This is a genomic window from Nodularia harveyana UHCC-0300 (assembly GCF_034931085.1).
Classification (GTDB): domain Bacteria; phylum Cyanobacteriota; class Cyanobacteriia; order Cyanobacteriales; family Nostocaceae; genus Nodularia; species Nodularia harveyana.
This window is the reverse complement of record NZ_JAYGHG010000009.1, coordinates 1-57,671: the sequence shown is the minus strand read 5'-3', so window position 1 is coordinate 57,671 and position 57,671 is coordinate 1. Positions and strand designations below refer to the sequence as shown.

The following is a 57,671-nucleotide window of genomic DNA, read 5'->3' as shown; positions in this document are numbered from 1 at the left end:
CAAACCTTTTTGCAAAATATCTTGGTAAATTACAGATTCTTGCATAATTTCCTCTCTAAATAGCTGTTGAATTAAACCTTTATCGAATCGCAAACCAGCTAAAACCTGAACACAAGCTGAAATATTCTGTCGCTCGTCTGTTACCTCAATCATATCGAGACTAGCTGCGACTTGCGCTAATAACTCTTCGGGTGAATTGCTTCTAGCCAATGTCGCCAATGGTAAAAGTGCAGGATTAGCGAGTAGGGGTGTAGGATCTTCTTCCCACAAACGAATCACGCGATACTCATGTCTAGTTTTCTTGTCTACATACTGTGTATTAAAGACAATTTCTGAGGACGTTGGTTGCAAGAAAATCAACACCTGTTCAATATCACACCAATATTGGCGTTTTAATCTGGTGTAATAATCCAGCATCCGAAAATCGAGGGGATATGTGGATTTTGGTGTAGTTTGAAACTCTAAATGTAAAATTTGGTTGGCGATTTGCAGAAATGTCACCGAATCAGCGCGAATGGGTTCTAGGTTCAATTCTGTTTTGAGGACTTGGATATCTGGGGTTTCAGATGCAAGTAACCATTGAGCAAATTCAGTAGGGTAGTTTTCGGCAAGATATTTGCAGGTATTATCGTAACTCAAGATTGCTGACTACGTGACTATATGTATTGTGTATTTTACTCTGTCATAATAAAAAAAGTGTTACATAATACCTGCATCTGCTAATGGATGAACAGCGCCTCCAGGCATATCAACAGCTAATTCAACAACTCCTAAGTTGTGCGAATGGTGAAGAACCGGCGATATTGCAAGCTAATACCGAATTATTAGATGCTGGCTTTTTACAGGTGGTGGTAGGGGTAGCAGGGATGTTTACCCAAGAAGGAGAGGAAAATACTGCTAACTGGTTGATAGCTTTAGCTTCTCAACTGAGTGCAGCCTTAGATATACCCCTAGATGCAAATACCTCAGAAGCAGAAACGCCGATTAATGAAGCAGATATTGATACCTATTTACAATTTTTATTAGAAGTATTACAAGCAACCAAAGAAAGTGGGGGTAATCCCCAGGTAGTTTACCCCTTACTGACAGCAAATATAGATAAACTGAATCTGAATTTTGCTCAATTATTACAGGCTTGGGCAACAAAAATACTAGCAGAAGCAGAAGCAGAAGCAGAACTAGAAAAAGCACAATGCTTCGCTGTTTTGATAGGTGAATTTAGTAATCTGATTAACGAATTTCCTTTAGGTAACAAAGCCGATAACATCGAAATTGCTATTACTGGTAATGAAATAGCTCTAATGTTTTTTACCCGTAACATTTCCCCAAAAATTTGGGCATCTGTGCAAAATCATCTAGGTACTGCCTACTGTGACAGGATTAGAGGGGATAAAGCTGAGAATTTAGAAAAGGCGATCACTGCTTTTTCGGCGGCTTTAGAAGTAAGAAACCACACGGATTTTCCTGTAGATTGGGCAATGACGCAAAATAATCTAGGTACTGCCTACTGTGACAGAATTAGAGGGGATAAAGCTGAGAATTTGGAACAGGCGATCGCTGCTTATGGAGAGGCTTTAGAAGTAAGAAACCAAACAGATTTTCCTGTAGATTGGGCAATGACGCAAAATAATCTAGGTACTGCCTACTCTGACAGAATTAGAGAGGATAAAGCTGAGAATTTGGAAAAGGCGATAACTGCTTTTTCGGCGGCTTTAGAAGTTTATACACCCACTAATTTTCCTGTTACTTGGGCATCTGTGCAAAATAATCTAGGTGCTGCCTACTCTAACAGAATCAGAGGAGATCAATCCGATAATCTAGAATATGCCATCGCTGCTTATACTGCTGTTTTAGAAGTCATAAATCGCAACGATTTTCCCGTAGATTGGGCAGCCACGCAAAATAATCTAGGGAATGCCTACTCGAAAAAAATCAGGGGAGATAAAGCCGATAATCTGGAACAGGCGATCGCTGCTTATACTGCTGCTTTAAAAGTCAGAACTCGCACCGATTTTCCTGTAGATTGGGCAGCCACGCAAAATAATCTGGCAACTGCCTACTCTAACAGAATCAGAGGAGATCAAGCCGATAATCTAGAATATGCCATCGCTGCTTATACTGCTGCTTTAGAAGTCAGAAATCGTACCAATTTCCCTCAAAAAAACGCTGAAACTTTATTAAATCTAGGTATTGTTTATCAAGAATCACAACAGTTTGATTTAGCTTACTCTACCTTTACTGATGCTATTATCACAGTTGAAGATTTACGGGGTGAAATTATTTCTGGGGAGGAAAGTAAACGCAAACAAGCAGAGGAATGGAATAAACTTTTTAGACGAATGGTAGAAGTTTGTTTAGCATTAGGTAGAGAAACGGAAGCTATCACCTATATTGAACGCAGTAAAACCCGCAATTTAGTAGAACAAATTCTCAGTCGTGACTTAAAAACCATCTTCCCTGGTGAGGTTGTTACTCAATTAGAAAAACTTAGAGATGAAATAGCTAGTGGACAGAATTTACTGCAAACTGGTAAAGCTGAAAATGCTAACTTGTTAAGGGAAAATCTACAAAATTTACGACAAGAAAGCCAAAAATTACAAGATCAATATTTACCTATTGGTGCTAGTTTTGAGTTTACATCATTGCAAAATATTCTTGATAACAAAACAGCAATTATTGAATGGTATATTACATCTGATAAAATTATCGCTGTTGTGATTCAACCAGGAGGTCAAGAAGTCAAAATTTGGCAATCCCAATCAAAAGATAGAAAAGCTTTAATTGATTGGGTTGTTGAATATTTGAGCGACTACTACGAACAAAAAGAGCAATGGCAAAATCAATTAGAACAACGTCTACAAAATTTACCAAAAATCCTGCACATTGAAGAAATATTAGAAAAAATACCACCACAATGTCAGAAATTAATTTTGATTCCCCATCAATTCTTACACCTGTTACCTCTCCATGCTTTACCTGTTAGAGATTCCTATTTAATGGATTTATTTACTGAAGGTGTGAGTTATGCACCAAGTTGTCAATTATTACAACAAGCGCAACTCCGTCAACTTGATAATTTTCAATCTTTATTTGCAATTCAAACACCCACAGAGGATTTATATGAAAGAGATTTAGGTGCAGTTGCTGCGATTAAAAAGCAGTTTAATGAAAGTAATATTTTGAAAAAAGATAAAGCTAAGAAATCTGCAATTACTTCCAATAATGAAAAACTGCTTATAGCTAATAATCTCTTTTTTTTCTGTCACGGTTATTTCAACCCTGATTCTCCATTAGATTCGGGTTTACAATTAGCTGATGAAATTCTCTCTTTAGCAGACATTATCACTAATCTTAAATTAAATAACTGTCGTTTAGTCACCCTTGCTGCTTGTGAAACCGGAATGATAGATCCGAAAAATACAAGTGATGAATATATTGGTTTACCTAATGGTTTTCTTTTGGCTGGTAGCACCAATGTAGTTAGTAGTCTTTGGACTGTCAGTGCTACAGCTACGGCTTTATTAATGGTAAAATTTTACGAGGAATTACAACATCAAAATAATATTGTTTTAGCTTTGCAAACTGCCCAAGTATGGTTACGAGATACAACAATAAAAGAATTTAGAAAATGGCTACGAGAATCAAATCTTGATGAAGATTGGCAAGATGAATTAGATGATTATTTTTCAAGAGAGGAACGAAATCAAGGTGGTAACGTCAAAATATTTGTATCACCTTTTTATTGGTCAGCTTTTTGTGCAATTGGTAAAGGAGTTTAAAGAATGTCTGCTTATCAAAGAACAATCCAAGCTTTTGTTAAAGTCATCGAATCTGAATCTAGTTTATTTTCTCAAGAAGACTGGTTAAGTCTCACTAAATTAATGGATAATTTACCAGATGATTCAGAAAAAATAGCTAATGGAATTAGAGATTGGTTAAAATCAAGAACTCAACTCAATGAGGTATTTAAAAATAAAAGACAAGAAATTCCTTCTTCTTTAAATGGTGATAATCAAACTTTAGGTCCAGGTGGTACTAAATCTCAAACACCAGCCAATCAAATGAGTGAATCCTCTAAAGAACAGATTCAAAATGCTATCAAAGAAAATTCACCTTTATCCGATGATAAAAAATCCCAACCAAAACCGTGAAGAATTTTACTATTACTCTCTACGCTTTCCATTTGCGACATACTCTTGCACACACACCTAATCAAGTTGTCGCCAATGCTAGTCTTTTATGGGAAAATTTAGCTAATATTGGTGTATCTTCCTTTCCTGCTACCAGTTTAAAAGATTTAAAATCTCAATTAATTGTTTATAACAATGGTAAATATGAACCTCAACAAGAACTAGGAAGAAAAACCGAATGGTTAACTAATTCTAGAGATTTAGATTTAGGAAGTTTCTCAACGACAGACGGATTTAAAATTAATGTCAATTTACAACCGTTTTTACTTAATGATACCTACGCAGTTGATTTAACACTGCTTCCAGAATCAGCAAATATTGATATTAATGTACCGCAAATCCAACATTTTCAACCTAGTTGTTTTTTACCTTCCCAAATTCAAGCTTCTCTAGGACAAACTTTATGGATTTATGGAGAAGTTGACGCAAATGAAGACTGTAATTTATTAGCTGAACAAATCGCTAATGCTTTAGTTGCTGGTACAAACTTAAATTCTGCTTTTACTGTCTCAGGAGAATTATTTGCTAGTCAGTTATTTATCTACCAAGTAAATGATCCAAATGAACCGAATAATCCTGTTAAACAATGTCAGATTTTAATACTTTTAAATAATCACCAAGCTAATACTCTCCCACTTATTGAAAATACTTACGACCAGTTACGAGATTTATTATGCTGTTATCATAAAATTCTATATCTTAATTACCAAGCAAGCCAAAGTTACAGCAACGCAAGAACTATTTACAGTTATTTAGAGGATAAAATTAAAGAATTTCAAACTTTGATATCTAACTCCAAAACACAGATATCTAGTTTAAAGCAACTCTTATCAGAAATTCCGCGAAAAAGCTTTGACTATACCCGATGTTTACAAGATTTACAAATTCATAACACATCAATTCAAACAAATATTATAAATTATGAAACTTGCTTAAATAAAATTACAGCCATAAATAATCAAACCAGTCCCCAATTTTGGCAAGACTTCCTCGATAAAGAATGTCAAAAATGGCAAAAACAGATCCAAACAGATATTAACTATCTGACACCAGGACAAGAATTATTTGGGCAATTAGTTGATACTATTCGCGGTATAGTGGAGATAAAACAAGCTGAACGCGATCGCTCTTTAGAAAACACCATTCAAATATTAGGTATTGGCTTGGGTGGTGGTGCGATAGTTTCCGGTGTCATAGTTCAACATATAGATAAAATCAATCAACCCATACCAATTATTTCTCCTCAAACTCCCCTTAATCCCTTTATAGCATCTTTAATTTTAAGTATCATTGCTAGCATTGGATGGACTTTTATAGCTATATTAGGTATATGGATTACTAAACGGAAATAGTGCTTAAATATACGCTTATAATTCACCAATATAAGTAGAATAAGTGTACGATAAAAATCTATGGAAAAACTAACTACCCTTCCCCCAGATATTAATACTCACTGGAATGCTATTTTTCCTTTACTGACAATTCGTAATGAAGAAGAATATGAACAAGCAATTATAAGATTAAACGATTTACTTGATGAAATCGGTACTAATGAACAACATCCTCTTTATCATTTATTAGATACGTTGGGAACGATAATTGAGGCTTATGAAACAGAACATTACCCTCTCCCTAATTGTCATGGAAATGATGTGTTAGCTTATTTAATGGCGGAACACAAACTGACTTTATCAGATTTACCTGAAATTGGTTCATCGGAAACGATAAAATCTATCTTAAACAAAGAAAAAGCATTAACTTTCACTCAAATCCAACAATTAGCAGAACGTTTTAATGTAAACATTAACGTATTTATGAATTAGTATTCAAATTATTATGGCAAAAACTATCACAATTACCGATGATCTGGTTCCCAATCCTGCACCGAAATCGGCAATTATTCGCCTAGAGAATATCTTTAAAATCTATGGGAGTGGAGAAACCGAAGTCAAAGCCCTCAATGATGTGAATTTGACCATCAATGAAGGTGAATATTGTTCAATTATGGGGCCTTCTGGTTCCGGTAAATCCACAGCCATGAATATTATCGGCTGTTTAGATCGCCCTAGCACCGGACATTATTATTTAGATAATCTCGATGTCGCCCAAATGAACGATGCAGATTTAGCTAAAATCCGCAATAAAAAACTGGGGTTTGTCTTCCAACAATTTCACTTATTACCCCAACTCACAGCCTTAGAAAATGTCATGTTACCAATGGTTTATGCTAGTGTAAATCCTAGCGAAAGACGCGATCGCGCCGCCGAAGCTTTGACAAAAGTTGGTCTAGAACAACGCCTCAATAACAAACCCACGCAATTATCTGGGGGACAGCAACAACGGGTGGCGATCGCTCGTGCTATAGTTAATCGTCCCGTTGTCCTCCTCGCCGATGAACCCACAGGCGCACTAGATTCCCATACAACCCAGGAAGTCTTAGACATTTTCACCGAATTAAATACCAGTGGAATCACCGTTGTCATGGTAACTCATGAATCGGAAGTGGCGCGTCAAACGAAACGCATCGTTTGGTTCCGTGATGGCGAAGTTATACACAGCGACTTAACACCACAGGATTTAACTCAAGTCATATCCTAAAACTTCAAAACCTGCGGGAGTGGTTCCATGATTTCTATTCCCCCAACTCAACTAATTACTTTCATAACTTCCATTAGTTCACTGGGTTGGTGAATCAAAAAATCTGGATTCTGTTTAGCTAAAGCTTCTGGGGAATTGAAGCCCCAAGTAACAGCAATCACTTTGATATTAGCTTTTTGCGATGCTTCTATATCCCTGATTTCATCCCCGACATAAACCACCGCTTGAGTATTGAGTTTTTTTTGCTTTAATACATTATTAATGATGGTTGTTTTCCCAAAAATTGTCACTCCTGAATAAATAAAGTCAAAGAATTGTTCTAATTCGTTATTTTTTAGGAAAGCTGTGACGTTTTCTTGAGAATTAGACGTAATTATTCCCAGTCTATAACCTTGATTATGCAGTTCTATTAAAGCTGCGTCAATTCCTGCTATGGGTTTCAACTCTTGAATTTTTTCTTTGAGTTCTCCTTTAACTTTTTTCAGTAAAAAGGGTATCTTAAATAAAGAGATACCTGAGTATTTAATAATTTCCCTAGGGGTAAAATTCTTGAGTAGATCAAGTTCCTCTGGGGTAATTTGTATATAACCAAACTCTACAGCTAAACGATTGGCAATAGTGACTAGAGCATCTACTGTATCCGCAATCGTGCCATCAAAATCAAAAATAATTACTTTCGGGGTCATTCTTTAATTGGGATGCGTCAAGATTAGCACGGGCATTTCGTCTAAACATTTCTGGCTTAATCCGCCGCAAAGCTGAGGCGGGAAATCTTTGATCCCACTCCTCTTTTGAGATGTTGGATAATTCTATCAGATGAGGCGCAATATTGGCAGGATACGGTTTAAAATCTGGCACATCCGTTGGTTGGGCAAAACGTTGATTCCAAGGACAGACATCCTGACAAATATCACAACCAGCAACCCATCCTTGTAAATTGGATGAGATTGTCTCTGGTAATGTTTCGGCGCGATTTTCAATGGTATGATAGGCAATACACCGATTTGCATCCACTACATAAGGCTCAGTAATTGCACCTGTGGGACACGCTTCTAGACAACGAGTGCAGCTACCACAATGTTCTGTGTGTGGGCGATCGCTTTCTAATTCCAGATTTGTGAATACCTCTCCCAAAAACACCCAAGAGCCATATTCTCTAGTAATCACATTACCATTTTTAGCAATCCAACCGATACCAGCCCGTTGCGCCCAGACTTTATCCTGTACAGGGCCTGTGTCTGCATAATATCTAGCTTTAATACCTGCATTCAGAGATTCCAGCCAAGTATTCAAAGCCTTGAGTTTTTTGTGCATCACCTTATGATAGTCTCTACCCCAACCATAGCGGGAGATTTTCCCGTATTCCTCCCCTTCCGGACGTTGATCTGGTGTGTAGTAATTGAGGGCGACACTAATCAGCGATCGCACTTCCGGCATAACTAAGCTAACATCTTGACGCTTGGGGTGATTCATCCACTCCATATCGGCGTGATAACCCAGCGCTATCCATGCTTGTAACCTCTGCGCCTCTGTATCATCTACCCCCTCCACCGCAGTAATCCCCACCTTATGGAATCCTAACTCCCTGGCTTTTTCCTTAACTACACTGCTGTTAGTTGCAGAATCCTGATCCATTTTTTTGATCTAAATTGACTGGTACAACCTATGTTAAATATTTATTAACACACCTATATGTAATAGTTATTTGATTTTTGTTAAGCAATAATACAGAATACGAATAAAAAGGTAAACCAAATGTCCTATAAATTACCTGCGTACTCGAATTAATCAACTGTAGTGAAATCATGACATTCACTTCTGATTCAGCTTACAACCACTTATCAAACGATGCCAATTACGGCACTAAACCTGGTGATGTTGTGAACTATACCATGTCTTTATTCCAAAGTCTAAGCACGGATGACCAGCTAGCAGTGCTATGGTATGCGTACACAGAAATGGGACGTTCTATTACACCAGCAGCCACAGGTTTAGCGCGTTTACAAATAGCAGCAGGACTACTGAATCAAATTAAGCAGATGTCTCACGCAGAGCAATTAAATGTTATGCGTGACCTAGCTACTCGAAAAAATACGCCAATTTCCCGTTCTTACGGTATCCTCAATGATAATACAAAGCTGGCTTTCTGGTATGAATTATCAGAATTGATGGTAAAATACTTAATTGTACCCATGCCCGTGGGCTATCAATTATCTCGTGATGGTATTCAAGTACTTGAAGCCCTGAAAGCACTGAATTTTAGTCAGCAAATTTCGATTCTGCGTAAGGTAGTAGCTGATATGGGCGTTGACCCCTTCACTGAATAACTTCACCTCTATCTCTTCAGTGCTGCCCTATTTGCCGATAATGGCGTAATGTATCCACCCTTTGAAACGAGAATTATGGGGCGAGAGGCGATCGCGCTATACTTCCAACAAGAAGCCGAAAATGTTCAAATTATTACTGCTAAAATTAAGCTGTCAGCTTCTCCTCAAGAGTTACTGTATTTACGTTGGTAAATTCACTGATTTTTTAGATGCACTAGTCTGCTGCAAAGAACGCATTAGCAATCTTCGACCTAAATCAATATCTGATGGCGCACATTGCCATTCTGGGTGTGCTGTCATTAATAAACTGTCTAAAGTCTCTTGATCAAACAGATGCCAAACTAGAGCATCATCAATTCGCCCTTCCACAGCATAACAATTAATAGTAACACAGTAGATAGTGCAAGAAGTAGCAATTCTATTCACAGTCATCTGTTCCCCAGGCTGTAAAGATCGAAATTGGCTGATAGTTGCCTTCAAGTCACTGATTGAGTAAACTACTAACCCAGGTATAGCTATTGTTGCATTCCTATCTCCATTGACTGCAATCCAGTAATGACGACTGGGGTCGATACCCTGTAGCCAAGGTGATTCATCATCAAGGCGATAGCGTGGCGACAAACAAAAGAAAGCTTCCATAGATTTCGTCATATACTTTGGTTTACTCAGGTTGATTGTTTACCCAATTGACAATCCTGGGGTTTGTAGGGCTATGCCAAAGCTTCTTCTATTTAGTTAAAGTTGGCAATTGAGGCTCGCTACTACATTAAGTATTTAATTATTACTAGTAATAAATCAAATAAAATTAGCAAAAATTATTAACTAGATAAACATTTATTAATATTAATGAATATACCTATACTAGTTAGCCTATATGGGTTTTCATGTTGTATGTAGCTGTAGCCTTGGGTATCTTACCCAATCAGCCAGGAACATATCAAGTTTTCCACCTTGAGATCAACCGTTCTGATTGCCGAAAGTAAATATCCCCATTGCGCTAAGAGGATGTTTGAAAAGTCGGGGATGAACAGACTTGTTTGTAAGTTAGCGTATAGAATACTTATAGAGTCTGGCAATCGGCAATCTAGAAATTAAAAATCATCAAAATTTTTAACTAATAAGTTCTGGTAGAGTGGCTTCTAACTTCAGACAATTTCCACCATCAACTTGTAACTGATATTCCACATTATCCATCAGACGATTCATAATCAGCCATCCATAACCGCCTTCTTGTTTATCTGTGGGGTTGGGCGGAAAGTAAGTAGACATATCAAAGCCTTCGCCATAATCCCAAATTTCTATAGCAATATCTCGATTTTTCAATTCCAAACGTAATAGAATCGGTAAGCTAGGCTGTTCTTTATGGGCATGACGAACTACATTAGAATATGCTTCTACCAAAGCTAGGCGCAAACGACTTGATTGCCTTGACCAATCAACCGATTCTTTGAGATGGATTTTTAAGCATCCTAGTAACCAGCTTTCAACGATATTTAAATAATTTAGATCACTTGGTACATGAAGCTCACTTTTCATCATCTACAAAACCTCCAGTGAGAGTATAGTTTGATCATCTTCTTGAATGTAGTTATCTGCCTGAATGCGGGCTAGTAAATTCTCTAGAGAGAGTGGTTGGGGTTCTGTTTTTAAAAGTTGCCACAGTCCTTCTTGATTGAGCATAGAACGGCTAATTAGCTGTCCGCCATCCTCAGTTTTTTGATCATGTAAGAGTTGATGGGATACCATTGATTCTGTAATGCCATCACTAGCTAGGAGAAAGGTATCACCTGAAGCTAGAACTAAGTTACCTGAATTTGCTTGCCATAGAGGTAATATACCCACAGGAATCCCCCGTACTGTCAGATAATTAGGGTTAACATCTACAGTGCTTTGATGCGGCCAAAGCATAGGATAGATGTGACCAGCATTAGCATAAACTAGCTCTTTAGTTGTGGGAGTATAACGAGCCAAGACGAGAGTAATGAAGCAATTGTTGCTCATCAAGTCATCATAAAGAGCATTATTGAGATGATGTACTACTACATTTGGTTCGGCTGGGGTTTCTTGAGCTAATTCTCGCCGTAATACCGAAATGGCACTAGCCATGAATAAAGCAGCTGGAACACCCTTACCGGAAACGTCACCTACGGCTAACCATAAATCGCCCTTGGGATGGACAAACACCTCAAAAAAATCTCCTCCCACTTCACGGGCTGGGTAACAACAGGCTTGCACCCTTCCACCAGTGATCTCAGGTAGAGTTTGGCGCAGCAAATTGTGTTGAATTTGGCGAGCTACTTCCAGTTCAGTCTTGAGTTGTGCTTGCTTTTCTTGGAGGCGTTGGTAGAGTTTCGCTTGGGAAAGAGCTAACGCTGCTTGTTCAGCGACACCTGCGATTAGTTGAATTTCTTCCTCTTGCCAAGGTTGTTTGTTTCCCCACTGATAAATAGCCAGGACTGCGAGTAAATGCTGCTGGTATGCCAGTGGTACAACCATCTGCTGACAGTTCTTACCGTCATGTATCTCTTGAGTAAGTTGATACTGGTGGGTTTGCAGAACTTTTTCAATTAATAGACTGGGATCGTAGGCAGAATCAGATAAATTAGATTGAGAATCTTGATAACAAAATTCTACTTCTGTTAGGCGATCGCTCTCTACTGGTCTGAGTAAGCAACAAGTAGTGGCAAATTTTTCACCAATAGTTGTCACAATTTTTTGCAGCATACTGTCATAATCCAGGGATTCCCGAATTGCCGTTGTCACTGCATTAAATAAAGATTCTCGGCGCAAAGAGCGACTTAATTCACGGGTACGCTTCTTGACTAGGCGATATGTATCTGTAGCTTGCTCAACTAATATTTTGAGTTGTTCAGGACTCCAGGGTTTAGTGATATACTTGAAAACTTGACCGGAATTAATTGCCGCCACCAAATCTTCAACATCAGTAAAACCAGTCAATAAAATCCGAATTGTGTCTGGAAAGCGCTCCACTGTGAGACTAAGAAACTCAGTCCCGTTCATTTCCGGCATTCTTTGATCCGAAATAATGACAGCCATTTCGCCTTCTCTGTCCAGAATTTCTAGCGCACTTAAGGCATGGTTAGCTTTATATACTGTAAACTCTCTCCTAAAAGTACGATAGAGTAAATCTAAGTTATCCTGCTCATCGTCTACTACCATGAGCTTCAATTTTTCGGTGGCTATTTCAGTCATATTTGACTTTAAATTTAGGGATACTAAAATGGCAAGATTGGGCAATTTTTATCCCATTGATTACCTCAAAGATCAAAAATTAGTCTCTCAAGAGAATTTACCCACTGGGAACTGATCAAGCACTCCTTGTTTTCCACGGCGGTGGATTTGGCTTCATGGTTTTTCGGCTCAAACTGAACTTTATCCCACTAATCCAGAACGTAAGGCGCGCACGGCGGCCTGGGTGCGGTCATCTGCGCATAACTTATTCAAAATATTTCTGACGTGTGTTTTCACCGTCCCAACTGTAATATAAAGTCGTTCGGCAATGATTGCATTACTACAACCTTCAACGATTAACTGTAGCACTTCTAACTCCCTTTCTGTAAGGGTATAAGCCTTAATATTTTCCTCTTCCTGTTCAGATTCGGAGTTTGGTAAAATATTTTGCTGAATTATGGGCTGATTTTCCCCGAATGGGGGAGTTTTTTGGGCTTGTTGTAAGACAATGCGGGCGATCACCGGATCAATCCAAGCATTACCATCGTAAGTTACGCGCACTGCTTCCCATAAATTCTCAAACTTGATATCCTTCATACAATAGGAGTCAGCCCCAGCTGCAAAAGCAGCCAGCACTGCGTCTTTATTGTCTTGGAGAGTTAAAATCAGTACCTTTGTTGCTGAATCGTCTCCGGGAAAGAGCGCTTTTAATTCCCTTGTCAACTCAATACCATCTTTATCTGGTAAACCAATATCCACAATTGCAATATCTGGTTGTAGTTTTTTTAACATCTTTAGACCGTCTGCCGCATTAGCCGCTTCTCCTACAACTTCAACTTCTGGCTTTTGTTCTAAAGCTGTCCGAATCCCTACACGGGTGAGGTCATGATCTTCAATCAGAGCAATCCGAATTTTACTCATATTCACATTTTGTAGGTTACATTACTTTAACTTCAGTCTAAGAATTTTAGCGAAAAAACCAGATCCTTAAAAAGAAGCTTAACCGCAGCAACCTAGAATCAGGACATTTCTCAGCCAGGATTAAATGCAATTGAACCCAATCATCAGTTTGAGCCAGAATTATTTGCAACTATCAAAATCAAAAAAACAACCGTTTAACGAAATTAAGATCCCGAAAGACGGAAAAAAAAGGAAAGAAAATTGCGCGACCTAATTAGAAACGCGAAAAACGCCCCGTCACGACCTACACAACAGTAAGTTCGTAGGACTTAAAAACTCTTAATTCTAATACACTATTTTAAGTTTGCCACGCCACTACTACTTTTCATTGGGAAACCTGGGGGGTAAAAATTAAATAAGTCCCTCCCAAACCTTCGACAATTGTGCGTGTATTCGCCATCATCAATTTTTGATAGGTATCGGCTTCGCTTCCTGGTTCACCCAGTCCATAGGTATATAATTGCCTTTTGGAAAGTCTGACATTGGCTTTTGTCGCCACAGGTGCAATTAATTGAGGGTTAATTGTCGTCTCTAAAAAAATTGTTGGTATTTGCGCTTGTTGAATAGTTCTCGCCCAACTATTTACTTGTGTAGCTGTAGGATTTACTTGATTATTTATCCCGTTTAACCCTAGTACCAAAGGAATTTTGTAGGCTGTGGTGTAATAATTGAGAATATTAGTAGTTGTAACTAATTTACGTTTATTATCGGGAATAGTATCTATTCTGGATTTTATCCAACTATTGAGTTGAGTTAGTTCATTTTTAATTCTTGTGGCATTACCACTATATAATGTGGCGTTTTCTGGTTCTAATTTCTGTAAATTGTTACTAATTACTTCTACCATTTTGATAGTATTATTTACATCATGCCAAATATGAGGATTAGTTAAATTTTGACCAGATGCTTGAAATTGCTGTGGTTGAGTAACTACAAGTTGACTAACAGCTACTTTGGGAGCAGGATTTTGACTTTCTGTCAATATTTTGGTTAATTGTGGTTTGAAATTATAGCCACTGTGGAAAATGAGATTAGCTTGGGCGATCGCTTCACTGTCTCCAGGTCTGAGTTGATAAAAGTACGAATCGTTACCAGGGGAAGCCAAACAAATCAGGTTAATTGTATTTTCAGCTACCTGTCTAGTTAAATCACAAAGTACGCTGGTAGTTGCGACAACACGGGGAAGATTCTCGTCTATCCTAGTGCTTGTCTGAGTGAATGAAGTGCTTGCAGCTTGATTTTCACAGCCAAAAAATGTAATTGTAAAGACGACTAAGGTAGCTCTTAAGGAATTATTTGATAGTATTTTTTTTAGCATCATTAACTCATCAGTGATATATGAAAATTCTGAACATTTTAAAATAGTAGATGCACTGATTATGGAGATTATTATAGAAATGAATCTAAAGTAATTGTAGCCTTAACTTGAAAAAGTTTGGATACAGTATGAACAAAAATATCCCCAACTTTTTGAAAAAATCGGGGAAATGATTCTATTGATATTAGTTGAACAGTTTATGTCTCTTAACTGCTAACTGATAACTGATAACTGTTAACTGTTAACTGGTAATTGGCCTTGCAGGATTTCAAATTTTGACTGTAAACAAGTAGCGCAATTGCAACCAAGTTGATCCATAATTGGGTTAGATGTTTTTGTGGTATGAAGAGTTGGTAATTCAGTAATTGCTTGGTGAGATGCCACTGAAATCATGCTAGTAGCAGATGCAGATTGAAGACTAGATGCTTGCGCCGGATTTGCGAGTAGTAGTATAGAGGTAAGAAAAACAGGACAGGCAAGCAAAATCATTTTGGCTATGTTCATAATTCATACACAAATACTATTTCTGATACAGCATAGCCAATAAGTTGACTACCTTCAACCTGCATGATTTTGTATTATTAACCACGCCCGAATCCTTGACCTCGTGATGCTTTTGACCAAACCAGTAATTCACCTTTGTCTCCACCGGCGGCGAGGAATTTACCTTGAGGATGCCAAGCGAGGCTGGAAAAGCCTCCAGAAACGCCTGTGAGGACTTGGGTAACTTGTTTGGCTTTTTTCCACAAACACAGCCAACCATCACTAGCGGCGGAAGCCAGAAGGAAGCTATTAGGCGCAAAGGCGATCGCAGTGATAATATCGACGTGATTAGTTAAAATTCTTGACTCCCATCCCAAATCTTCATCCTCTAGTTTTTCCCAAACCACAATACCTTCAACGCTGGAGGATGCTAAAATCGGCGCACCCAGTTGAGTAGTGGCTTCTGACCATGCTAATTGACGGATTTTACCAGGGAAACCACGCATCACCCAAGGGTCGGGATTGTTCCATTCTAAAACACCGATACTACGATCCATGTTTCCAGAAGCCAGGAATTTGCCATCAGGCGACCAAACCATAGTTAGGCTGACAGTAGCCATATCTAAAAGATACGGTTCTTGGTCCCAGTTTTGGCTATCCCAAATTTTGACTCCCTTATAGCCACCAATGGCTAGGTACTGTCCATCTCTGCGCCAATCAATCCCCAATACTGAGGAGTTATCGAAATTGAGGGTAATCACAACTTCCTTGGTGTCAGCATCCCAGATTTGGACGTAACGCCCTAAACTAAAGGCTAGTTGATTACTGGTAGGACTCCACGCTAGTTTATCTACCCATGCTGGGGCGTTTTCTAATGTGGTAATTAATTTAGTATCCTGCCAAATTTTTACCTGTCCATCCTGTCCACCAACGGCGATAAATTTGCCATCTGGGGAAAAAGCTACACAGTCTACTGATGTACCGTTACCTGTTTGTAAGGTTGTGAGGTTGCCATCATTCCACAGTACAACTTCACCAGCTGCGGAGGAGGCTACTAAAATTTTACCATGAGGAGACCAGGCGATCGCAGTCACATAGTCTGACAGCATCCCTGAATAATATGCTTCAAATTCCTGAGTTTTACTAGCTGTGGGATTCATAAATTAAAGGGAGTAGGGAGTAGGGAGTAGGGAAATCTACCTTGTACAGAGGTAGTTAATCCCCTCTCTAAATTACTTCACACAAAACAAGCGAGAAAATCTTGCTTTAATTGGGCTTCATTCAGATTACGACCAATGAAAACTAATTGATTTTTGCGAATTTCATTTTCTTTCCACGGGCGGTCAGCTCTACCATCTAAAATCATGTGTACACCTTGGAACACATAGCGATTATCTTCACCAGTAATATTTAAAATTCCTTTCATCCGGAATATATCTGGCCCTTGGGTCTGCAATAACTCCGAAAGCCAAGCGTTGAGTTTTTTCCCATCTAATTCCCCGGATTCCACCAGAGCTATAGAATAAACCTGTTCATCATGTTGGTGAGCATCTTCACCCAAGAAATCCGGGTCAATTTCCAAAGCACGCGCTAAGTCAAAAGCTTTGACACCCAATAAAGCATCCATTTCTAGTTGCGAGTTTTGGGTACGGTAGATTTTAGCCATTGCATTCATTGACCGGATACGCTGTTCTAATTCATCCAACTGTTCTGGACTTACTAAATCAGTTTTATTTAAAAGAATCACATCAGCAAAAGCAATTTGTTCTTGGGCTTCGTCAGCATCCCAATGTTGCCAAATATGTTTCGCATCCACAACAGTTACTACTGCATCTAAAGACAGTAGATTTTGCATATCTTCATCAACAAAAAATGTTTGAATTACAGGTGCTGGGTCAGCTAAACCAGTAGTTTCAATTACTAAATGGTCGAACTTATCCCGCCGCCGCATTAAATTACCAATAATCCGAATTAAGTCACCACGCACTGTACAGCAAATACAGCCATTATTCATTTCAAAAATTTCTTCATCTGCATCAATAATCAGTTGATTATCAATACCAACTTCCCCAAATTCATTGACAATTACGGCTACTTTCTTGCCATGTTCGTAGGTGAGGATATGGTTAAGCAGAGTAGTTTTACCAGAACCCAGGTAGCCGGTGAGGACAGTTACAGGTATTGTATTCGTGATTTCTTCGGTTAACATTGTCTAAATACCTTTTTTCTCAGCTTAGATAATCATTACCACCCATAATAATTCTTTTTATATTTTTGTGGTGGATTTACTGTAATTAGATGAGAGGAAGTGATTCCACTGCTACTGCAAAAGTGGCTTTTGTCCTGACGTATCTGCAATCAGTTGTAAATATTAAAGATTTTGATGTATGCGTAGCAATTTTTCACCATTATTGAGCGATGATTTTACGCAGATAAGAGAAAATCTTGAGCTGCTGTGAATACCAGTTCTGGATATTCTTCATGGAGTCCCAGGGAACCGGGAACTATGGCGCTTCTCACTCCTGGTAATGCGGCTAAAGCGTTCATTTCCTCTCGTGACTTGGGCGGACTCGACTCGCCAATTACTACCATGAGAGGTACAGACAAAGATTCCCCAAGTGTGAGAAAATCTGTTTGCTGACTGATAGCGTCAAGATTACCGGTGACAAAGGCCGCAGAAGCAAATCTAGCTCCTGGTTTTTGTGTCGTTTGGTATTTTTTCTCAATAAAACTGGGTGTGAGTTTAGCCTCATCCGTAAATACGTGTCGGCGGTACATCCAGGTTAAAAAGGATGGTGTGGTGTTGAGTTTATATAGTGCTTGACCTAGTATAGGCGATCGCACTAAACCCTTAACAATTTCTCTTATCTGTAGATTAGCACCCATAGTTGGTAAAGGACCCCGCCAAGTAGGAGCTAGGAGTAAAATTCGTGTGAATATATCAGAATGTTTAACAGCTAGTTGCAATACATAACCAGAAGCATGACCAGCCGCAACTACAGTAATAGGAGTCTTAAATACAGTGAGAATAAAATCTGCGAGAAATTGCTGATATATTTCTGGGCGGTAATTTAAACCCGGACGAGAAGAAGCCCCAAACCCTGGCCAGTCTAAAACTGTAACTTGAAAATGAGGAGCTAGTAAACCAGCCAATTCACCCATTTCCCCCCGCGTAGAAACACTACTAAAAGCAGGTAATAGCAACAAAGGTGAACCAGTACCAATAGTTTCATAAATCACCCTTAATGGTTGGTTTTCCCAACTCCAAGTATATTCTTCAACAGTTCCACCAAATCCGTCAGGCGCAGAGGTTGATACTAAATTAGTTGACATCGAATTAAATATTAGTTGTTATACTCTCATTTCTCTGTGTACTCTGCGCCTCTGTGGTTAGTTTTTCCCTCCCCACAGGCGAGAAGAGAGGAGAGAATATGGATTTTTTGCACGCAGAGGCGCAGAGACGCAAAGGTAAGAGGAAAAAAATGTATTTCCGGCTTTTCATACTCTGATTCAGCAACACCCTAATTTCAAAACCTGATTAAGGATATGCTATTGACCTAGCTAGGTAAATCTAACTTACATTCTAGTGCTTTTTTCTGCATGGTTTTAAAAATGTTGTAAAAGCCATTAGCACGGGAAGGTGTCAGACTGACATTTAAACCTGTTTCTTGAATAAAGTCTGGGGTGAGTTCCACAATTTCCGTAGGAGTTAGTCCATTTAAGCCTTCAACCAACAGCGCTAATAATCCTTTTGTCAACTGGGAATCAGATTCACCTTGGTAGACAACTTTACCATCATCCAAGGCGGCGGTGATATAAACCTGAGATACACAACCAGGAACCTTATTTTCCGGTAGTTTACTGGTTTCAGGAAAATCCTTCATCTTCTGAGCATACCAGATGAGTTGTTCATAGCGCCGCTTCGGGTCACTCGCACGCTGAAAGCGCTGGACAATTTTCGCAAGAGCAGGTGGCAAAGAATCTATAATTGAGGACATAACAGAAGCTGCAAATAATCAGTCTTACTTTGAGTGTAGATGATTTTGCCAGGGATGGATATCTTACCACTGCTGTTTGATGGACATTAGTTGAACCCATAAGCCTGACCCATTCATGCTGGTTACTATTCCTATACAATCATCAAAAATGCTCAAGATGATCATATATGAACAACTTTTAGATTAAGAATTGAGAATAACTGTAAAATATTGCTGCAAAATCTCCCTTTTGATTGAAATTACTAGAGAAATATTCAGATGATACTGTTAACCAATTAAAAAATTCCAGGAGCTAAACAGGTGTTACCTTCAACCTTACTCGCTGCTGTCACCACACCCCTATCATGGAGTCCCAGTGTCGGGATTATTATGATTCTTGCCAACATCATCGCCATTACTGTGGGCAAATTTACCATGGAGTACCCCTACGCTGAACCCGCCTTACCTTCAGCCAGATTTTTTGGTGGTTTTGGTTTACCTGCGGTACTCGCAACCACAGCTTTTGGGCATATTTTAGGCGCAGGTATTATTTTAGGACTGCATAACATCGGCAGAATCTAGAATAAATTGAGTTTTTATCGGCTAGAGAATCACCCCCTCTAGCTTTCTCAATTTATCCAAATAACTTAGCGTACCTTGGCGTTAAAAATTTTATAATGCTGTTATTGATTAGACAGCAGACCATGGTTCAGCAGCCCCATCTTGAACAAGCGCTAAAATACCACTTTGGTTACGATAACTTTCGCCTGGGACAAAAGCAAATTATTGAAGATGCGCTGCAAAACCGAGATTTAATGGTAATTATGCCCACAGGTGGGGGTAAATCTCTTTGCTTTCAGTTACCAGCATTGATGAAAAAAGGGTTAACGGTAGTAGTTTCACCGTTGATTGCTTTAATGCAAGACCAAGTGGAAGCTCTACGCAATAATAATATTTCGGCGACATTTCTCAATAGTAGTCTGAATTCCTACACAGTGCGATCGCGCGAAGAAGCCATCCGCAATGGTAAAATAAAATTACTCTACGTCGCCCCAGAAAGACTTTTAAGCCCCAAATTTCTGCCATTTTTAGACTTAGTACATCATCAAATTGGGATTTCTACCTTCGCCATTGACGAAGCCCATTGTGTTTCGGAATGGGGACATGATTTCCGCCCAGAATATCGCCAATTAAAATCTCTACGTCAGCGTTACCCAGATGTTCCCACTATAGCCCTCACCGCCACAGCTACAAATCGCGTCCGTGGTGATATTATTCAACAATTAGGGTTAAAGCAACCTAGCATTCACCTCGCCAGCTTTAATCGCCAAAATCTTTACTATGAAGTCCGGGAAAAATCTAAATCTGCTTATGCGGAAATTTTAGAATTAATTCGGGAAACTGACGGTTCAGTAATTATCTATTGTTTGACTCGGAAAAAAGTTGATGAACTGACATTTAAACTGCAAAAAGATAAAGTTGCAGCTTTGTCTTATCATGCGGGTTTAAGTGATGGCGAACGTTCTAAAAATCAAACTCGCTTTATTCGTGATGATGTGCGGGTAATGGTGGCTACAATTGCCTTTGGGATGGGAATTAATAAACCAGATGTGCGGTTAGTTGTTCACTTTGATTTACCCCGGAATTTAGAAAGTTATTATCAAGAATCTGGGCGGGCTGGTAGAGATAGTGAACCTTCTCGCTGTACAATGTTTTTTAGTTTTAGTGATATTAAAACTATTGAATGGAGTATTAACCAAAAAACTGATCCTCAAGAACAATTAATAGCCAAACAACAGTTACGTCAGGTAATTGACTATGCTGAAGGTACAGACTGTCGGCGGACAATTCAACTGGGTTATTTTGGGGAACGTTTTCCGGGAAATTGTGGTAACTGTGATAATTGTCGTTATCCCAAACCTATTGAAGATTGGACAATTGAAGCCATGAAGTTTTTATCTTGTGTGGCGCGTTGTAAAGAAAGATTTGGAATGCTACATATTATTGAGGTGTTGCGGGGGTCTAAAAGTCAAAGAATTACTCAAAATCAACACGATAAACTTTCTACCTATGGTATTGGTAAAGATAGAACTTTAGATGAATGGCGAATGTTGGGGCGTTCTTTGTTACATCAAGGGTTATTAGAACAAACTAATGATGGTTATTCGGTGTTAAAGTTGAATGCTTTGAGTTGGGAAGTGATGAAGCGACAGCGCACTGTTTCTCTTGCGGTTCCGGTGGCGCAAAAATTAAGTTTGGTAGCGGAAAGTAACAAGGCTGTGGAGGCAGAATTATTATTACAGAGGTTGCGATCGCTCCGCAAGAAACTAGCTGATGAACAGTCTGTAGCGCCCTACGTTGTCTTTCAAGATTCTACCCTGAAGTTAATGGCACAACAACAGCCCCAATCTTTAGAACAATTCGCCCAACTTTCTGGGGTAGGTAGTCATAAACTCGCCCAATATGGTAAGACATTTCTGGCAGAAATCACAGCTTATTGTCAACAGCAAGGCATAACAGCGCCAAAAACTTATTCTTCACCTACTTTAGCTGAGAACAATTACCCCAAGGATAGCGAATTAGTCACATTAAGATTGCATCAAGAAGGTTTGAGTATTGCCGAAATTGCCCACAAACGTAATCTTAGCCCCTCGACAATTCTCACTCACCTTTCTCAATTAATGGCGAAAAATCAGCCTGTAGATTTAAATCAATTAGTACCCTTGGAACATCAACAAAAAATCTGGCAAGTGTTAGAAATTCTCGGTGATATTCCTCTGACTCCAGTTAAAGAACAATTGGGAGAGAACTATACTTTTGATGAAATTCGTTTAGTCAGGGAAAAATGGCGACGGGAAAATCGTCAGTAAAGTTTTACTAAAAATAAGTTATTTTTGAGATATTTATGCTCATTTTCAACCCCAGCCATCACCCTGACTCCAGTGATTTAATTGGGAATTGCTAGGCTGCATCCATAGTAGGCGAAATTTCGCTCTCTCGTACTTCTATGGTTGGGAACGCTGGTTTCTGAGTCTTGGTTTTAGTAGTGATTACAGACAGGACTGCTGGTAGGGTGATACAGACAACTGTATTAACCAGTGTCAGCAATAGACAATCCATGAAACTCATATATTATCCTCTGGTGCAAAGTTGTTTATATTTATTAGTTTGACGCATAATTGGCGGTTTTTTGATATATATAATTTTGTTTATTTTCTAGACTCTATAAGTTAGATAAATAGATTTATTAATATATGTATGAAACAGTCATAGACGATTATAACATTTTACTTATACATTGAATATCTAACCATAGGAATAAAACTAAATAAGTCAGGACTTACGCAAAATGATGAAAAAACCATAAAGGACATTAAGAACACTAAGTTAAGAGGGTTTGAGTGGTCACTGGTTATGCAGAGATTAGTACCTTGATACACCATCTTAGTTCGGGGAACACCTGGAACAGAATTGTGGTCTGAATCTACAGAACTGGTTACCTGTCACTACATAAGTTGTACAGTATGGGAAACTGGTAGTTTCAATTCTGGCTTTTAGTGATTTTGAATCTTTGACTAAAGGTTGAGGACGTTGGGATTTACTAGCCAGAATCTTGGAGAGTAATTTGGGCAATACTACGCAGACAGCAGCATTGATTAAAGTTAGCAGTGAAGCTTCTAGGAAGTTGATAGGTAGTCACCCCCGTGGCTAAATAGGTGGTCTCTGTTTTTTGTATCCAGCACAAGTTGAGCAACTGATTTTTTTACTAATCGATTGCTTTTAGTCTATATAAGTCTAATTTAACATAAATTTTTATCAATACAACCGTTGAAGTCGTGGAATACTTTACACAGTAGGCTCTGTAGTTATTGATGAGAAATAATATAACCTAATACCAGTTTACTATATTGAGGAAATGTATTATGACCAACATCCAAGCTGCCCCTAGTTATTTATCTAAGGTCACCAAGCGAGAAAGCCAAGAATTACAACGTTTAGTGGATTACACTGATGTGGTTGCACTACCAGAAATTTGGCCATTGGCGGGAAAACGATTTGGTGATATCGTTGCTTTACATAATCCCAACAGTCAACCAGAAGTAGTAATTACTTATAGCCAGCTAGCAGAGGAAATTAAATACTTTGCGGCGGGATTGCAAGGGTCAGGAGTTAAAGCGGGCGATCGCATTTCTTTAATCGCTGATAATAGTCCCAGGTGGTTTATTGCCGATCAAGGTACGATGACAGCTGGTGCAATTAACGCTGTGCGGAGTTCCCAAGCCGAACGGGAAGAACTATTATTTATTATCGCCAATAGTGAAAGCACAGTTTTAGTAGTCCAAGATGTAAAAACACTCAACAAACTGAGTGCTGGACTCAATGATTTGCCCATTCAACTAATTATCTTACTTTCAGACGAAACACCACCAGAAACACCAGTCCAAATTCTCAACTTTTCCCAATTACGGGAAATTGGCACTAAGCAGACCTTAACGCGGGTTCAGCCAACAGGGGATACTTTAGCGACTCTGATTTATACTTCCGGCACTACAGGCAAACCCAAAGGTGTGATGTTGTCTCATAACAATTTATTACATCAAGTCAAAACATTGGGTACTGTAGTGCAACCACAGCCAGGAAATACTATTCTCAGTATTCTACCTTCTTGGCACAGTTACGAGCGCAGTGGGGAGTATTTCTTACTGTCTCAAGGTTGTACACAAGTTTATACTAACTTGCGTTCTGTTAAGCAAGATTTAAAGAAATTTAAACCTCATTACATGATTGCTGTCCCCCGGTTGTGGGAATCAATTTATGAAGGGGTGCAAAAGCAATTCCGGGAACAACCAGCCAAAAAGCAACAGCTGATTAACTTTTTACTCGCAGCCAGTGAAACCCATATCCAAAAACAACGGATTGCTCAAGGAATGAGTTTAACTCATATCCACGCTTCCAGCTTAGAAAAAATAATATCTGGGATAGTAGCATCAGCCTTGTTACCCCTGCATATCCTGGGAGAACGCCTAGTTTATGCCAAAGTCCGGGAAGCTATAGGGGGACGCATGAAGCACGTAATTACTGGCGGTGGGGCGCTACCAAAGCACATAGATAACTTTTTTGAAATTATCAGTGTGGAGATTTTACAAGGTTACGGGTTAACAGAAACCTCTCCGGTGACTAACGCCCGCCGTCCTTGGCATAATGTCCGGGGTTCATCTGGACAGCCCATTGCTGGTACGGAAGTTAAAATTGTCCATCCGGAGACGAAAACTCCTTTACCTCTGGGTGAACGAGGTTTAGTGCTATTGAAAGGGCCGCAAATTATGCAAGGCTATTACCAGAACCCAGAAGCCACAGCTAAAGTCATTGATGCCGACGGCTGGTTTAATAGCGGTGATTTGGGTTGGGTGACACCAGACAATGATTTAGTATTAACAGGCAGAGCCAAAGATACAATTGTGTTGACCAATGGGGAAAATATCGAACCGCAACCCATTGAAGATGCTTGTTTGCGATCGCCCTACGTGGATCAAATTATGCTAGTAGGACAAGATCAGCGCAGCATCGGGGCTTTAATTGTTCCCAACACCGAAGCCCTAGAAAAATGGGCAGAAAGTCAAAATCAGCAACTGCGGCTACCACAAGAAAAATCTCCCGAAATCAGCACATCTATCGATCTGGAGAGTAAAATGATCCAGGACTTGTTTCGGCAAGAATTGAATCGGGAAGTGCAGAATCGTCCAGGCTATCGTCCCGATGACCGCATTGCCTCCTTCAGGTTGATTCTCGAACCCTTTTCCCAAGAAAATGGCTTGATGACCCAAACCCTGAAAATCCGCCGCCATGTAGTCGCGGAACGCTATCGCCAGATGATTGACGGAATGTATACCCGATAGTCATTCCAATTGTTAACTATAGAGTGAACGTGAAATTTTTATGGATGTCTCCAACCCTAACTTGCTACTGAAGCGTGTTGTTAATGTCAAAGTGATTGTAACTCCCCTGTGGAAAGAGGAAATACAGCAACAACTGCAAGCGCAAATCAATCAAAGTGATCAGCAACTGCAACAGATAGATGTAGAAGGACAAAGAGCGATCGCCGCTATTCAAAAGCAAGGTTTACAACCACCAGGACCCCAAACCCTGCAACAAATTGACAGTATCCAAGGTCAAGTTAATCAAAAGAAAACTGAACTGCTAGAGCAAAAAAATCAACTCCTGCAAAACCTCCAGCAAGTACAAATTCTGGAGTTAGATCAAGAAGTTAATCAATTTCAAATGGAAGGCTTTTTCCGTGCGGAAAAGGGCGATAACTTAATTAGAAAAATGCAGGTAGAAATCCTGTTGCGTGATGGTGTTGTAGAAGACATTCGTGGCGACATTTAAGTTATTCACAACTTTCGGCTAACTTTTGTTCTCGGCTACTCCCAGCGCTACATTGTATCTGGGAGCCAGCCCACACTATTTGCCACATTGGGGGAGAACTAACTAAGAGCGATCGCCCAAAAGTAGTCATCTCCAACCGATAATTAATCATCTCCACCCCATCATCAGATGGCAATTGCGTAATTTTTACTAAGGCTTGATTTGGTTCGGGATAAACTACTTCTATCTCTCGCTTACCCTCAGCCGAAAATTTATCAGCTAAAGCATTCAAGGCCAAAGTCTCAGGGTTACTACCTTGCAGGGCTGAGGTAATATTCTCTAATACTATAGTTTGATATTGCTCACGCTCTGGGTATGCCGACATATCTTGAGTATGTTGGATATTTGCTACTTCCCCCGGTTGACCAAAGCTATTTTCTGACATGATCTTCCATGACTGCTCCTGAGATATATAAACCCCAGCACCAGTTGTCACCAAAATACTTAGTAACAAAATCAAAACAAAATTCCACTTGTTTAAGAACATAAAACTCAACAAGAAATGTAAATGGGTTAATGATGAATGGGGAATTTCACATTCAACTCAGTTAGTAAATGGAATAATTAAAAACTTGTGTTAACAATAAAACATAGACAACAAAATCCGCTTGTCATGTATGATCAGACTTTTATCTGATTTAGAGGTTCCTGGGTTCCTTGATCAATTATCAGTCAACAGGAATCCGGCATCTCTCCTGAATTAAAGGAGAAAATTTCCCGGTGAAAACTCCTCAGCCAAGATACAATTTAAACTGGCAAAAGCTGTTAAAGTCCATAAACCATTGATTCTGATACCACCCTATGAGCATTCACGAAGTATTTATGCCGGCGCTGAGTTCCACCATGACAGAAGGCAAAATTGTTTCCTGGGTGAAATCGCCAGGGGACAAAGTGGAAAAAGGTGAAACCGTGGTGGTGGTGGAGTCAGATAAGGCAGATATGGATGTGGAAACCTTCTATGAAGGATATTTAGCCCACATCATAGTCCCAGCTGGTGACAGCGCCCCAGTCGGTTCGGCGATCGCCTACATAGCCGAAACAGAAGCCGAAATTGCCACCGCCCAGACCTCAGCCAACTCCAGTACAGCTGCTGCAAAACCTACCTCCACCCCCGAACCAGTTGCAGTGGCCGCCATAGTGGAAACACCTACCTTAGCTACTCAAAACGGGTCTAACCACCGTGAAGGCAGACTTATAGTTTCACCCCGCGCCCGCAAACTAGCCAAAGAACTCAAAGTTGATTTAACCAGCCTCCAAGGTAGTGGCCCCTACGGTCGCATCGTCGCCGAAGATGTGGAATCAGCCCTGAATAAAGGTCAAAAACCCGCCCCAGTTGCACCCACAGTTACCCCAGTTGCAGCCCCAGCACCAGCAGCCCCAGTTGCAGTAATTCCCGGTCAAACAGTACCTCTAACTACCTTCCAAACTGCCGTAGTTCGGAACATGGTAGCCACCCTAGCAGTACCAGTTTTCCGTGTCAGCTATACAATTAGCACAGATGGTTTAGATAAACTTTACAAACAAATTAAATCCAAAGGCGTAACCATGACAGCGCTATTGGCTAAAGCCGTAGCGGTGACATTACAAAAACATCCATTATTAAATGCCAGCTATTCAGATCAGGGAATTGTTTATCATTCGGGTATTAACGTTGCAGTAGCCGTAGCAATGGATGATGGCGGATTAATCACACCAGTATTGCAGAATGCAGACATAGTAGATATTTATTCCCTCTCTCGCAGTTGGAAATCCTTAGTAGAACGTGCGAGAGCCAAACAACTGCAACCAGAAGAATACAACAGTGGCACATTTACCCTCTCTAACTTAGGGATGTTTGGCGTAGACACCTTTGATGCCATATTACCACCAGGACAAGGCTCAATCTTAGCCATTGGTGCATCACGTCCCCAAGTAGTAGCCACAGGAGACGGCTTATTTGGTGTTCGTCAACAAATGCAAGTAAACATCACCTGTGACCATCGTATTATCTACGGCGCTCATGCAGCAGCATTCTTGAAAGATTTGGCTAATTTGATTGAAACCAATCCTCAATCTTTGACACTTTAAAATAAAGCGTTAGAAAACTAAAAATTGTTTAATTTCAGACTTGGAATTTCAAAATCCAAGTCTTTTTTTGGGAGTATTTTGCCAAAAAGCAACTGTTAAGAGCGAATCCTATTTTAAAGTATCCCGTGCGGCAGCACTAACAATTCTATTGGGGTCTTGCGTTAGTTGTTGGCGAATATCAGGGTCAGTATTAGGGTTTTGAGCGATCGCATATCTTTCTGGCCAAAACCAAGATTTATAGTATCTTGCCAAAAATGAACTAGGTATCCGAGGATTCATCAGCACCAAAAACCGAGAAAATGATGGGCGATCGGGAAATTTGAGACATCGCTCTAAAAAAGGAATCGCCGCTTCTGGTTCTTGAGTCAGTAAATTTTTAACAGCAGCTAAATTGAGTGGATTAAAGTGAAATCCCCCACGTCCTCCGGGTTCAGTGGCTAATTGAATTAGTAAGTCTTTTGGCGTACCAGGGTTTTGTGCAACTGCTAGAGGTAATCTTCGATCTGGATGCTGAGTAAATCTAGTTAGAATCTCCTCTGGAGTTTTCGGATGTTTAGCTACAGCTAATTTGACAATTAATTTATCGTCAGCTAATCTTGCCAGAATTGAACCATCAACATTGGAATGTCGAGTAACTTTAGTTTTGACAGCAGTATACTCACTATTTGCTAGTTCTAGTAAATCTAATGAAGATAAATTTGGATTTTCCAAGGTTGCTAATTGTTCTCTAAGCATCGAATCGAGTTTAGGATTTGCTAAAGCAGCTGCTCTAACTTCTGGATGGCGATCGTCAATTAACTTATCTAAAGAGTTTTGAGTAATATTGTAATTACTAGATACCAAAACTCTTACACCCTGGATTGGATGCTCCACTAATTTTGATAGAATTTCCGGTGAAGTGCTAGGATTGCTTGCTAGAATTACGCCATAGTATTCTAAATTAGAAAATCTCATCAATATTAAATTATTGTCTTTATATCTACCTTGTTCAAAATCCCTAAGCATATTATTTAGATAGTATCTTCTGCTTCTTGACTTGCTTTTCTGTATCACGTCGAGTAAACATAGATTAATTGTTGGGTTATTTATGAAGATACATCTTGTGTCAATCCACCAATTCCTATCTTCTAAATTTGTAAATAGAGTATTTAAATCGAAAACGATAGGTTGAATTTGATTGACGGCAAAATTATCAGATAATTTCGTACTATTTATGGGCAGCGTTCCCGAAAGCAAATAAAAAACTATTGCTTCTCTCTGTTTTAAATAAGTAACACATTCAGCTATCAATGGAGAAACTCTGGGATGGTTTTCAAGATTATCTAAAATCTGTCGAGGTGTGTCAGCAGAAGAAACAATCTTTAATAAAGTGCTTGTATATTCGTGTACTGAATTTTGATTTAAATAAGGTAGCGTGCTTTCATCAATTGCTCCTGCATACCACAATCGTAGTTCAATTCTTTCTGCATTAATAATTAAACTAGGCAGTTGGTTTCTATCAATTTTTTCTTCAGCTAGATCGCGCCATCCAGTTTCCAATTCTCCAGCATAATTAATATGTAGTTTTGCGGCTTCAGCAATAAAATGAATGCTATTTTTCGCCAGTTTATCGAGTACCTCTTTAGGTGTTTTCGGATGATTTGCAATAATATTGAGGATACCTGGAAATGTCTCAAGCTGGGATGCTGCTTTTAAAAAGTTTGTGGATATATCTGGCAATTGAACCAATTTAAATATCAGCCTAATGGGAATAAAAAGAATAAGATTTGGTTTCTTATTTAAAGCCACCTGATCCCAGAAATTCATGCCATTATTAGGACAATCAAGACGTAACTGAGCAAGTTCGGCAACAATATCCTCCCCAGATGTTGATAACTCCAATAGTTTTTTTCTAGAAGTATTCTGATGACTAGCTATAATAATTAAAAGTTCTCTCCATTTCCAAAAATCTTTAAAACTGAATGTACTTGTCTTTTTCAGAATATACTTAATATTAATCTCATATTGCTGCTCTAGAAAGAAGTATTGAAAATCATCTCTATTCCGAATACGCTTAATATTCGTCTCACAAATACCAGCAGCAAATTCTAGAAAAGAGGTTGGTGCATTAGATGAACAAACCAGATTCAGTAATTTCAGCCCAAAACGGTGATTTTCCAGAATTGATAAATCATAAGCTGGATTGCTAAAGAACTCTTCAGGAAACATATATGCTAGTCCAATTAACCATTGTCTTGGTGTATTGGGATTACTTGCAAGCGATCTTTGCATTTCTACATCTTTGTTGATTTTGGCTTTTAGGAAAAGTTCTCCTAATAAACTACTATCAGCCACAGAGTTAGCAGCAACTAATCTCGCTAGATCATCATTAATTGCAGCTAGTTCTCGTAATCTTTGTGGTGAAGTCTGAAGATTACTTGCTTCTAACTTAAGTGCATCAGGTAAAATCAACTTAAAAACCTTATTTTATTATTTCAATAACATCATTTTAAATTAGAAAAATAAATTTTAGTTCCTCTGCATTTAAAAATAAAAAAGGTGGGCATTACCCACCCTAAAAATTTAACCCTTCACACAAACAACTTGCTTGAGTGTAGCCACAACTTCCACTAAATCTGCTTGATTTGCCATCACCTGATCAATGGATTTATAAGCACCAGGAATTTCATCTAAAACCCCAGTATCCTTACGACACTCTACACCCTGTGTTTGCTCAATCAAATCATCAAGCGTATAGGCTTTTTTTGCCTTAGCTCTCGACATTAAGCGCCCCGCACCGTGGGAGCAGTTATGTACTAGTAACGGGGTATAGTATTCTGTAAATACAACATAATTGTTGTTATCTTCAACTGTAAAGTTGTACACTGGCATTTCTAAGTTAGATTCAACCTTAAATACCCTATTCATTGCCAAATTGAGGTCAATAGATTGTCCTTGAAACTTAGAAATATCTACCATCTTTCCCCACTTTGCCATAGTAGTGAGGTTATCACACTTGAGTGTTCCTCCTGCTACAGAATTAGCTAATAGTAGTTTATCTGAATAGAGACGAGATGGTGGTTCATCAATCACAAGTCTCTTACAAATAGAAGACAATTTGCTCAATAAAACATTGTCACGAAATTCCACTGCGTAGTTAGTTCGATTTCGGTAAACTTTATAGGCAACACCTAGAGATAAAAGACTACAAACTAAAGTTGAAAACATCTCTTTTTTGCCGAGACTGATAGATATAGTGCCTTTGTTAAAAGTGCCATCTCCATCTAAATAGCCAGCTAAAAAATAGAGAGCTAAAAATGGATTCCCCAGGATAATATTAGGTAAATTTGGTAAAAGCTGTTGAACTTTCTCGACCAAAGACAGTTCACTTACTGTTAACTCAACCAATCCTAAACCTGTAATTGAGCGTCCTTGTAGATGAGAAGTTCTTGGTGCTTGTAGTCGGGAAGAAACTTTTGCAGTATAGAAATTAAATAGTTCCTGCAAATGTTGGATAAAAGGTTGCTTAGAAGGGTCTTGTGATTGATAAATACGAATATGGGAATTTAAGTATTTACCATTCCGAGGTCTATCATTTATCTCTGGTGCATTTTTCCGTTCTTTGAGATGTATCGTACCGTCTGACAAGATCACACCAAGTAAGTAGTAAAAATTGATGTCTTGTTCTTCTGCTGTCAAACTAGAGCGAATGTTGATATTTGTAGGTAAGATGACTCCTCCAGAAGCTAGAGCGATATCTTCAACGGGAAGATAGGACAATATACCTTGCTGGTAAGTAGCAAAAGGATGATTGGGAGTACAGGTAATTGTGTTTTCTAATCTGCGTCTAGTTTGAGATACAGAATACTTGTTGGCTACAGCTACCCGTCCACTTTTATCCAAAATATTCTGAGGTTCAAACTTCTGAAGTTTCTCGTTGTAGGAGATTAACTTGATAGGCTGAGATGAATTAAAGATATCTTCTATATTCATCAAACCAAACTCAGTTAATACTTTAGTCCCAGCCGCAAAGCAAGAACAAAAACTGTGAGCATTACCTTTACCCTTAACAATGAAAGATTTTGCTCCCATTGAACCAGGAATAATCCCATAGTCTTCAGTTTGGGCGCGGACTGCACCTTTACGAGTCACATAAACATCCTCATCAAAATGCACTTCTTTTTCAGCGTAATTGTGATGACAATTTACCTGTAATAAAGGCTTAGTCAACTTTCCCCCCGCCAAATGCTTCTCGATGATGTGCTTAAAACGTGCCATCATCACATCCCGGTTGAAACGTGCGTAGTCTTGCGCCCACTGCAAATCATGCCAGTATGCTTGAAATTCTGGCGTACCAGCGATGAAATAGGATAAATCAGGATCAGGTAATTTATTCCCCGCCATTTTCGCTAGTTCTTTGGCTGTACTAATATGGCACTGTGCGAGCTGATTACCGATGTTACGAGAACCGGAATGCAGCATTAACCAAACTTGGTTTTCTGTATCGAGGCATACTTCAATAAAATGATTACCTCCCCCCAGAGAACCCATTTGTTTCATCGCTTTGCTTTCCAGGTCTTGAACACCTGGATGTAAGTCGGAAAAGTCCCGCCACCGTTGCCAATTAGTAGCAGATTTTTCCACTTCTTTGTTAGCATTAAATCCCGTAGGAATTGCTGCTTCAATATCTAAGCGAATTTTCTTCAGTTTGCCTTCGAGTTTTTCACCAGTAAATGGCATTTTGATGGCGCTCATCCCGCAGTTATGAACAAATACACCAGCTTTTAAAGCAAAGTTTTGGTACTCAGGAACTGTAAGACAGTAAACATTTTCCGTGTAATTTAAGGGAACTACAGCGACAACTTTGTGATTACATTGATGTTCTTTTCGCCGATGGTTATGTAGTCCAATGGGAGTTTTGACTTCTGCACCACAAATATCACAACTATAGTATCTGTTAGCAATCTCCTGAGATTTTGCTCTTCCTTTTTCACTTTGGTTATATTCAACTAAATATTGCTTACCTCGAAGACCATTACCTGCAACTGCATTTCTAAAATGTTCTGGTTGCTGCTGCATATACCGAAGAATATTCTTAGTTCCTCGCTCTGCATAATATTTATGTCCTTCTGGAGTTTGTGCTTTTTGAACCAAAGCAGCAATTCTTTTTTCTTCAAATGCGGAAGATTGCCAGTGTTGATTAGATTCTACTAAAGAGCGATGATAAGCAGAATGATCGCAATTGCCCATGAATTCAAGATTATCTGGTCGATTATCAGATTCATTGAAGTTGCGATGGTGAATGACAGTTCTTTGCCCTTCAAATTTAGGAATCTCTCCGAGTAAACCAGACCTAGCAAGAATCCAATGTGCTTTTTGCCATCTGCTAGAGTATGGTTGAGAAATTAAGGTATAGCCATCTTTACCAGTCCTAGAATAGAAGGGCATTAAAGAAGTACCGGTTGAAAGCAACTGAGCTTCTTGATAAGAGCCATCCCGAAGCATAAATTGGTGGTCGGGGGTACAAATAATTTCTTCGCCATTATCCAAAACTACTTTCACGAGAGAAGCATTTCGTCTCGTCAGTTTAGCAGTTGCTGAAGCTACAACAATTTTGCCTGTTGGCGTACAAGCATAAACAAGAAAGGCTTTTTCCCAATTTGTTAGCTCTTTGAGGCTATAGGAATGACCATCGACTAGAGGAATTAGAGTATCTCCCACAAAGCAACCAATATCCACACCCACAGCCGCCGGAATTATTGCTTCTTTGGTGGCGATGACAGAACCAACTAAAGCACCTTTACCTAAGTGAACATCTGGCATTAAAGCTATATGCTTAAACACAAATGGTAATGATGCCACATTCTTGGCCATGTTGATTTCCTGTGGACCCAAAGGGTGATTTGCCCAGGATAAAACAGGGGATGGTGTCGTAATTTCTAACTTTTCGTAGGGCATAATTATTATTTAGTTTTCTAGGTTCTAGTTGATTGATAATTTCAGGGAAAATTTCGCGTTTCTGCACTAGCTAAGTAGAAACAACTAATCAAATAAAATTTCCCATTCAGGAAAAACAGCAACTTTCACAGGTTACTAGAACAGGATTTATTAGTGATGATAAACAAAATTTTATCTGATATTTAATTATGTCTATCTACTTAGTAGCGGCAAGTTTATGGGGATATGACATTTTATTTGCTCAGAAAGAACTCAGATACTACTAATGTAATATATGAAAATTCGGATGTCAATGCGATCGCCCGTGGTATTACTAAATATTCTGTGGTGCAACAAAGCAGTTAGTCACAATAATTAGTTAAAATTTGTCAAGCATTCAGCTAACTCATTAAATCTGGTTAAATCCTATGGCTACTCGTCAAGATACAATTTGGGAAAAATTTCTCTCCCCTGTGGTGACGCAGTTCATTGATAAAGAGGCTTTGCGGCGCTACTCTGATAGTATCAACTGGGAGCAAGAATGCGATCGCTTGCGCCAATCTGATGTGATCATACCTGCATACTACAGTAGTCAAAACTTTCACGGCATTGAAGGCGGTTATCTCAACTCCAGCGCCGCAGTCAGCTATGATCCTATTACTCAATACGTTGTCCCACCGAATGAGACTTTAGTTCGTCAAGCTTTAATTGATGCCATCCAAGTGCAACCACGGCGGATACTAGATTTAGGTTGCGGTACTGGTTCCACAACTTTAATGTTAAAACAGGCATTTCCCCAAGCCCAAGTCATCGGCTTAGACTTATCCCCTTATATGTTAGTCAGGGCAGAAGATAAGGCTAAAACTGCCGGATTAAAGATACACTGGCAACATGGGAATGCGGAAACTACCAATTTCCCGGACGGTGATTTTGATTTAGTTACAGCTTCTTTGTTATTTCACGAAACACCCAGTGCAGTTTGTCAAGCCGTTCTACAGGAAAGCTTCCGGTTATTGGTGACTGGTGGACAGGTCTTAATTTTGGATGGTAATCAGAATACTCTGCGTCAGTTGCATTGGTTGAGTGATGTGTTTGAAGAACCGTATATTCGTGAGTATGCGGCTGATAATTTAGATGCACGTATGGGCGCTGCTGGGTTTGAAGCGGTGCGAACTCAGGGGGTTTGGTGGATAAATCAGGTAACAAGCGGAATTAAACCGATTCCCGTAGCAGATGCAAATATGCGAAATTATGCCCAGCAGGATGTACTAATCTCCAGAGATAATGATGATGTGCAGGATTTTGGATCTCCAGTTTTTGGCTAAATAACATGAGTTTAAAGGCAGTTTTATTTGATTTTAATGGTGTAATCATTAACGATGAGCGTATCCACCTACAATTGATAGATGAGATTCTGATTGCGGAAAATCTGCAACCCCAAAAGGCTAGTGAGCGCCAAGCTGGTTTAGGGCAGAGCGATCGCGCGTATTTTCAAGATTTGTTCCATCACCGTGGTAGACTAGTTACTCAGGAATATCTGACTAAACTGCTGCACCGCAAAGCTGAAGCCTATGTTGAGGAAATGGCTAAAATCGCAAAGCTGCCATTGTATCCCGGTGTTGAAGACTTAATCTATCAGTTGCGATCGCTCAAAATTACCCCAGATAGTCCCGAAACTGTGAAACTCGCCTTAGTCAGTGGCGCAATTCGCCCAGAAATCGAACTCATATTAGAACGAGCCAAACTCACCCCATATTTTCCCGTGATTGTCGCCGGCGATGACATTACCACCAGCAAACCCCAGCCAGATGGTTATTTGCTAGCTGTAGACCGTCTCAACCAAGCATATCCTGATTTGGATTTAAAACCCCAAGAATGTCTAGCCATTGAAGATACTCCCGTAGGTATAGAAGCCGCCAGACAAGCCCAAATGCAGGTAGTTGGTGTCGCCAATACCTACCCCTTCCATATGCTTCAGCGTTGCTGTAACTGGACTGTGGACTACTTGATTGAGTTGGAACTAGAACGAGTGCAGGAAATTTATTCCCAAAAAGAGATGAAACTTGCAGTCCCAGAGTGTTAATATACGATATGTGTGTCAGAGTTACTAACTCTGCATTTACTAGGGGAATTAGCTCAGTTGGTAGAGTGCTGCGATCGCACCGCAGAGGTCAGGGGTTCGAGTCTCCTATTCTCCATTTATTTTCACATCAGGGCTTTGCTGATGCCATGAGACTAACTGAAAGGGTTAAAAAGTGGGATACCACAACTATCAAAATCACGAATATTGCGCGTCACTAAAGTTAATTGGTGTATCTGGGCTGTAGCCGCAATCATCATATCTGCTTGGGTGACTGTTTTACCACTTAACCTTTGTTGACCTCGTAGTTGACCACAAAGTTTGGCAATTTCAGCAGTTATCGGCAACATTTGGCAGTGATTTTGCATAAAATTTTCCCACCAACTTTGAATTTTTATGTTGGGTTTTGATGTTAAACCATAAAATATTTCTTCAACAGTAATTACACTAATATTTATATCAGATAAATTTTTCACCCAGATTAAAACTCCAGGATTAGGCTGAGGACGCACTAATTCACTAATGATATTAGTATCACATAAAAAACTCATAGCTAAAATTAAAAAAATAAATTAGGACGATCATAACGAGAGGGAATTTCTAAAGAATAATTTTCTGCAACACAAATATCTTGCAAATCATCAACAGCAGCAGATAAAGTTTTTATTGGTTCTTCTTCCCCTCCAACTCTTTGAACCTCATTGAAAGCAAGCTGAGATTGTCTTAAAAATGTTTCAGTTTCCCCCAGCGAGGACATTTTTAATAACTGTTGAATTTGTCCAGCATTCATTATTCCATTTCTATAAGCTTCTATTGCTAAAGCTTCTAAAATTTTTTGCGGTAAGTCTTGCCAGTTTTTTTGGAGTTGATTACCAATATCTTCGGGAATTTCGATAGTAATTTCCATATTTTTATCCTTTTTTTACCAGAAAAATTGACAATCTTGAGAAATAGACATAATTTATCTATTTAACCATTTTATGATAATAATTTGAGTTATTAGATATAGCAATAGGTAAAAATTAGATCATTAAACAGGTTCTCCATCTTCACAGGTATAAATATCTAGTTAGTTCATTTGCCAAAAAATCAAAACAGACTCCAGTTTCAGCTAATTTAATTAATTCTTGATTTGAGGGTTCAGAACCTTCAAAAAATAGTTCTCGTACTAAAATTTGGCGTTCCTCTGGAAAAAGAGCGCGAATAACTTGGATAAGAGTATTTATCAATTTGATATTCACAGTTTGGGTTGCAAGTGTTTCCCTTTCATTCATCCTCATAGCTCCTGAGTTTGACAAATAGCTGATTTACTCATATATTTTAACTAAAATTAATCAGCCATTGGTAGAGTGCTGCGATCGCACCGCAAAGGTCAGGGGTTCGAGTCTCCTATTCTCCATTTTTATTGCTAGATACCCTGAAACTTGTCCTAGAATGTCCCAATCTTCCTAAGATTAGAACATTTACCAACTATGTACTGGGATTCTCTAATGAATCTTTTAGTTTTCTCTTATTTACCTAGAGAGTCATTAGGCATGAATATTTATCGTTAGGATGAGGCAGAAAGGAGGAGGGTTTGAGTGTCAAGTTATGTTTAATTGCTACTCGCACGCCTTAATGCAAAGTTTCTAGGAATAAAGAATTATGCTTGCTTCTAAATTATCTTTTTCCAAGACCAGACTTAATCTCATCAAGTTTATTCAATTTTTCACTACCTTTTGAGGAGTTATGCTTGCTGCAATGCCACGTTTTTATCGTTTTTTTTGCACTGCTAACTATAGCGACCTGTAATTAATTATTAATTGACTGAAAACTTTATAAAACATGAAAATTCAAGAACCGAATCCTAATTCCTCCTCCAATCCCCTGGTCCAATATCTTTGGACGTTACCCGCCAGAATTGTCATTGCCTGTTTTTTACTAATGCTGTCTTCCATTATTGTGTTAAATCTGAATTTTAACTACCGGAAAGCTAAAGTAGTCAAGGCACATGGAGAAGAGATAACAGTCTTTGTCCAGCAAAAAGTTTTACCTAGTAGCGGTAGAGATCGGAAATCACGACAATATTACATTTTAAAATCACGCAATCGTGGTGCTTTCCGACATTACACTAAGGAGAAATATCCAGTTGGAGAATCTATAAGTATGCTGTACCTAAGCAGTTCAAACCCACACTCGTCTTTCGCTGCCCACGAATCTGATATTCTGATTCGCGGTAAAAAAAGTGATTCCCTCATAGCACTCTATTTTTCCAGCATCAGAAAGAACAAAGATGACTATGGCTTTACTCATACTCTCTGCTCTTTTATCTTTGCAATACTGGCGATAAAGGTAGTTTTGCCCCCTTCAAATAAAAATAAATAGTTGGGGTGAAGTTGGCGATATTGATGACACATCCTAGAATATGAAAGATTAGAATTACTAATTTTTTGATTACTAATGAAATTTATAAACTGGGCTACTAGAATATTAATAATTTCCCTGATATTAACCACAGTCATGATAGTGTTATCCCTGGGAAGAATACAAAGTAATCAAATCACCTCTAATCCTGAAATTCCTGACCCCAGCATAGATTGGAGTCAATACCCAGAAGCTGAATTACAATCAGCAACAGAACCAGAGGAAGAAGCACCAGCAGATTTACCCCCTCCTTCAGTTTCCAGTAATCAAAGTTCTGGGAGATATAGAACCACAGCAGCTTTTAATCAATATATACCTGACTATGACATTATTGCAGTCCACCCCAGCAACTATGGTGAGAGGTATTCTCAGGATGTCAATGGTTTACCTCTGAACAATCAAGCCATTATTGTCCTACATGAAACCGGTGATTCTGCTGCGAGTGCGGTGAATTTTTTCAAAACACTCAATCAAGATGATAATGTGCAAGCCAGTTATCATGCTTTAATTCAGCTAGATGGCAAGATTATTTATTTAGTCCCTCCAGATAAACGCGCTTATGGGGCGGCTAATTCGGTGTTTGAAAGTCCCAATGGTGTGGAAACCGTAATCACTAATCCTGATTTACCATCCTCTGTGAATAATTTTGCTTATCACGTTTCTTTAGAAACACCACCGGACGGAAGGGGAAATAATTTTCTCAAGTCTCATAGTGGTTATACGGAATTACAATACAATTCTCTGGCTTGGTTAATTGCTCAAAGTCAAGTTCCAGACTATCGCATTACTACCCATGCAGCTGTAGACCGTTCTGGTCAAAAAAACGACCCCCTCAGTTTTGATGGTGATAAATTTTTGCGGTTACTCCATAGCTATCGGGAATTAACTCCTAACTATCAGGCGCAGAATTAATTTCTCTGGTGAAGCTATAAATTTGTTGCGTTTCCAGGCGATCGCAGATTGAGGAAGGTAAAGTATCACAAGAGAACATCTGACGGTCTAGTTTCACCTGCAAATTACTCAAGGGGTCATGACCACTAGAAATCAGAAATTCTAACTTCTCCACATCAGGTAAAGTTACCAAGTGGTCGAGAATTTGGAAAATTGCTTGCAAGTATGGATGACCATTCTGCCGATACCAATCACTATCAGCCACATTCGCTTGATCAAAACCCAAGTGTACTGTTAAAGATGGTTGCGTAAACAATGCCAACCCTATGGGACGGGCTTCTTCTTGTAACAATAAATGATTATTTTTAGCTAAAAGCCGTAATTTCTCTAGGCGTTCATAGCGTTGGGTGACTAATTCCGGATCATCTTGCCATTTAATTGCGACAGTGACTAAGTAAGTCTGTAACAACATATGACCCAACTTCTGGGCTTTGGTAGCCAAATAATAGGAATTGTAATCGTTAGCTTCAATCAACAACGGTACGCGGTCAACTACTTCCAAACCGTAGCCCTTGAGTCCCGCAATTTTACGGGGATTATTGGTAATTAGGCGAATATTTTTTACACCCAAATCCATGAGAATTTGCGCCCCCATACCATAATCACGCAGGTCAGCCGGAAATCCCAACCGCTCGTTAGCCTCCACTGTATCCAGCCCCATATCCTGTAGAGAATAGGCTTTGAGCTTATTAATTAAACCAATTCCCCGCCCTTCTTGGCGCAGGTAAACTACGACACCTTGACCCGCCGCTTCAATCATTTTTAATGCTGCTACCAGTTGCATCCGACAGTCGCAGCGCAAGGAACCCAAAGCATCACCGGTTAAACATTCCGAGTGCATCCGCACCATGACTTGCTGATCTTGAAAATTAGCAGGATCACCCTTGACGATAGCCACGTGTTCTGTATTATCCACAGTATGGCGATAGGCGTAAATATCAAACTGACCGAATTGGCTAGGTAACTTAGTGACTACTTCCCGATATACTAGGCGATCATTGTTTAGGCGATAACTAATTAAATCAGCAATACTAATAATTTTCAGATCGTGATGTTGAGCGTACAGGATTAATTCCGGCAACCGCGCCATAGAACCATTAGGGTTTTGAATTTCACAAATTACCCCGGCGGGATATAACCCAGCTAATCGAGATAAATCAACGGCTGCTTCTGTATGTCCGGCGCGTTTGAGTACACCTCCCACCTTAGCCCGAATGGGAAAAATATGACCAGGGCGACGCAAATCTGTGGGTTTGGTTGCGGGGTTGAGGGTAATTTGAATAGTGCGGGCCCGGTCTTCGGCAGATATGCCAGTAGTTACACCTAATTCCGGTCCAGCATCAATACTAACAGTAAATGCAGTTTGGTTAGTATCGGTGATGTTGGTCACCATTAATGGTAAGTCTAATTCATCCAGGCGATCGCCCGTCATCGCCAGACAAATCAAACCTCTAGCTTCCACCGCCATGAAATTAATCATATTTGGCGTGGCAAATTCGGCGGCACAGATTAAATCGCCTTCGTTTTCTCGATTTTCATCATCTACCACCACAATCACACGACCCGCTTTTAAGTCTGCCAAAGCAGCATCAATAGAGTCAAATTTAAAGGCTGGGGTTGAGGAGGCAGCACCATCAGTTTTTTCCCCTACGTTCGGAGTTACACCTGTGCGGGTATCTTCCCCATTCAGGGAGGTAGATTCAGACTGTCCTGTAGGCTTAGGCTTTGACACAGAAAATTTCCAGCTAGCAAAAGTAAATTTTTCTTACAATTTCTTATTTTAAATTGTAGCTCGTTTATGGGGCAGAGAAATAGACTAAATGGGTGGATATAAATCAAACCTCGGCTCCCCTTAACGCCAAAGTTAACTAGGGAGGAAAGTTATGTTTCCTTTCTCCTGTTCTATTGGTAAGGGTTTCAGGGGTTTTGACTTGAACTCATAGAGTTTGCTTGATTTCGGCTTAACTACTTAACTAGAAAAAATATATTTCGTCAAATTACCTTGAGATTGCCACAACAGAGATGCTCAATTCCCAGATTTATGGAATGTGGAGAGAAAAAATACTGATTTGAGCTATTCACAGTGTAAAATCTTGCCACAACCCCAGGCAGAGTTAAAACTTTTGATTTACGGTTAGTAGTGTATTGTAAGCCTGCTATCTTGTAACTGATATTTGAGCATTGAGAACCAAGTTAACCGAAAACAGATAAGGATTTTATAATTATGGGTAATTTTAGACGCGTACCAGTGGGAATTGTCGGCGCGTCAGGCTATGGCGGAGTGCAACTAGTGAGATTATTGATGGATCATCCAGAAATTGAACTAGTTTATTTAGGTGGTGAGAGTAGTGCAGGTAAATCCTTTGGAGACCTTTATCCCCATCTGGCTCATCTAGTTAACTTGACAATAGAACCAGTAGATGCAGAAGTAATTGCTCACCGTTGTGAAGTCGTATTTCTCTCGCTACCAAATGGACTAGCTTGCCAAATTGCCCCGATATTGTGTGAAAAAGGCTGTAAAGTCCTGGATTTGAGCGCAGATTATAGATTTAGTGATTTAACCACATACAGTAATTGGTATGGTACTCAGAGAAGCGATCGCACCACAGCTGCTACAGCAGTATATGGCTTACCCGAATTATACCGCGATCGCATTGCCGAAGCTCAGTTAGTTGGCTGTCCTGGTTGTTACCCCACCGCCAGCCTTTTAGCCCTTTCCCCCCTACTCAAACAAGGCTTAATCGTCCCCGAAACCGCCATCATTGATGCTAAATCCGGCACATCAGGGGGCGGTAGACAAGGGAAAATTAACCTATTATTAGCAGAAGCCGATAACTCATTGGGAGCCTACGGTGTCAGTCGTCACCGCCACACCCCGGAAATTGAGCAGATTTGTAGTGATTTAGCAGGTCACGAAGTCACAGTTCAATTTACCCCCCATCTCATCCCTATGGTGCGGGGGATTTTAGCCACAGTATATGCTTCACTCCGCGACCCCGGACTAGTGAGAGATGACTTAATTACCATTTATACAGCCTTTTATCGTAACGCCCCTTGGGTAAGAATCTGTGAAAGTGGCGTTTATCCTCAAACCAAGTGGGCTTGTGGCAGCAATTTGTGTTACATCGGTTTAGAAGTTGACCCGCGCACAGGTCGAGTAATAGTCATGTCAGCCATTGACAATCTGATTAAAGGCCAGGCGGGTCAAGCCATACAGTGTTTGAACCTAATGATGGGTTGGGATGAAACCTTGGGTTTACCCAAACTAGGATTCTATCCTTAAGTGGGGAATGGGGACTGGGGACTGGGGACTGGGTATTGGGTATTAGGGACTGGGTATTGGGGACTGGGTATTGGGTATTGGGTATTGGAAAGTAAAAATCTTTCCCCCCACACTCCCCACACCCCCCACACCTCCCACACTCCCCACACTCCCCACACCTCCCACACTCCCTACACTCCCCACACTCCCCACACTCCCTACACTCCCCACACTCCCCACACTCCCCACACTCCCCCTGCCTCTTCTACTTCGGTCCTAAACCCACAGTACCAGCATAAACAGCGCGATCGCCCAATTCATCCTCAATGCGGAGCAAGCGATTATATTTTGCTACCCGTTCACTGCGACACAGAGAACCCGTCTTAATTTGACCAGCACGAGTCGCCACAGATAAATCAGCAATGGTAGTATCTTCAGTTTCACCAGAACGATGGCTAATTACTGAGCGGAAACCGTTGCGGGTCGCCATATCAATGGTTTCCAAAGTTTCAGTCAGTGAACCAATTTGATTCAGTTTAATCAAAATAGAATTACCTGCTTTTTGCTCAATCCCTTTGTGCAAGCGAGTAGCATTGGTCACAAACAAATCATCACCAACCAACTGCACCTTAGAGCCTAACTTTTCAGTCAGCAATTGCCAACTCTGCCAATCTTCCTCATGTAAGCCATCTTCAATGGACACAATGGGATATTCGTCAACCAATTGACCGAGGTAATCAATAAACTCAGCCGGGGTGTGGGGTTTACCATCATAAACATACTGTCCATCTTTGTAAAACTCACTGGCCGCCACATCCAAAGCCAAAGCCACTTGTTCTCCAGGCTTGTAACCAGCTTGTTTAATCGCCGCCACCAGTAATTCCAAAGCCACTTGATTAGACTCTAAATTAGGGGCAAAACCACCTTCATCACCCACACCAGTCAGCAAACCCTTGTCATCCAACACCTTGCTGAGAGTAGCAAATACTTCCGCACCCCAGCGCAACGCTTCCCGGAAAGAAGGAGCGCCCACAGGGACAATCATAAACTCTTGAAAATCCACATTATTTGCAGCGTGTGCGCCACCGTTAATTACATTCATCAACGGCACTGGTAGCAAATTCGCCAAAGGGCCACCCAAATAGCGATATAGGGGAATATCCAAAGATTCCGCCCCCGCCTTGGCTGCTGCGAGAGACACTGCCAAAATCGCATTTGCACCCAAATTAGATTTATTCCCAGAACCATCTATCGCAATCATTGTCCGGTCTAACAGTTCTTGATTCAGCGCATCCAAGCCTAATAATTTCGGGGCTAGTGCCAGATTCACGTTTTGTACTGCCTTGAGTACCCCTTTACCCCCATAACGGCTTTTATCGCCATCCCGGAGTTCATGGGCTTCAAAAGTGCCTGTAGATGCGCCACTGGGAACCTGTGCGACTCCCACCACACCATTAGCTAAATGTACTTCTGCTTCTACTGTTGGTTTACCCCGTGAGTCCAGAATTTCGCGGGCAACAATTGCTTCAATGGCAGTATCCATAAATTTAGTCATCTGTGCTGAATCCTTTCTGCTGAGTCTATCGTCAAGGTGGAACTTTTACAGTTTAGTCATACCCAACCGTTAGCATAGGGGTTTCTGAGACAAATTAGACGTTGATTAACGAAGATTTCCAATATTAGCCTTACCTAGTGGTCTGTCAAGCTAAAAATTGTGAGTTTGAGGGAAAATAGAAAGGCTATTTACAGTAAACCTCACCAGATAATCCTAATAACTGATTATGCTTAAAACCTATATTGTCCAGTTAAGTCAAGAAGAACGGCAGACCCTACAAGATTTTGGGCGTTGCTGAATCAAAGTATGAAATGCCAAAATCACCTTGATTTTTCTTAGTTCCTTTGCGCCTTTGCGCCTTTGCGTGACACTAATTCATATCTCAATTCAGCAACGCCGAGAATCACATCGGTGCGCTCTGGATGTTCATCAATGACTACAATCGCCGCATCAGAGAGAAGCTATCAGAAAAGGAAGAGTCCATCTTTTCCTCTGTCCTTTACTAAAATACACTACCGATTTTTAGAAGCACTTACGATTCACAACTCTGGGGCCATCTTTATCATACTCTGCCCTTGAAATCCACATCCCATATTGATCAAGGTTTGGTGCGAACTGGTCACCCCCATTCCAGACTGAATTTTCAGGCTGATCAGACTGTTCAACCTTGACAGTCGCCGTTGCTGGTGCTACGTCAGTCACTTCTTGAGTTAGACGCTCACGAAGACCAGGAAATTTGGAGCCATGGCCAGCAACAACAATGTTCTTGAACAGGTCATAACGTAACTCAACATCACACTTTATGATGCCCGTATATATCATGTCGCGAATGTTATCTTTTATTGTCACGCCAAACAAGGAGTCTAACGTATCACAGCGATCCAGACCGGTTGATAGCATCGCATGGTGGAGTGCATATCCCTGATATATCGGTACTACATTGATCACATCTTGATCAATATTGACCGCACACCCTGTCGTTCCTCCAAAGCTATAAAGAGCTAAAACCCCATCTATGCTAAGGTAGCAGCCTGGCACTCCGAACGTTTCAAATAGTACCTGAATGGTCTTTTCGCGGTTAAGCTTTGGATTGAGGGGCGGCTGGCTCATGAGGATAGGATGCTCTGTCGGGTTAGCATCCAGCTCGTCGAAGACTCGCTCCCAAACCTTAACCATGCCCTCCCAATCCGTAACAACGTTTTTCTCAATCGGACTCTTGCCTGTCACCGAGTCTGTTTTGAGAATAACGCTGGGGGTGTCACCGCTGGAAAGACCCGCTCGAATGTATCCTGATTCATTATGAATAACGATTGGAGTTGTCATGAATGTTTTGTTAATTTTTTATCATTAACAGTATAGATGGAAAGAATCTCGAAAAATTCAAAACCTGGAGAGATGTCTTGAGAACAATTTGTCAAATTTTGTTTAATCAATCTCCAACAGAATTCAAATTCATTATGAGTAGTTCTGAGTTAAGCCGATATTTTTCTGAGCAAAAAGATGATGCAAAATTAAGATATCCCATAGAATTCAGTAATTCATATTTTGTGGAAAGTAATCAAAGTTCTAATAGTATTGTTTCTTTTTCCTCTAAATTATGTCAAAAATTAGATTTTGATACTGAAAACATTTCTATAGAGATCTTATAAAATATAAGCAAGAATTACCACAAGGGTGAATATGCGATTACTACACACAATGCTCCGGGTAGGGAACCTGGACGAGTCTTTAAAATTTTACTGTGATGTCCTGGGGATGAAATTATTGCGAAGAAAAGACTACCCAGGTGGAGAATTTACCTTGGCTTTTATCGGTTACGGTGACGAAAGTGAGAACAGCGTTATAGAATTAACTTATAACTGGGGAGTTGAAAAATACGACTTGGGTAACGCCTACGGTCATATAGCTCTGGGTGTGGATGATATTTACATTACCTGTGAAGAAATAAAGAAACTCGGCGGTAAGGTGACAAGAGAACCAGGACCAATGAAACACGGTTCCACAGTCATTGCTTTTGTGGAAGATCCCGATGGGTATAAAGTGGAATTAATTCAACTGCGTAATCAAGATTCAGCCGCCAAACAGGAATCAGCAGAAAACCTCGTAACTAAATAAGATATCTGCCCAGATTTCCCAACCTGATAATTTGGTTATGGAACAGGCATACTTCGACTTACTTCGACTTACTTCGACTTACTTCGACTGCGCTCAGTACAAGCCGCTCAGTACAAGTCGCTCAGTACAAGTCTTGCCTGTTCTGGGTTGGGTAGCTGCTACCATTACACATAATCTGCCAAAGTTTCCGCAGAACGGTATTTTCGTTTTAAATTAGATATGGGGGTAAGGAGTCAAACTCTTACCAATGAAGAATCCCCGATTGCCACCGCAGATAGACGCTGATATACATTGTTAATGTTTGGATAACGTTTTGGAGGTGCATACTGGGAAAATTATCTGTTTACTTCTTTCCTAGTCCCTCATCCCCACAAGTTTCCTCAAAATCCTAAATCTAAAATCCTTAAAAATGCAGCCTACAGATCCCAATAAATTTACTGATACAGCCTGGGAAGCAATTGTCAAATCTCAGGATATAGTTCGTGGTTATCAACAACAGCAATTAGATGTTGAACATTTAATTATGGCTCTTTTACAGGAGCCTACTAGTTTAGCTGTGCGGATTTTCGCTCGTGCTGAAGTTGATCCTATCCGTTTACAACAACAATTAGAAGCTTTTACCCAACGTCAACCGAAAGTTGCGAAAAGTGATCAGCTTTATCTTGGTCGCAATTTAGATGTATTACTGGATAAAGCGGAAGAAGTGAAGCTGAGGATGCAAGATGCCTATATCTCAGTAGAACATATTGTTTTGGCTTTCGCTGAGGATGAACGGATAGGAAAGCGGATGCTCAAGGCTTTTAATGTGGATAGCGCTAAGTTAGAGGCTAATATTAAAAGTGTGCGCGGTAGCCAAAAGGTGACAGACCAAAATCCAGAATCTCGCTATGAAGCGCTGCAAAAATTTGGCAGAGATTTAACAGAACAAGCGAAAGCGGGAAAATTAGACCCGGTAATTGGGCGGGATGATGAGATTCGCCGGGTAATTCAAGTGTTATCTCGCCGGAGTAAGAATAATCCTGTGCTGATTGGTGAACCTGGGGTGGGTAAAACTGCGATCGCCGAAGCGTTAGCACAGCGTATGGTAAATGGAGATGTCCCGGAATCTCTGAAAAATCGTCAGTTGATTTCTTTAGATATTGGTAGTTTAATCGCTGGGGCGAAATTGCGGGGGGAATTTGAAGAACGCCTGAAAGCAGTTCTCAAGGAAGTCACAGAATCCAACGGTCAAATTGTCCTGTTTATTGATGAACTACACACCGTTGTCGGCGCAGGTTCCAATCAACAAGGGGCGATGGATGCAGGAAATTTACTCAAACCCATGCTGGCGCGGGGGGAATTGCGGTGTATTGGCGCAACTACTTTAGATGAATACCGTAAGCATATTGAAAAAGACGCAGCCCTAGAACGCCGTTTTCAACAAGTTTTTGTAGACCAACCCAGTGTGGAAAATACAATTTCCATTCTCCGGGGATTAAAGGAACGCTACGAAGTTCACCACAATGTGAAAATTTCTGATTCGGCTTTGGTAGCCGCCGCTACATTGTCCGCCCGTTATATTGCCGATCGCTTTCTCCCAGATAAAGCCATAGACTTGGTAGATGAAGCCGCCGCCCAGTTGAAAATGGAGATTACCTCCAAACCAGCAGAATTGGAAACCATCGATCGCCGCTTGATGCAGCTAGAAATGGAAAAGCTATCATTGGCTGGGGAAGAAAAGGAAACAGCGCCAGCTAGGGAGCGTTTTGAGCGCATTGAGCAAGAAATTTCCACTTTGACGGTAAAACAGCAGGAATTTAATGAACAATGGCAAGGGGAAAAACAGCTATTAGAGGCCATTAGTTCTTTAAAGAAAGAAGAAGATGCTTTACGGGTGCAAATTGAACAGGCGGAACGGGCTTATGATTTGAATAAAGCTGCCCAATTAAAGTATGGCAAATTGGAAGGCGTGCAGCGCGATCGGGAAGCCAAAGAAGCCCAATTATTGGAAATTCAAAACCAAGGTTCTACTCTACTGCGAGAACAAGTCACAGAAGCTGATATTGCCGAAATTGTCGCCAAATGGACAGGTATTCCGGTTAACCGCCTCCTCGCTTCAGAACGCCAAAAACTCCTGCAACTAGAACATCATTTACATCAGCGAGTCATTGGACAACAGGAAGCCGTCACCGCCGTCTCAGCTGCCATTCGTCGCGCCCGTGCGGGCATGAAAGATCCCGGTCGTCCCATTGGTTCCTTTCTGTTTATGGGACCCACAGGGGTAGGTAAAACTGAATTAGCCCGTGCTTTGGCGCAGTTTCTCTTTGACTCTGATGATGCTTTGGTACGTTTGGATATGTCCGAGTATATGGAAAAACACTCGGTTTCTCGCTTGGTGGGTGCGCCTCCGGGATATGTCGGTTATGAAGAAGGCGGTCAACTTTCCGAAGCTGTGCGCCGTCACCCCTATTCTGTGGTGCTACTGGATGAGGTGGAAAAAGCACACCCGGACGTGTTTAATATTTTACTGCAAGTGTTGGATGATGGCAGAATTACTGACTCTCAAGGGAGGGTGGTAGATTTCCGAAACACAGTCATAGTAATGACTAGCAACATCGGCAGCGAATATATTTTAGATTTATCTGGTGATGATAACAAGTATGAAATGATGCAGACAAGGGTAACGGATGCTTTGCGATCGCACTTCCGCCCAGAATTTCTCAACCGTGTCGATGATATCATCATTTTCCATGCCCTCAGCCGTACCGAGATGCGCCATATTATCCGTATTCAACTGAAGCGGGTAGAAAAACTACTGCGAGACCAAAAAATCTCCTTTGAAATCTCCGCCGCCGCCTGTGATTATTTAGTAGAATCTGGCTATGATCCAGTTTACGGCGCACGTCCACTGAAACGGGCAATTCAGCGAGAAGTAGAAAACCCCCTCGCCACCAAGTTATTAGAGAACACATTTATCCCTGGAGACACAATTTTTATCGAGAAGGAAGAACAGGGTTTAACTTTTAGTAAAACCATGCCCATTAAAGTCACCATCTCACCCTCTTCCGTCAAAGTCTTGGAATAGTCAAACCTCGACATTCTTCCACATCTGTAATTATTTTACCCACAGTAGGGAAATCCGAATCATCCTGTGGCGGCAAACAATGCTGGATCTTAGGTGCGATCGCCCAGAGAAAGCCTTTAAGATCCTAATTAGTATCATACTTCCTGCTACAGTCAGGGTTTATCCCTAATCTGGGATACCATCATAAACTTCAGTTCTTCACATCAAAATTAACAATCATGCTAGAACAAGGAACTATCAGTATCCATACTGAGAATATCTTCCCGATTATTAAAAAGTCCCTTTACTCAGACCATCAAATATTCTTGCGGGAATTGGTATCCAACGCCGTTGACGCTATCCAAAAGCTGAATATGGTCTCCCGCGCCGGTGAATTTACTGGAGACATCGGCGAACCAGAAATTCAACTCGCCATCGACAAAGATCAAAAAACCCTTTCCATTACCGATAATGGTATTGGGATGACAGCCGAGGAAGTCAAAAAATATATTAATCAAGTAGCCTTCTCCAGCGCTGAAGAATTTATTCACAAATATGAAGGCAAATCAGACCAACCCATCATCGGTCACTTTGGTTTAGGTTTCTACTCCTCCTTTATGGTGGCGCAAAAAGTAGAAATTGATACCCTCTCCTATCAAGAAGGGGCGCAAGCCGTCCACTGGACTTGTGATGGTTCCCCAGCTTTTACCTTAAGTGAATCTTCCCGTACCACTCGCGGTACTACTATTACTCTCTTTCTCCAAGGAGAAGAAGAAGAATTTTTAGAACCAGCCAGAATTAAAAATCTGGTGAAGACATACTGCGACTTTATGCCAGTACCCATTAAACTGGAAGGTGAAATCTTAAATCAGCAAAAAGCTGCTTGGCGTGAGTCTGCTAATAACATGACTCAGGAAGATTACTTAGAATTTTACCGTTACCTCTACCCATTCCAAGAAGAACCATTGTTATGGGTGCATTTAAATACTGATTACCCCTTTATTATCAACGGGATTTTGTACTTCCCCAAAATGCGTCCCGATGTGGATGTCACCAAAGGGCAAATTAAGCTATTCTGCAATCAAGTTTTTGTCAGCGACAACTGTGAAGAAATTATTCCCCAATTTCTCATGCCCATGCGGGGTGTAATTGATAGCACAGATATTCCTTTGAATGTATCTCGTAGTGCATTACAAGGCGATCGCACCGTCCGCAAAATCGGCGATTATATAGCTAAGAAAGTAGGCGATCGCCTTAAAGAATTATACCGCGACAACCGCGAACAATACATCAACGCCTGGAAAGACTTAGGAACCTTCGTTAAATTTGGTGTCCTCAACGACGAGAAATTTAAAAAACAAATCCAAGATATCATCGTCTTCCGCACCACCGCCAAACCCTCAGACACAGCCCCAGCCGTAGAAGTCCAAACCTCCGAAGGCGACGACGCATGGTCAGATGTCACCGCCAAAACATCAACCCTTCCCTACACCACCCTCAAAGAATACCTAGAACGTAACCAACAACGTCACGAAAACCGCGTATTCTACACCACCGACGAAACCAGCCAATCCACATACATAGAACTGCACAAAAATCAAGGTTTAGAAGTCCTCTTCCTCGACTCTTTCATTGACACCCACTTTATCAACTTCCTGGAACGGGAATACTCCGACGTTAAATTTAGCCGCGTAGACTCAGACCTAGATGACACCCTCCTAGAACAAGACAAATCCAGCGAAATCGTTGACCCCAAAACCAACAAAACCAAAAGCGAAACCATCAAAGAACTCTTTGAAAAATCCCTCAACAAACCCAAACTCAACATCCGTACCGAAGCCTTAAAATCAGACGACCCCCAAGGAACACCACCAGCAATGGTACTCCTCCCAGAAATTCTCCGTCGTCTGCGAGACATGAACGCCATGATGCAGCAGCAGAACGCAGACTTTCCCGAAGACCATATATTATTAGTAAATACCGCCCATCCCCTCATTCAAAACCTCACCAACCTCAACCAAGGTAGTATCATTCAAGACGATGGTGAATCATCCACAAACCCATTAGTCACCATGATTTGTCAACACGTCTATGACTTAGCCCTCATGACTCAAAAAGGATTTGACCCAGAAGGAATGAAATCCTTTGTCGAGCGTTCCAACGAAGTCTTGACAAAACTCACAGAACAAACCAGCAAATAACCACAGACTTTAAACAGAGTAGGGTGTGTTAGAGGATGTTTTAAAAACAAGATTTAAGCGGAAATCTTTTTCCCCTCCTCGCTTGCGGGGAGGGGCTAGGGGTGGGGTCTGATGACACAAACGAGAATAGAACGACTTCTGTGTCCTTTTTAAGGGGGGGCTAGGGGGGATCATTAAGTGCCTAAAATCACAGCCGGACACTTTTAAAACATCCTTTTATGGACTTTAGTCCTAACGCACCAAATAAATGTAGGTTGGCTGGAAGAATGAAACCCAGCTTTACCCAATATTTGGTTTGCTTCGTTCGGTTGCACTCCCCACTTCCTGGACACTGAGCGACTTGTACTGAGCGGCTTGTACTGAGCGACTTGTATTGAGCGGCTTGTACTGAGCGCAGTCGAAGTAAGTCGAAGTAAGTCGAAGTAAGTCGAAGTAAGCCGAAGTGCATTCCCCAACACAAAACCATTAGCATCCATCCTGAAGCGACTACAATAGAAAGGTTGTATTTAAATAAAAACTTGGAGATAGTTGCTATGTCTCGTCGCTGCGACCTAACTGGTAAAAAAGCCAACAACGCCTTTGCCATTTCCCACTCACACCGCCGTACCAAACGCCTACAACACGCCAACCTGCAAAACAAACGTGTCTGGTGGGCTGGCGGAAATCGGTGGGTCAGACTCAAGCTTTCCACTAAAGCCATCAAAAGCTTAGAAACTAAAGGTTTAGAAGCAATGGCGAAAGAAGCTGGACTCAACCTGAATCATTACTAAACCTTCCTACTCACAGAATACCGACTGTAGTAACCTCCCCACTAGCGGGAGGTTTTCAATTTTCATTAGTTATGGCAGGGAACAGCACTTTGAGTTTGCCTTATGTGATAGTTTTTGTCTCATAAGTGGGTAATATAAGTTAAATTGACTGACTGTACCTTGGTAAACTTAAAGCCCATGAAAAGCCAGACTTGTCAGTTTTAAGTAACATCACGTAGTTATTAACTTTCTACTCCGTGAAGCAATTGTCATAAAATCAGTATTTTCCTTCAAAACTAAAAACTTTATAAATGATATAACTGACACAAGCATTGATGAAGTTTTTATGAGGTAGTTACAGAGGAGTTAGTTAGACAGGGTAATAAATTGTGAATAAAATTGCCAATAATGCCTGCAAATCCATTAAATAGGCACAATCCATTAATCTAATGAAAAAACGAATTAACCTTACAAATCACTTGACAGGAAAGCAGCCATGTCCAGAAAACGCCATCTAGTCAAGAACATAAAAAAAAACTTCCCTAAAATTAGCAAGAATTTTATCTCTGCAATCAAAAAGAAACTCGTTTGGCTAGTGCGAACCTTGTTCGTCACCAAAAAACGGAGAAGTTCTGCAAATGCGGGCTTTGTTTTGCCCACAGTGGCAATGGTGTCAATAGTTGCAGTTCTCTTGACAACCGCAATTCTTTACAGATCCTATGACAGGGCGCAAAATGCCAGTAACGTCCGTGTTAATCAAGCTGTATTGAGTGCTGCAACTCCCGCAATTGATCGAGGTAGAGCCAAATTAAGCAAACTTTTTGAAGATAAACGCTTACCCAGGGCAACACCAACTGATGAAGCATTATATGAACTGCTCACAGGTAGTTTGCCTGAATATACCTTTGGTGACGAAACACCACTGAAACTCACCTATACACAAGGTGCCATAAATCAGGAGTTAAGAACCGCTTGGCGATTTCCCATTGATACCGACAACAACGGCAAATTTGATAGTTACACACTGTATGGGATTTATTTTAGAACTCCCCCAGTGGCAGACAATCAATATAGCCGTGCCAGAACTCCTTTAGAAGCCAGAACCCCACCCATGAGCCAAGGGAACCTAGATCCCGTCTGTGGTGATGGTACAAGCGCTATTCTAGTAGGTAACACAGGTTGGATTAAACAAAATAACGAGTTAAGAAAATCCTTTTTCGTTTATACAGCCACAGTACCAATTACAGACATAGATGCCTCAATTCCGGCGACAGATGCAGGTAACTACGAAGAGTACCAAGGTAACAAGTCTATAGCCGCCCTAGAGTATCAGCAAGACAGGCTACAAATACCACCAAACAATAATGCTGTTGTTTATGAAGATGACATCATACTTACCCCTGGTCCCGCTTTTAACTTAAATGGGGCAATCTTCACTAACAGCAACCTCCTGGCTGCTGGGCAGAATAATGGACAGATCACAATGCACCAAGTGAGTGCTAAAGATTCTTGTTACTACGAAGCTAGAAATGCCAAAATCTTTGTTGGTGGTAACTTAGCAATGGGTAACACTGGAGCAGGTAGCCATAGCACAAACAGAATACCGAAAGTTCATTTATTCAATGGTAAAACTGATCCTGTTATCGTTAAAGATTTTGAATACTCAGCTACTCAATCCCCAGGAGAGATAGCCTATAATAACCTGGCCTATGAAGATCGCATTGAAAGACTAGTCGACGCTCAGTTCAGTAACGCTCCAACTAGTGACCCATCTGAAGTCAGACAAGGGATTGAAAAGCGCCAGCAAGATTTAGGTTTAGCAAGTTATACATCAGAAGAAATTGATGAATTTCGTCGGGAACAACTAGAACTTTATTTTAAGAGGCGCACCCGTCGCGTACCTTATAGAGAAGTTGCGTTTAATGGCACCGACCCCTCTCCTAGCCCACTGCTTCAGGGTGACGGTGAAAGTTTGCGTCCTAATGATAGATGGATTTATCCTACTGATCCCACAAATGGCACAAACGGCGCTAGCTACACTCGGTTAACACTCAGGATCAATGGTGCATCCCTAGAACCCAAAGCCTCATCCCCAGATGAAATCAGGGACAATGGTGGAAGAGAAGCCGAGTTGGGCGACAGGGTGATAGTAGGTAACAACTTACCCGAACTCTGGTGGGATAACACTAAAGAGAGGTTTGTTGGCCCTGGTTTTGACGATACTCAAGCACTTGCCAACGTCAGATGGAATCAGCCAACCGGTACTACTGAAGGTCGCTTCCGACGTTCTACAGTGCAAACATTAGCTGATGTGGGTTCTACAGGCCGGGATGGAGAATGGGAACTAGACGCAGCCAGAGTCCCCGGAGACCCCACAGACCCTGTTGGTGGTTTGCGAGTCATTACCGGTGCGGGGATTTATTTACATGAAGAGGGCTTACCCTGGCGTTTCATTGACAGCATCAAAAACGTTTGGCCAGATACAAACCCAGTACCCCAAGCCCCACTACCGCCAGGATTAGAGGGTAGAGAAGTCGTCGATGATATGGTAACTCAGCCTGGAAGGATTCGACCATATTGGATGTATGCAGGTCTGATTACAGACCCAGATAGAGACCCTTCACGCATCACATATAAATGGCGTGAGATGATGGATGACCCCGCCACAACAGATAGAGACGAACAAAACGAGACTCCATTTTTGCAGATGCGGGCGACGGCAGTTTATCACTACAAAGCTAATGAATATAATCAACAGAATCCTCGTCCTATAGCTTGTGTAAGTAGTTTTTATGTTCCCACTAGCGAAACTACAGCTAGCAATGGAAACAGCTTTACTGGCTTCAATGCTACCTACAATTTACCCGTGGCGGCAGGTATTCCTAACAATGCTAATGGTCTATCTAATAACGGTATAGTTTATCCACCACCTCGGACACTGGAAGCAGCCCCCATCTATCGGCCATTACTAGAATATGAGTCTCAATTAAGATATCCACCAGAACCAGGACAAAACCCAGACCAAGCACGTTTACTAGATGGTGGACTACTAGCGAGAGCCTTAGCAAAAGCACCAGCCAATCGTACTCTTGCGGAGCAATCGGCTCTTGATGCTCAAATCTGCGCTCTGGAAATCAGATATAACGCAGGTAGTTTCCGACCTGTTACCACTAATCCCCCTATTCCTCATGGTGCAATCAGAGAAACAACTTTCTTAGCCCACAGGGAAGTTAGGCAAAATAGTAGGAATGCTAATACTGTCTATGATCTGCCCATTAAGGACAGACAAATGATTGAAACGCGAGCTACTGTCCTAGACTTAAACCTACTTCGGACTACACCCATCGGTCCTGGACCAGCAGCAAGCCAAGAATATTTACTACCCAATAGTGGTTTGATCTATGCGACTCGTGATGACGCATTGCGCGATAGGAGCGATACTAACCCAGCAATCAGCGCTTTAGACTACATACTCGATCCCACTCGTCGTCCTAACGCTATTATGCTGGTTAATGGTGAAAGGCTGTGGCGGCAACAAAATTACCGAGATGCGGAAAAAGGGTTGATCTTAGCAACAAACTTACCAGCCTATGTTAAAGGCAACTTTAATAGACATACCCAACAAGAGTTCAACCAAACACTAAACGATAATTGGAGTAATTTCTACAATCGCACTACGCTGAACCCTAATTTTGCTTGTCGAAGAAATGACCCCAGACTCCCGGATTGTACTGTGGGTGATGAATGGCGACCTGCTACTGTATTAGCGGATGTTGTTACTTTACTTTCTGGAAATTTTCAAGAAGGATTCCGTGATCAGGGTGACTATGATTGGAGTGATCAATACTCTGATCCTGATTTTGCCAGTATTCCTTCAGGGATAACAGGCGACTTTTCAGCGTTTAATAACTACGTCACAGAAGCGAACTGGCGTGATCCTAATAATGCAAATTCCAGACCTGGATACTTCAGTTCCTACTTAAATAACTTTGTTACACCTATCAACCTGAAGGTAAAACAAGGAGGCTATTTAACAGAGGCTTGCGTTATACCTCCTGGGGAAACTGAAGCAAGTTATTGCAGCGACCCTCTCAACTGGAGGATTCAAGTCAGCAACTCCTGTAACCCAAATGGTATTATGGGCCCAGCCAATGGGTTTTTGCATGGTGCTGCTGAAGGTGACCAATCTGGTATCGTCCCACCCAACAACCCAAATAATGTATCTAACAGAATTAAAACTGGTTTTGTTTTTCAAGATCCACAGACATGGCAGAATAATGTAAATACCAGTCCTGGCAATGGTAACTGCTTTGCTGGGGATAATGTGATTAGACGGCTGGCTTTGGTACGTCAACAGAATGGAAGATTAGTTAACCCTCCAGAAGTTTGGGCATCTGCTAGCGATGGCAGAATTCGGAGGTTCCCATTAGGTTCAGATAGAAGTGTGGTGGGTAATCTTCAACTTCAACAGTTACCACCAGATTTACAAGACAGTGGAGATGGATCGATTCCTTGGTTAAACCCCGTGATCAATGGAAGTGGTAACATCACAGCACTGAACCCCATATTACAAATCAAAAACCCTCGTGCTACTGCTACTGATCCAACTAACAATGCCCGGGTGCAGGCCGGAGATAACTGGTTACAACGGGTGACTAATGATAATACTTTCAACTTAATTGTGGCTGCGGGAGATAACCCTGCCCGTGCTGGCAATAATAATGTTGAAGATAATGGTGGTTTGCATAATTTTGTCCGCTTTATGGAACACTGGGATGCTGGCGCTAGGATTAGCGGTGCTTTCATGCAGGTGAAAAAGAGCGCCTATGCTACAGGTTCTTTCACTACCGCTTTGAGAAATACTAATGAACTCAATTACGCTATCGGGCTGAATGCTGGTGGAATTGGTTCAGGTACTGCTACTGGTTACGATCCTCCTAATAGACTGTGGGGTTATGATGTGGCACTGTTGTCGCAATCACCTGACTTATTTGCTCAAAAACTGGTAATTACACCACCTGATTTACCAGATGAATACTTCCGGGAAGTTGGTCGAGATGACCCCTGGATCAAGACATTATTATGTGGTGAAACAGCTGAAGGTGATTACTCCGCTACGGGAGATGATAGTCAATATCAATGTTCATAAATCTCAGAATCTGGTGATCAGTCATGATTAAACTCAAACCAAAACTAACAACTTCATCCGCCGGTGATTCTGGTTTTACGATTATTGAGTCACTCTTAGCGATAGTCGTAGTTGCCATTTTATTGGCAGCCATATCTCCGGTGCTGGTGATGTCAACAGCTACCCGTGTGCAGTCTAAACGCATGGAAAAAGCAAGTCAAGCTACAAATACATTCATTGATAGTTTGAGAACTCGCTTAATTGACGCACCGGGAGAATACAATGCAGCGAACAAAATTGAATTACCCGCAGCCACTGAAGATGACCCTAGACAGCTGCAAGAGAATTTAATTACCCTGCAAACTATGCCAGTACCGACAAATGCCACTAATTTGTATCTGGTAAAACCAGATGAGAGCATTTGCCATACTAGTTTGGCTGCTTGTAACTCACAAAGCCCATCTGAGGAGTTTTACATTCAAGCCCGGCAAATTATTGTGGGTGGAAATAACGGTACAGCCGATGAGGGTTATCGTTTAGCACTGCGAGTTTATCGCGGAGATGTTGATTTTAATAGACCGCTATTAGCTAGTAATGCTACTCAGAGGTTGTTTGAAAAGTCGCTCAGGTTGTAAAAAAGCTCTCTCAGTATACGCTGTGAATAGATAATAAACAGCACCGAGAGAGTAACATGAGTAAAGCATACCCCAGTAATCTGAGCCATGCACAA

Annotated in this window: 45 protein-coding genes, 1 tRNA gene and 2 pseudogenes (1 of these 48 running past the window's edge); 24 read left to right on the top strand and 24 right to left on the bottom strand. The window is 40.7% G+C overall.

Annotated features, from left to right (window positions below; genetic code table 11):
• Nucleotides 1-639 carry the 5' portion of a DUF4351 domain-containing protein gene (locus VB620_RS08205; protein ID WP_323195653.1) on the bottom strand. Its footprint begins 222 nt before the window's first position, so the window shows 639 of its 861 coding nt (coding positions 1-639); its start codon is at nt 637-639; its stop codon lies beyond the left edge, outside the window.
• Nucleotides 640-722: 83 nt separating this feature from the next.
• Here VB620_RS08205 and VB620_RS08200 point away from each other — a divergent pair, with 83 nt between their 5' ends.
• Genes VB620_RS08200 through VB620_RS08180 form a run of 5 tightly spaced genes read left to right on the top strand, consistent with a single transcriptional unit; the run spans nt 723 to nt 6,788 of the window.
• Nucleotides 723-3,779 (top strand): CHAT domain-containing protein, encoded by a 3,057-nt coding sequence (locus VB620_RS08200; RefSeq protein WP_323195652.1) that lies wholly within the window; start codon nt 723-725, stop codon nt 3,777-3,779.
• 3 nt (nt 3,780-3,782) lie between these two features.
• Complete coding sequence (locus VB620_RS08195; RefSeq protein WP_323195651.1) at nt 3,783-4,151, top strand: hypothetical protein; 369 nt, start codon at nt 3,783-3,785, stop codon at nt 4,149-4,151.
• Nucleotides 4,148-5,542 carry a hypothetical protein gene (locus tag VB620_RS08190; protein WP_323195650.1) on the top strand — a complete coding sequence of 465 codons (1,395 nt, stop codon included), beginning with the start codon at nt 4,148-4,150 and terminating at the stop codon, nt 5,540-5,542. Before VB620_RS08195 ends, VB620_RS08190 begins: the two co-directional genes overlap by 4 nt.
• Before the next feature lie 60 nt (nt 5,543-5,602).
• Nucleotides 5,603-6,013 carry a helix-turn-helix domain-containing protein gene (locus VB620_RS08185; RefSeq protein WP_323195649.1) on the top strand — a complete coding sequence of 137 codons (411 nt, stop codon included), beginning with the start codon at nt 5,603-5,605 and terminating at the stop codon, nt 6,011-6,013.
• Nucleotides 6,014-6,026: 13 nt separating this feature from the next.
• Nucleotides 6,027-6,788, top strand: a complete 762-nt coding sequence (locus VB620_RS08180; protein ID WP_323195648.1) for an ABC transporter ATP-binding protein — start codon at nt 6,027-6,029, stop codon at nt 6,786-6,788.
• A 47-nt stretch (nt 6,789-6,835) separates the two neighbouring features.
• Here the strand turns inward: VB620_RS08180 and VB620_RS08175 are convergent, their stop codons facing one another.
• A complete protein-coding gene (locus VB620_RS08175) occupies nt 6,836-7,474 on the bottom strand; it encodes an HAD-IA family hydrolase (protein ID WP_323195647.1) in 639 nt (212 codons plus the stop codon).
• Nucleotides 7,449-8,423 carry a tRNA epoxyqueuosine(34) reductase QueG gene (gene queG, locus VB620_RS08170; RefSeq protein WP_323195646.1) on the bottom strand — a complete coding sequence of 325 codons (975 nt, stop codon included), beginning with the start codon at nt 8,421-8,423 and terminating at the stop codon, nt 7,449-7,451. Before queG ends, VB620_RS08175 begins: the two co-directional genes overlap by 26 nt.
• A gap of 170 nt (nt 8,424-8,593) precedes the next feature.
• Here queG and VB620_RS08165 point away from each other — a divergent pair, with 170 nt between their 5' ends.
• Nucleotides 8,594-9,115 (top strand): orange carotenoid protein N-terminal domain-containing protein, encoded by a 522-nt coding sequence (locus VB620_RS08165; RefSeq protein WP_323195645.1) that lies wholly within the window; start codon nt 8,594-8,596, stop codon nt 9,113-9,115.
• 18 nt (nt 9,116-9,133) lie between these two features.
• Nucleotides 9,134-9,307: pseudogene (locus VB620_RS08160) on the top strand (nuclear transport factor 2 family protein); the annotation flags it as partial.
• On the opposite strand, the gene VB620_RS08155 reads toward VB620_RS08160, so the two are convergent.
• The 10 genes from VB620_RS08155 to VB620_RS08115 all read right to left on the bottom strand — a co-directional run bounded on the left by VB620_RS08155 (nt 9,296) and on the right by VB620_RS08115 (nt 19,066).
• On the bottom strand, nt 9,296-9,754 hold the full coding sequence (locus tag VB620_RS08155) for a hypothetical protein (protein WP_323195727.1): 459 nt from the start codon (nt 9,752-9,754) through the stop codon (nt 9,296-9,298). The pseudogene VB620_RS08160 and the gene VB620_RS08155 overlap by 12 nt on opposite strands.
• A 471-nt stretch (nt 9,755-10,225) precedes the next feature.
• Nucleotides 10,226-10,651 (bottom strand): ATP-binding protein, encoded by a 426-nt coding sequence (locus VB620_RS08150; RefSeq protein WP_323195726.1) that lies wholly within the window; start codon nt 10,649-10,651, stop codon nt 10,226-10,228.
• Nucleotides 10,652-10,654: 3 nt separating this feature from the next.
• Nucleotides 10,655-12,328, bottom strand: a complete 1,674-nt coding sequence (locus VB620_RS08145; protein ID WP_323195644.1) for a SpoIIE family protein phosphatase — start codon at nt 12,326-12,328, stop codon at nt 10,655-10,657.
• A 180-nt stretch (nt 12,329-12,508) separates the two neighbouring features.
• Nucleotides 12,509-13,228: a response regulator transcription factor gene (locus VB620_RS08140; RefSeq protein WP_323195643.1), complete on the bottom strand. Its 720-nt coding sequence runs from the start codon at nt 13,226-13,228 to the stop codon at nt 12,509-12,511.
• Nucleotides 13,229-13,592: 364 nt separating this feature from the next.
• A complete protein-coding gene (locus VB620_RS08135; RefSeq protein WP_323195642.1) occupies nt 13,593-14,588 on the bottom strand; it encodes a metal ABC transporter solute-binding protein, Zn/Mn family in 996 nt (331 codons plus the stop codon).
• Between the two features lie 231 nt (nt 14,589-14,819).
• Nucleotides 14,820-15,089 (bottom strand): hypothetical protein, encoded by a 270-nt coding sequence (locus VB620_RS20860; protein ID WP_407674187.1) that lies wholly within the window; start codon nt 15,087-15,089, stop codon nt 14,820-14,822.
• 77 nt (nt 15,090-15,166) lie between these two features.
• On the bottom strand, nt 15,167-16,228 hold the full coding sequence (locus VB620_RS08130) for a WD40 repeat domain-containing protein (protein ID WP_323195641.1): 1,062 nt from the start codon (nt 16,226-16,228) through the stop codon (nt 15,167-15,169).
• 77 nt (nt 16,229-16,305) lie between these two features.
• Entirely contained in the window at nt 16,306-17,277 is a 972-nt protein-coding gene (locus tag VB620_RS08125) for a CobW family GTP-binding protein (protein WP_323195640.1), read from the bottom strand.
• Between the two features lie 215 nt (nt 17,278-17,492).
• A complete protein-coding gene (locus VB620_RS08120; protein WP_323195639.1) occupies nt 17,493-18,401 on the bottom strand; it encodes an alpha/beta fold hydrolase in 909 nt (302 codons plus the stop codon).
• A gap of 224 nt (nt 18,402-18,625) precedes the next feature.
• The gene (locus VB620_RS08115) at nt 18,626-19,066 is read right to left on the bottom strand and encodes a SufE family protein (RefSeq protein WP_323195638.1); all 441 of its coding nucleotides are present in this window, start codon (nt 19,064-19,066) and stop codon (nt 18,626-18,628) included.
• A 300-nt stretch (nt 19,067-19,366) separates the two neighbouring features.
• Between VB620_RS08115 and psaK the strand changes: the two genes are divergently transcribed.
• The 4 genes from psaK to VB620_RS08095 all read left to right on the top strand — a co-directional run bounded on the left by psaK (nt 19,367) and on the right by VB620_RS08095 (nt 25,432).
• Nucleotides 19,367-19,627: a photosystem I reaction center subunit PsaK gene (gene psaK, locus VB620_RS08110; RefSeq protein ID WP_323195637.1), complete on the top strand. Its 261-nt coding sequence runs from the start codon at nt 19,367-19,369 to the stop codon at nt 19,625-19,627.
• Nucleotides 19,628-19,749: 122 nt separating this feature from the next.
• On the top strand, nt 19,750-21,915 hold the full coding sequence (gene recQ, locus VB620_RS08105; RefSeq protein WP_323195636.1) for a DNA helicase RecQ: 2,166 nt from the start codon (nt 19,750-19,752) through the stop codon (nt 21,913-21,915).
• A gap of 1,053 nt (nt 21,916-22,968) precedes the next feature.
• Nucleotides 22,969-24,942 (top strand): AMP-dependent synthetase/ligase, encoded by a 1,974-nt coding sequence (locus VB620_RS08100; RefSeq protein WP_323195635.1) that lies wholly within the window; start codon nt 22,969-22,971, stop codon nt 24,940-24,942.
• A 40-nt stretch (nt 24,943-24,982) separates the two neighbouring features.
• Nucleotides 24,983-25,432, top strand: a complete 450-nt coding sequence (locus VB620_RS08095; RefSeq protein WP_323195634.1) for a YlqD family protein — start codon at nt 24,983-24,985, stop codon at nt 25,430-25,432.
• A 1-nt stretch (nt 25,433) separates the two neighbouring features.
• On the opposite strand, the gene VB620_RS08090 is transcribed toward VB620_RS08095, so the two are convergent.
• Nucleotides 25,434-25,958: a hypothetical protein gene (locus VB620_RS08090; RefSeq protein ID WP_323195633.1), complete on the bottom strand. Its 525-nt coding sequence runs from the start codon at nt 25,956-25,958 to the stop codon at nt 25,434-25,436.
• A gap of 314 nt (nt 25,959-26,272) precedes the next feature.
• Between VB620_RS08090 and VB620_RS08085 the strand changes: the two genes are divergently transcribed.
• Nucleotides 26,273-27,538, top strand: a complete 1,266-nt coding sequence (locus VB620_RS08085; RefSeq protein WP_323195632.1) for a dihydrolipoamide acetyltransferase family protein — start codon at nt 26,273-26,275, stop codon at nt 27,536-27,538.
• A 108-nt stretch (nt 27,539-27,646) separates the two neighbouring features.
• On the opposite strand, the gene VB620_RS08080 is transcribed toward VB620_RS08085, so the two are convergent.
• The 3 genes and pseudogenes from VB620_RS08080 to VB620_RS20930 form a co-directional block, all read right to left on the bottom strand.
• Nucleotides 27,647-29,989: a hypothetical protein gene (locus tag VB620_RS08080; protein WP_323195631.1), complete on the bottom strand. Its 2,343-nt coding sequence runs from the start codon at nt 29,987-29,989 to the stop codon at nt 27,647-27,649.
• Nucleotides 29,990-30,100: 111 nt separating this feature from the next.
• Nucleotides 30,101-30,409, bottom strand: coding sequence for an RtcB family protein (locus tag VB620_RS08075; protein WP_323195725.1), 309 nt, complete (start codon nt 30,407-30,409; stop codon nt 30,101-30,103).
• A 273-nt stretch (nt 30,410-30,682) separates the two neighbouring features.
• A pseudogene (locus VB620_RS20930) lies at nt 30,683-33,391 on the bottom strand (RtcB family protein); the annotation flags it as partial.
• 491 nt (nt 33,392-33,882) lie between these two features.
• Between VB620_RS20930 and VB620_RS08065 the strand changes: the two are divergent.
• The 3 genes from VB620_RS08065 to VB620_RS08055 all read left to right on the top strand — a co-directional run bounded on the left by VB620_RS08065 (nt 33,883) and on the right by VB620_RS08055 (nt 35,652).
• Complete coding sequence (locus VB620_RS08065) at nt 33,883-34,779, top strand: class I SAM-dependent methyltransferase (protein ID WP_323195630.1); 897 nt, start codon at nt 33,883-33,885, stop codon at nt 34,777-34,779.
• 5 nt (nt 34,780-34,784) lie between these two features.
• Nucleotides 34,785-35,537 (top strand): HAD family hydrolase, encoded by a 753-nt coding sequence (locus VB620_RS08060; protein WP_323195629.1) that lies wholly within the window; start codon nt 34,785-34,787, stop codon nt 35,535-35,537.
• A gap of 42 nt (nt 35,538-35,579) precedes the next feature.
• Nucleotides 35,580-35,652 (top strand) — tRNA-Ala (locus VB620_RS08055).
• A gap of 37 nt (nt 35,653-35,689) precedes the next feature.
• Here the strand turns inward: VB620_RS08055 and VB620_RS08050 are convergent.
• The 3 genes from VB620_RS08050 to VB620_RS08040 form a co-directional block, all read right to left on the bottom strand.
• Nucleotides 35,690-36,085, bottom strand: coding sequence for a type II toxin-antitoxin system VapC family toxin (locus VB620_RS08050; RefSeq protein WP_323195628.1), 396 nt, complete (start codon nt 36,083-36,085; stop codon nt 35,690-35,692).
• 8 nt (nt 36,086-36,093) lie between these two features.
• On the bottom strand, nt 36,094-36,441 hold the full coding sequence (locus VB620_RS08045; protein WP_323195627.1) for a UPF0175 family protein: 348 nt from the start codon (nt 36,439-36,441) through the stop codon (nt 36,094-36,096).
• Between the two features lie 142 nt (nt 36,442-36,583).
• Nucleotides 36,584-36,808 (bottom strand): hypothetical protein, encoded by a 225-nt coding sequence (locus VB620_RS08040; protein WP_323195626.1) that lies wholly within the window; start codon nt 36,806-36,808, stop codon nt 36,584-36,586.
• A gap of 550 nt (nt 36,809-37,358) precedes the next feature.
• Here VB620_RS08040 and VB620_RS08035 point away from each other — a divergent pair.
• Together VB620_RS08035 and VB620_RS08030 are read left to right on the top strand one after the other, a co-directional pair.
• The gene (locus tag VB620_RS08035) at nt 37,359-37,898 is read left to right on the top strand and encodes a hypothetical protein (RefSeq protein ID WP_323195625.1); all 540 of its coding nucleotides are present in this window, start codon (nt 37,359-37,361) and stop codon (nt 37,896-37,898) included.
• A 75-nt stretch (nt 37,899-37,973) separates the two neighbouring features.
• On the top strand, nt 37,974-38,849 hold the full coding sequence (locus VB620_RS08030) for a peptidoglycan recognition protein family protein (RefSeq protein ID WP_323195624.1): 876 nt from the start codon (nt 37,974-37,976) through the stop codon (nt 38,847-38,849).
• Here VB620_RS08030 and ribBA read toward each other — a convergent pair.
• Entirely contained in the window at nt 38,827-40,620 is a 1,794-nt protein-coding gene (ribBA, locus tag VB620_RS08025) for a bifunctional 3,4-dihydroxy-2-butanone-4-phosphate synthase/GTP cyclohydrolase II (protein WP_323195623.1), read from the bottom strand. The genes VB620_RS08030 and ribBA overlap by 23 nt on opposite strands.
• A 492-nt stretch (nt 40,621-41,112) precedes the next feature.
• Between ribBA and argC the strand changes: the two genes are divergently transcribed.
• Nucleotides 41,113-42,171, top strand: a complete 1,059-nt coding sequence (gene argC / locus VB620_RS08020; RefSeq protein ID WP_323195622.1) for an N-acetyl-gamma-glutamyl-phosphate reductase — start codon at nt 41,113-41,115, stop codon at nt 42,169-42,171.
• Between the two features lie 42 nt (nt 42,172-42,213).
• Here the strand turns inward: argC and VB620_RS08015 are convergent, their stop codons facing one another.
• From VB620_RS08015 to VB620_RS08005, 3 genes are all read right to left on the bottom strand, one after another.
• Nucleotides 42,214-42,399: a hypothetical protein gene (locus tag VB620_RS08015; RefSeq protein WP_323195621.1), complete on the bottom strand. Its 186-nt coding sequence runs from the start codon at nt 42,397-42,399 to the stop codon at nt 42,214-42,216.
• 16 nt (nt 42,400-42,415) lie between these two features.
• Nucleotides 42,416-43,705, bottom strand: coding sequence for a phosphopyruvate hydratase (gene eno, locus VB620_RS08010; RefSeq protein WP_323195620.1), 1,290 nt, complete (start codon nt 43,703-43,705; stop codon nt 42,416-42,418).
• A gap of 522 nt (nt 43,706-44,227) precedes the next feature.
• Nucleotides 44,228-45,028 carry an actin family protein gene (locus VB620_RS08005; protein ID WP_323195619.1) on the bottom strand — a complete coding sequence of 267 codons (801 nt, stop codon included), beginning with the start codon at nt 45,026-45,028 and terminating at the stop codon, nt 44,228-44,230.
• A 357-nt stretch (nt 45,029-45,385) separates the two neighbouring features.
• Here VB620_RS08005 and gloA point away from each other — a divergent pair, with 357 nt between their 5' ends.
• The 6 genes from gloA to hpsB all read left to right on the top strand — a co-directional run bounded on the left by gloA (nt 45,386) and on the right by hpsB (nt 57,576).
• Nucleotides 45,386-45,820, top strand: a complete 435-nt coding sequence (gene gloA / locus VB620_RS08000; RefSeq protein WP_323195618.1) for a lactoylglutathione lyase — start codon at nt 45,386-45,388, stop codon at nt 45,818-45,820.
• Nucleotides 45,821-46,229: 409 nt separating this feature from the next.
• The gene (clpB, locus tag VB620_RS07995; protein WP_323195617.1) at nt 46,230-48,884 is read left to right on the top strand and encodes an ATP-dependent chaperone ClpB; all 2,655 of its coding nucleotides are present in this window, start codon (nt 46,230-46,232) and stop codon (nt 48,882-48,884) included.
• A 218-nt stretch (nt 48,885-49,102) separates the two neighbouring features.
• Nucleotides 49,103-51,064: a molecular chaperone HtpG gene (htpG, locus tag VB620_RS07990; RefSeq protein WP_323195616.1), complete on the top strand. Its 1,962-nt coding sequence runs from the start codon at nt 49,103-49,105 to the stop codon at nt 51,062-51,064.
• A 533-nt stretch (nt 51,065-51,597) separates the two neighbouring features.
• Entirely contained in the window at nt 51,598-51,834 is a 237-nt protein-coding gene (rpmB, locus tag VB620_RS07985) for a 50S ribosomal protein L28 (protein ID WP_323195615.1), read from the top strand.
• Nucleotides 51,835-52,309: 475 nt separating this feature from the next.
• On the top strand, nt 52,310-56,962 hold the full coding sequence (gene hpsA / locus VB620_RS07980) for a hormogonium polysaccharide biosynthesis protein HpsA (protein ID WP_323195614.1): 4,653 nt from the start codon (nt 52,310-52,312) through the stop codon (nt 56,960-56,962).
• A gap of 23 nt (nt 56,963-56,985) precedes the next feature.
• A complete protein-coding gene (gene hpsB, locus VB620_RS07975; RefSeq protein WP_323195613.1) occupies nt 56,986-57,576 on the top strand; it encodes a hormogonium polysaccharide secretion pseudopilin HpsB in 591 nt (196 codons plus the stop codon).
• Nucleotides 57,577-57,671: the final 95 nt, after the last annotated feature.

Excerpts from the sequence above, each read along its gene's own strand:
- VB620_RS08120 (WP_323195639.1), bottom strand. The coding sequence starts at position 18,401 with ATGTCAACTAATTTAGTATCAACCTCTGCGCCTGACGGATTTGGTGGA.
- VB620_RS08195 (WP_323195651.1), top strand. The coding sequence starts at position 3,783 with ATGTCTGCTTATCAAAGAACAATCCAAGCTTTTGTTAAAGTCATCGAA.
- VB620_RS08045 (WP_323195627.1), bottom strand. The coding sequence starts at position 36,441 with ATGGAAATTACTATCGAAATTCCCGAAGATATTGGTAATCAACTCCAA.
- VB620_RS08050 (WP_323195628.1), bottom strand. The coding sequence starts at position 36,085 with ATGAGTTTTTTATGTGATACTAATATCATTAGTGAATTAGTGCGTCCT.
- VB620_RS08145 (WP_323195644.1), bottom strand. The coding sequence starts at position 12,328 with ATGACTGAAATAGCCACCGAAAAATTGAAGCTCATGGTAGTAGACGAT.
- VB620_RS08180 (WP_323195648.1), top strand. The coding sequence starts at position 6,027 with ATGGCAAAAACTATCACAATTACCGATGATCTGGTTCCCAATCCTGCA.
- VB620_RS08200 (WP_323195652.1), top strand. The coding sequence starts at position 723 with ATGGATGAACAGCGCCTCCAGGCATATCAACAGCTAATTCAACAACTC.
- VB620_RS08100 (WP_323195635.1), top strand. The coding sequence starts at position 22,969 with ATGACCAACATCCAAGCTGCCCCTAGTTATTTATCTAAGGTCACCAAG.
- hpsB (WP_323195613.1), top strand. The coding sequence starts at position 56,986 with ATGATTAAACTCAAACCAAAACTAACAACTTCATCCGCCGGTGATTCT.
- VB620_RS08140 (WP_323195643.1), bottom strand. The coding sequence starts at position 13,228 with ATGAGTAAAATTCGGATTGCTCTGATTGAAGATCATGACCTCACCCGT.
- VB620_RS08175 (WP_323195647.1), bottom strand. The coding sequence starts at position 7,474 with ATGACCCCGAAAGTAATTATTTTTGATTTTGATGGCACGATTGCGGAT.
- recQ (WP_323195636.1), top strand. The coding sequence starts at position 19,750 with ATGGTTCAGCAGCCCCATCTTGAACAAGCGCTAAAATACCACTTTGGT.
- VB620_RS08075 (WP_323195725.1), bottom strand. The coding sequence starts at position 30,409 with ATGCCAGTGTACAACTTTACAGTTGAAGATAACAACAATTATGTTGTA.
- VB620_RS08095 (WP_323195634.1), top strand. The coding sequence starts at position 24,983 with ATGGATGTCTCCAACCCTAACTTGCTACTGAAGCGTGTTGTTAATGTC.
- VB620_RS08090 (WP_323195633.1), bottom strand. The coding sequence starts at position 25,958 with ATGTTCTTAAACAAGTGGAATTTTGTTTTGATTTTGTTACTAAGTATT.
- eno (WP_323195620.1), bottom strand. The coding sequence starts at position 43,705 with ATGACTAAATTTATGGATACTGCCATTGAAGCAATTGTTGCCCGCGAA.
- clpB (WP_323195617.1), top strand. The coding sequence starts at position 46,230 with ATGCAGCCTACAGATCCCAATAAATTTACTGATACAGCCTGGGAAGCA.
- VB620_RS08060 (WP_323195629.1), top strand. The coding sequence starts at position 34,785 with ATGAGTTTAAAGGCAGTTTTATTTGATTTTAATGGTGTAATCATTAAC.
- queG (WP_323195646.1), bottom strand. The coding sequence starts at position 8,423 with ATGGATCAGGATTCTGCAACTAACAGCAGTGTAGTTAAGGAAAAAGCC.
- VB620_RS08030 (WP_323195624.1), top strand. The coding sequence starts at position 37,974 with ATGAAATTTATAAACTGGGCTACTAGAATATTAATAATTTCCCTGATA.
- VB620_RS08125 (WP_323195640.1), bottom strand. The coding sequence starts at position 17,277 with ATGTTAACCGAAGAAATCACGAATACAATACCTGTAACTGTCCTCACC.
- VB620_RS08130 (WP_323195641.1), bottom strand. The coding sequence starts at position 16,228 with ATGAATCCCACAGCTAGTAAAACTCAGGAATTTGAAGCATATTATTCA.
- VB620_RS08185 (WP_323195649.1), top strand. The coding sequence starts at position 5,603 with ATGGAAAAACTAACTACCCTTCCCCCAGATATTAATACTCACTGGAAT.
- VB620_RS08155 (WP_323195727.1), bottom strand. The coding sequence starts at position 9,754 with ATGGAAGCTTTCTTTTGTTTGTCGCCACGCTATCGCCTTGATGATGAA.
- VB620_RS08035 (WP_323195625.1), top strand. The coding sequence starts at position 37,359 with ATGAAAATTCAAGAACCGAATCCTAATTCCTCCTCCAATCCCCTGGTC.
- VB620_RS08115 (WP_323195638.1), bottom strand. The coding sequence starts at position 19,066 with ATGTCCTCAATTATAGATTCTTTGCCACCTGCTCTTGCGAAAATTGTC.
- VB620_RS08005 (WP_323195619.1), bottom strand. The coding sequence starts at position 45,028 with ATGACAACTCCAATCGTTATTCATAATGAATCAGGATACATTCGAGCG.
- VB620_RS08065 (WP_323195630.1), top strand. The coding sequence starts at position 33,883 with ATGGCTACTCGTCAAGATACAATTTGGGAAAAATTTCTCTCCCCTGTG.
- argC (WP_323195622.1), top strand. The coding sequence starts at position 41,113 with ATGGGTAATTTTAGACGCGTACCAGTGGGAATTGTCGGCGCGTCAGGC.
- VB620_RS08165 (WP_323195645.1), top strand. The coding sequence starts at position 8,594 with ATGACATTCACTTCTGATTCAGCTTACAACCACTTATCAAACGATGCC.
- VB620_RS08135 (WP_323195642.1), bottom strand. The coding sequence starts at position 14,588 with ATGATGCTAAAAAAAATACTATCAAATAATTCCTTAAGAGCTACCTTA.
- rpmB (WP_323195615.1), top strand. The coding sequence starts at position 51,598 with ATGTCTCGTCGCTGCGACCTAACTGGTAAAAAAGCCAACAACGCCTTT.
- gloA (WP_323195618.1), top strand. The coding sequence starts at position 45,386 with ATGCGATTACTACACACAATGCTCCGGGTAGGGAACCTGGACGAGTCT.
- VB620_RS08085 (WP_323195632.1), top strand. The coding sequence starts at position 26,273 with ATGAGCATTCACGAAGTATTTATGCCGGCGCTGAGTTCCACCATGACA.
- VB620_RS08040 (WP_323195626.1), bottom strand. The coding sequence starts at position 36,808 with ATGAATGAAAGGGAAACACTTGCAACCCAAACTGTGAATATCAAATTG.
- VB620_RS20860 (WP_407674187.1), bottom strand. The coding sequence starts at position 15,089 with ATGAACATAGCCAAAATGATTTTGCTTGCCTGTCCTGTTTTTCTTACC.
- VB620_RS08150 (WP_323195726.1), bottom strand. The coding sequence starts at position 10,651 with ATGAAAAGTGAGCTTCATGTACCAAGTGATCTAAATTATTTAAATATC.
- hpsA (WP_323195614.1), top strand. The coding sequence starts at position 52,310 with ATGTCCAGAAAACGCCATCTAGTCAAGAACATAAAAAAAAACTTCCCT.
- htpG (WP_323195616.1), top strand. The coding sequence starts at position 49,103 with ATGCTAGAACAAGGAACTATCAGTATCCATACTGAGAATATCTTCCCG.